Here is a 57671-nt window from a genome sequence, read left to right as displayed (position 1 = left end):
GCCAGCCGGCTCCTGAAATTCTTCAAGCAGGAAGAACTGAAGGCACTGATCGAAGGGGCGCGGCTGCTGCGCACCATTCCGCAAAGCGATCTTGAACGCATCGTCGCCGAATTCGAGGCCGAGTTCACCGAAGGTGCGGGCCTGCTCGATTCCGCCGACCGGATGGACACGATCCTCAATGAATCGCTGTCGCCCGAAGAGATGAGCGCCATCATGGGCGACAAGCGCTTCGAGGTTGCGCCGGAAGGACCACCGCCGATCTGGCCGCAGCTGGAAAAGCTCGAACCGACGCGTCTGGGCACGTTCCTTGCCGCCGAGCATCCACAGACCGCGGCCATGGTGCTGTCGAAGCTTGCGCCGCAGGCCGCCGCCAACATTTTGCTGACCATGGAAAAGCCGATGCGCAGCGAGATCATCAAGCGCATGGTGACGATGGCGACCATTCCGGACGGGGCCACCAGGATCATCGAGAACCAGCTGCGCGCCAGCGTGCTGGCGCAGACCGCGACCAAGGACATCTCGGCGGGACAGGCGCGCGTCGCCAGTGTGCTCAACGAAATGGACAAGCCGCAGCTGGAAGAGGTCATGCAGGATCTGGAAGAGGCCGGCACGCCGGACCTCGGCGGTGTCCGCTCCAGGTTGTTTGCCTTCGACGATCTGCCGCTTTTGACGCAGAAGGCGCGGGTGCTTCTGTTCGACGGGCTGTCGACCGAACTGATTACGCTGGCGCTGCGCGGTGCACCACCCGCATTGACGGAATCGGCGCTCTCGGCGATCGGCGCACGGTCGCGGCGCATGATCGAGTCCGAGCTCGGACAGGGCTCGGAAGGCATTCAGCTTGCCGATATCATGACGGCGCGCAAGAACATCGCGGTGGCGACAATCCGGCTTTCGCGCGAGGGGGCTTTCGAACTGCCCTCGTCGCAGCAGAGCGAAGCGGCTTAACGCCGAGAGCTGAATGGCTGAAGCGGCGGACAAAGACTCCAAAACCGAAGACGCGACCGAAAAGAAGATCCGCGACACCATCGAACAGGGCAGACTGCCCCATTCCAGGGAGGCCGCACTTCTGGCGTCCTTCATCGCCCTACTGGTGTTCACCGTCTTCTACGCCAAGGACGCGGTCGTCAATCTCGGCATGTTCCTGTCGATGTTCCTGGAAAAGCCCGAGGCGTGGCCGATGGACACCGAGACCGACGTCATCGCGCTCTACAAGACCGTGATGATGGAAATAGGCAACGCCGTCGTCAGCCTGCTGGTGCTGCTGGTGGTGGCCGGCATCGGCGCCTCGGTGCTGCAGAACATGCCGCAAGTCGTCGGCGAGCGGATCCGGCCGCAACTGTCGCGCATCTCGATAGCCAAGGGCTGGACCAGGATGTTCGGCATTCAGGGCTGGGTAGAATTCCTGAAATCGCTGGGCAAGCTCGGCTTCGCCAGTATCGTGCTCTACTTCACGCTGTCGCAGGACTACCGCCAGCTCCTGGCCGGCATGATCACCAACCCCGTCGCTTTCGGCCTCGTCATCAAAAGCATCACCGTCGACATATTGGTGGCGATCGTCTTCGTCATGGGGCTGATCGCGGCGGTCGACGTCGTCTGGTCGCGCTTCCATTGGAAGCAGGATCTGCGGATGACCAAGCAGGAGGTCAAGGACGAGTTCAAACAGTCCGAGGGCGACCCGATCATCAAGTCCCGGCTGCGCTCGCTGGCGCGCGACCGGGCGCGCAAGCGGATGATGACGGCGGTGCCGCGCGCGACGCTGATCATTGCCAATCCGACGCACTTTTCCATCGCGCTCAGATATGTCCGCGACGAGGATTCAGCACCCCTGGTGCTGGCCAAGGGCCAGGACCTGGTTGCGCTCAAGATTCGCGAGATCGCCAAGGAGCACAACATCCCGATCTTCGAGGACGTGGCGCTCGCCCGCTCCATGTACAAGCAAGTTTCGGTTGATAGCGTGATCCCGTCGCAATTCTACCAGGCCGTCGCCGAATTGGTGCGGATCGTCTACTCCAAAAAGGCTGAGCGGAGACAAATTTCATGAACCGCCAACCGCACGCAAAATCCCGCGAACTCATTGTCGCCAAGGCCATCGAGCAGGTGGTCGACGAGTTGCGGCTGATCGATGTCGCCGACTACATCGCTTTCATCCGGCTCGAGCATTTCGCTTGCCTGTCGGATCTGGTGGATTCGGCGGTGGAGCTGTTCTTCCTGCCGGGCACGCTCAGGCTCGGCCATGGCGGAGAGGCACATGTCGACTGGAGCGGCAGCCCGCGCATCGTGCTCGATCTCGAGCTTCGGCCGCCGGGCGTCACCGTCTATTTCCAGCTGACGCTGAGCGAGGAGAGGTCTTCGGTCGCGGTCAACTATGTGTCGTTCGAGAAGCCCGGCGAAGACCCCGAGCACAACACCGCCTTGCTGGAGACGGTCATCGAAGAGGCGCGCATTCGCCGGACCGAGCCGCTCGCCTATCGCTGATTTTCTTTCGCAAGCCGAATCGCTGGACGCTGACTACTCGATCAGCCCCAGCCGCAGCGCCTTGGCCACCGCCTGGTTGCGGTTGACCGCGTTGAGCTTCTGCGTCGACTGGGTGAGATACTGGTTGGCGGTGTGGACCGACAGCTTCAGCAGCCTGGCGATCTCTTCGCTGGTGTTGCCGTTGGCGGTCAGCTTCAGGCACTCCAGTTCACGCTTGGAGATCGACCGCATCCGGCCGGCATCGTTCGGACGAATTCGGGCGACGGCGGCGAACAGCGAAAAACAGCGGGCGTGGATTTCGTAGAGCGTGTCCTCCGGCAAAGCGATCGTCGAGCCGAGGAACACCACCAGCCCGCAATGGCCCCGATCGGCATGGACGGGAAAGGCAATGCCGTTGGTGCCCGGCGCCAGCGGCGCCGTCCGCTCCGCCCAGGCGAGGTTCTGGAAGACGGCGTCCGAGCCGGCGATGCCGTCGTCCGCCCACCAGCGCGGCGCTGTCGAGGCGCCGCTGTGGTGCACCATCTCCTCGCCATTGGCGCCGGCGATGAACTTGGTTGTCACCGCGGTGGCGGGATAGTCGGAATCGAAGCTCGGCACCAGGCGCGCCCGTTCCGGCGAGGGGCTGACGAAGTAGAGGCCGAAGGCCGACGCGTTGATGTCGACGGCGATCCAGCGGCAGCGGCGCACCGCGTCCGGGATGGTAACGGCATGGTGCGTCTCGGAACTGATGGAGAAGGCGCCGAACGGATTTCGCTGCTCGTTGAAAAGGGCTTCGGCCGCCGCCTTGATGTCAGCGTGTTTCAAATGATGCCGCTCCTGATCGCCGTGGCGATGGCCATCGCGCGGTTCGACGCCGCGAATTTCTGGATGGCGTGGGTGATGTAGCTGTTGACGGTGTTGGACGAGACCCCGAGGATCACTGCGACCTCATCGGTGGTTTTGCCTTCAGACACCCAGAACAGGCATTCGCGCTCGCGGTCGGACAGCGGGTCCTGCATGGCGACGGCGGCGATCAATTGCGGGATGGCGGACAGCGCGTAACAGCACTTCAACTGAGCCTTCATCAGCGCCGGCTGGTCGATACTGCCGGCCTCGGCCGCCGAGAAAAGCGCAAACAGCCGCTGGCGGCCGACATTGAGCCGCAGTGAATAGACTTCGGCATGTCCAAGCACGTCGAGCAGGCGCGCCTCTTCGCCTGTGAGCAGTCCGCCGGCGTCGGGTGCCGCGGCGGCGACCAGGGGCCTCGGGCGGATGCCAGGTGCAACGGTCAGCGGTCCCTGGGCAAGGCCGGCGATCAGCCGCTTGCCGATCAGTTCAATGGCGTCGAAGATCCAGTTGGATGAGACGATGCGGGCGTCGTTGCGGTCCTGGTCGTGGACGATGGCGACGAGCATGTAGCTGTCGGCGCCGATCTCGGCGGCAAGCTGCATGAAAAAGGAGGTGAGATCGCCGCGCGATTCGAGGCGCGAGCCTAACGTATCGGATTGGAGAAGCGCGGCGGAACTGCTCATTGGATGCTTTGGTTGTATGTCATGGCCGGAGTCTTTTCTTGAGCCCGGACGCTGGGGTTAGCAGCGGCCGAACTTGAAGACGCATCACGTTTACGAAGCACTCACACGGCGCGGCGGTCGCGCTGATCACCGAATCCATTCAGGGAACGCGAAGCCGTCCGCGTCTGGTGCCGGTCATTGGCCGGAACTTGAGACTTTGGGTGGTCGCCGCGCCCCCCAAGGACCGGCTGATTCGGGTCTAATCTACCCGCAGATGAATCCGACATCAAACGCGATTTGACAAAATCAATATTATTGGACTCAAGCGACTCAGGCGCGACTTTCGCGGCCTTTCCGCCGCAAAAGGCCTGAAACGCCGACACGAAAAAGCCAGAGGGTGTTGCGATACTGCCGTATCGAGGGCCGATCGATTCCGATAGGGTCTCGGCAGCCGGCAGGGATGGGCATCCCTTCGGTCATACGGCGGATTTGGCGGCGCTTGCTCGCGGCCATCAGCATCGGGGGTCATGATGAAGCAGGTTTTCCTGGCGTTCACGGTGGTGCTTGCGGTTCTTGCCGGCATGGCAGCGCCCGCCAAGGCTGAGCCGACCGTTACCTATGCGCTCGACAACGGGCTGCAGGTGGTGCTGGTGCCCGACCATCGCGTGCCGAAGGTGGTGATGAACCTGCGCTACCGCGTCGGGTCGATGAATGAACCCGCGGGACGCTCGGGCTTTGCGCATCTGTTCGAACATCTGATGTTTTCCGGCACGCCGGCCTGGCCGAACGTGTTCGGCGCGCACGCCGCGCTCGGCAACGAGATCAATGCCTGGACCACCGAGGACGGCACGGTTTATTATGTCGACGGGTTGTCGTCGTCACTGCCGATGATCTTGTCGCTTGAGGCAGACCGCATGGCCAATCTCGGCCGCTCGGTGACTCAGGCCAAGCTCGATCTGCAGCGCTCGGTGGTCAAGAACGAGATGCGCCAGAACGTGCTCGACAAGGCCGGCGCATCCGGCTGGGAAGCTTTCTGGTCCGGCCTGTTCCCGAAGCCGCATCCCTATAGCCGCATGGTCATCGGCTCGGTCGCCGATCTCGATGCGGCGACGCTCGACGATGTCAGGGGTTTCTTCAACAGCTACTATCTGCCCAACAATGCGGTGCTGGTGCTGGTCGGCGACTTGGAGATCGACGACACCAAGGCGCTGATTGCCGACACGTTCGGCCGCGTGGCGCGCGGCGCCGATGTGGTGCGGCCCGCCGTGCCGGCACCGACGCAGGCCCGGCTCAAGCTGGTGCTCGAGGATCGTGTGCCAAGCCCCATCGTCGTGGTCGGCTTCAGTGGCCCGGTGGCGCAGTCGCCCGACAATGGTGCGCTCAGCATTGCCGCCGAACTGCTCGGCAACGGCGAATATGGGTTTTTGCGCAACCGGCTGGTTTCGCAGTTGGGCATTGCCACCTATGCCAGCGCGAGCTGGACCGGCGGTCTGCTCGGTGGCCGCTTTACCTTCGAGGCGGGTGCCGCCGAAGGTGTGGCGCCGGAAGCGCTGGAAAGCGCGATGAAAACGGCGTTCGCGAATTTCCTGAAGACCCCGCTCGATCCGGTCGATGTCGAGCGTGCGCGCACCGGCATCTTGCAGGCAGCGCGGCTCGGCAGCGAAGCACTGAAGGATCGCGCCGGCGTCGTCTCCTACAATGCCGACGTGCTCGGCGATGCGCAGAGCGCGCTGGTCGACGCCCCGCGGGTGAAGGACGCCAGCGTGGCGGATGTCGAGGCAACGATGAAGCGGCTGTTGAAACCGGAAGATGCCAGCGTACTGATGCTGAAGCCCGGCCCGCGGGGCAGCTATCCCGATGCACTGATCGGCTCGTCCGGCACACCGCAGCCGTTCACCGCACCGGAGCGAGCGGCGATCGACATTCCGAAGCATGCGGCCGGGCAAGCGCCTTCGGCAACACTGCCCGCCATGGAAACGGCGACGCTCTCGAATGGCATCAAACTCGTCCACTACACAATGCCGGAAGCGCCGATGGTCTATGTCGCGGCCAGTGCCGCCGGCGGCTGGAACAGCGTGCCGGAAGGCAAGGAGGGATTGCTGGAGCTTGCAGCAAGCATGGCGACACGCGGGGCCGCCGATCGCGGCTCGGCTGATTTCGCCAAGGCGGCCAGCGACATCGGCGCCGGCGTCAGCCACCAGGCCGGAACGCTGACCACGATGATGACGCTTGGCGTGCCGCCGGAAAAGCTCGACCAGGGTATTGGCCTGCTCGCCGACGCGGTACTGAAGCCTCGTTTCGACAAGACCGAATGGACGGTGCTGATGGCGCAGACGGTCGACTGGCTAAACGGCCGCGAGGCGGATCTGCCCGGCGTTGCCGGCCGCATGGCAAAGGCGACGCTGATCCCGCAGGTGCCGGGCAAGGCAGCGGTGGACTGGTCGGCAAAGGGCTGACCTCGATCTCGCTCGACGAGGCGAGGGACGCATTCAAGGCGGAGTTCACGCCGAAGGCGGTGACCTTCTACAGCGTCGGCCCGATGCCGGTCGCGACCGTCGCCGCCAGCCTTGAAAAAGCATTCGGCGCGTGGACAAGCGACACCGCCGGCTATGCCGTCGAGCCGTCGCCGGCGGCGCATTTCAACGGGGGACAGAAAGTGCTGCTGGTGCCCGAACCCGGCGCCAGCCAGTCGGCGCTGTTCGTGGCGCGGCCGGCGCCCGGCACCGACGAGAGCGAGCGCGCTGAATCGACCGCGGTCTCCAACCTGCTTGGCGCCGATTTCTCCAGCCGGCTGAATTCGGTGATCCGCGAGGAGAAGGGCTACTCCTATGGCGTGTCGAGCTATCTGATGAGCCCGATGAAGGCCGGCTCGGGATTGGTCGTGGCAACCACCGTCGAGCGCGCCAACACCGGGCCGGCGATTACCGAAATCCTGAAAGGATTTGCCGGCCTGACCACCTTGCCGGTGGCGCAGGACGAAGTCGACCGCACGGTGACTGTCTATCGCCGGGCGCTGGCTGGATCGGCCGAGACGTCGGCTGGTCTGTTCTCCTCGCTGATTGGCGCGGTCGGCAGCGGATCGACGCTGGAGGACCAGCAAACCCGCATGGCGGCGCGCACAAAGCTGACACTCGATGCGGTTCAGAAACAGGCGCTGGCCCTGGCGTCGCTCGATCCGTCGCTGATCGTGGTGGCGGGCGACCCCGATGTGGTGATGCCGCAGCTTGCAGCTATCGGTTTCAAGGACGTCGAGATCGTCAAGCGTGACGAGGTCGGCGAAGAGACGGCGATGCGGGCGCTCGATCTTCTCGGGGGCAATCGCCAGGCGCCGCTCTCCGCATCGCCATGGCGGGTCGGCGATGGCGGCACGACACGGGCGGTGCACGCCTGCGCCGGCGAAAGGGATTGCGGCGCGCAGATCCACGCCGATTGACGGGCTAAACGCGCAGCCGCCGGCCGCGTTGTAATTTTGGGATAACTTTGTTTCGGGGGAAACGATGAGCGATTCATTTCGGGAAGTAACGTCCGTCTCGTGGTTCGGGCGGATCAAGCGCGCGGTCGGCGGGGTCATCTTCGGCCTTATCCTGATCGCGCTGATGGTGATCGGGCTGTTCTGGAACGAGGGCCGCGCCGTGCAGACGGCGCGCTCGCTGGCCGAAGGTTCTGGAGCGGTGGTTTCGGTCGGCGCCGACAGCGTCGATACCGCCAATGACGGCAAGCTGGTTCATGTCAGCGGACTGGTGACGGCGGACAGCGGCCTGGCGGATCCGGATTTCGGCATCGCCACGCAAGGGCTGCGGCTGTCGCGCAGTGTCGAGATGTATCAGTGGAAGGAAGAGTCCAAGTCGGAGACGACCAAGAAGCTCGGCGGTGGCGAAGAGACGGTGACCACCTACAGCTATTCCAAGGTGTGGGACGACAGCCAGATCGACTCGTCGGACTTCAAGAAGCCGGACGGCCACCAGACTCCGCCGATGGAAATCCACGGCCGGACCTTCCAGATTCCTGAGGGCAAGCTTGTCGCCTTCGATCTCGATACGCCGGTGCTGGACCGCATCGAGGGTGACAAGGACTATTCGCTCTCAGCCGACCAGTCGGCGGCGATAAAGGCTGCCTATACCGGAACGAAACCGCTCAGCATCGTCGATGGCAAGATTTATCTCGGCAATGACAACACGAAGCCCGCTTTGGGCGACTATCGCATCGGCTACGAACTGGCGCCGCTGGGCGTGATCAGCATCGTCGCGCGCCAGGCCGACAGCCGCTTCGAGCCCTACCAGACGCAAGCCGGCGATGCGCTGCTGATGGTCGACACCGGCAACGTCCCGGCCGAAAAGATGTTCGCCGACGCCGTCAGCGCCAACACGCTGATCACCTGGCTGCTGCGCGGCGCCGGCTTGCTGTTGCTGACCATCGGCTTTGCGCTGTTCCTCAGCCCGATCGGGGTGATCCTCGACGTCATACCCTTCCTCGGCAGCATGGCGCGGATGGGCACCGGCATCATCGCCTTCGTTCTGGCGATCCTAGTCGGCACGGTGACGATTGCGATTGCCTGGTTCTGGTACCGGCCGTTGCTGGCGGTGGCCATCCTGGCGACAGGCGTGATTGCGGCGGTGATTGTCTACCGCATCGGCCGGTCGCGAAGGCCAGCCGTTCCGGTGGTTGCACCCAACCCGGCTGCGGCCGCCTAGATGGTCGGGGCGGCCGGAGCCGCCCCATATCTCTTTGGCACAATTCCGGCCGGAAAACCGCCTCACACTTATCCTGGAATTGCTTTCCTATTTGTCCTCGAAGCCGGTCAGCACGCCGACGGCGTTGATGCCGATCTCCTCGACGGCATAGCCACCTTCCATTACGAACAGCGTCGGCAGGCCGAGCTTTGCGATGCGATGGCCGATCTTCGGATAGTCCGGGCTTTTCAGCTTGAACTGGCTGATCGGGTCCTTCTCGAAGGTGTCGACGCCAAGGGAGACGATGACGATATCGGGGGCGTAGGCGGCGAGCTTGACGCAGGCATCCTCCAGCGAGGCATTCCAGGCGTCCCAGTTGGTGCCGAAGGGCATGGGATAATTGACGTTGAAGCCTTCGCCGGCGCCGGAGCCGCGTTCGTCGGCATGGCCGAGGAAGAACGGGTACTCGACCATCGGATCGCCATGCAGGTTGAGAACCTGCACGTCGGCGCGTTCATAGAATACTTCCTGCGTGCCGTTGCCGTGGTGATAGTCGACGTCGAGGATCGAGACGCGTTTTGCGCCCTGATCGAGGAACCATTGCGCGGCGACCGCAGCATTGTTGATGTAGCAGTAGCCGCCCATGAAGCCGGCGCCGGCGTGATGGCCGGGCGGGCGGCAGAGCGCGAAGGCAGACCGCTCGCCACCCTTGACGAAGGCGGCGGCCGTCAGCGCCACGTCATAGGACGATTTGATCGCGGTCCATGTGCCTTCGACGAAGGTGGCGCCGGCGTCGAAGGAATAATAGCCGAGCAGTGCATCGATGCGCTTGGGCGGCACGTCGCCGCGCAGGCCGCGCGTCGGCCAGGTGAAGGGCATCGCCGTGCCATCGAGGCCGGCGGCCTTCCACGCCGGCCAGACGGTTGGCAGGAAGTCGATATAGTCGGCCTTGTGGATGCGCTTGGCGGCTGTGAGATCGTGCTCGACCGGTCCGACGATCGGCCCAAGCTTTTCGCTCTCGACCCGCGCCTTGATGAACTCCGCCCGCGACGGCTTTTCGAAACCCGGCACGATTGCCGACGTGACCAGTTCCATCTGGCCGGCATGGCCGGCATGAAGCGGCGAATAGACAGTCTTCATGAATTTCCTCTCGAAATAGCGAAATCAGTCAAGGTTGAGATAGGGGGTGACCAAAGCGAGCCACATTCTTTCCACATCGTCCTCGATGAGGTCGTATGTCTTGCGATCCCGCTTCAACCCCACAAGCCGGCAGGCGTGCCCGACATCCATCATCAGCACGCCGAGCCGGCTGGCGATCTTGTCTTCAAGGGCCGGGTTCACATGCTGCAGCCACGCGGCGTAAAGCGCGATGATCTGCTCGTCATATTCGTCCTGGATCGGCCTGAGGTCGGCATTGCCGGATATCGCCTCGATCACCGGCATCAGGGTGGCGTTTTCGAGATATATTCTGGAGGTATCGATGAAGAGCTTGCGCACCTCCTGCCGAAACTCGTCGCGGTTGGTGGGTGGGGTGACCTCGATGCGCCTGGCGATCACCTCGGGAAACGACGACAGCCAGCGCCGGGCGAGGTCGAGGAGAATGGCTTCCTTGTTGGGAAAGTACTGGTAGACCGAACCGACCGACAGGCCCGCGCGCCGGGCAATGGCGAGCGTCGTCGGCGTCTTGGTTCCTTGCTCCCGCGTCAGGATCAGCGCAGCGTCGAGTATCCTGTCGACGACCTTGCTCGACCGTTCCTGCCGCGGCTGCTTGCGCGGTTCGAGCGCCATCCTGGTTTCGCGGCTGAGACTGCGCTTCACGGATTGATGCCTTCGTTCCCTGCCGGTTCAACACAGGTCCCGGTCTCAACATTGGCGTGGTGTGTTGTCCACAATACATTCGAAATTCGGCACGTTGACAAACGCGAATAATTAGTCGCATTCTTTTATCCACGCTGTTTTGAGAGATCACAAGGGGAATTTCGAAACAGCGCACTGGCATCAGTTTTCGTCCGATAACGCCGCTCCAGCGGAGTGGCAGCTTGTCGGACAAGAGGGTTGTCGGTCTCAGCCAGTCGTCAAAAGCGCGGAGTCGCGATGTCTGTCACGGGTGCGGGTCAAAATGCTGATCTGATCGTCATCAATGGTCGCGTGCGGACCATGGACGATGACAATCCCGCCGCCGAGGCGATTGCCGTCAAGGACGGCGCCATCATCGCCATAGGCAACCACGCCGCCATCGAAAAACTCAAGGGAACGACCACAGAGGTGATCGACGCCAAGGGCGGTTCGGTCCTGCCCGGTTTCATCGAAGCCCACATGCATCTGTTCTCGGGAGGGGCCGAGCTCGCGCATCTTCAACTCGGCGGTATCCATGGCTTCGAGGCGCTTCAAAGCGCCATCCGCGACTACGCAACGACGCGGCCCGAGGCGAAAATGCTTGTGGGCCAGGGCGTCGACTACACCGTGCTCGGCGACGAGCGGGTGACACGCCATCATCTCGACGCCATCCTGCCCGACCGCCCCTTCTGCATGGCAGCGCCCGACCACCATACGATGTGGGCCAACACCAAGGCGTTGGAGATAGCCGGCATCCTGAAGGGACGGACGCTCGGTCCGGGCAACGAGATCGTGATGGGTGGCGACGGCCTGGCCGCGGGCGAATTGCGCGAGGGCGAGGCCTTCGGTCCGGTGCTCGACCTTGCCGGCGAAAGCCGGGTGCGGCTGGGGCTGTCGACCGGCGGTGAGCCCGACCCAATGCCGTCGGCCGCCGAGCGGGCCGCTGACCGTGACATCATGCGGCGCGGGCTTGCATGGTGCGCGCGCCACGGCATCACCTCGATCCAGAACATGGACGGCAATCTCTACCAGCTCGAACTGCTTTCCGAGATCGAGGCCGAGGAGGGATTGCCCTGCCGCGTCAAGATCCCGTTCCACTACAAGAATTTCATGACGCTCGACATGCTCGAGAAGGGGTCCGTCATGGCCGAGCGCTACCACAGTGAGTGGCTGTCATCGGGCATGGTCAAGGTGTTCTATGACGGCGTGCTCGATTCCTGGACCGCTGTTATGGTCGAACCCTATGCGGATCGTCCCGACTGGGTCGGCGAGCCGCTGTTCACGCCGCAGCAATTTATCGATCTCGCCGTGGCTATCGACAAACGCGGGCTGCAGATCGCGGTGCACTCGATCGGTGACGGCGCGGTGCGCGCAGTGCTCGACGGTTACGAGGCGGCGCAGAAGCTCAATGGCAAGCGCGACAGCCGGCACAGGGTTGAGCACATCGAGGTCACCACAGCAGCCGACGTGCCGCGTTTTGCCGAACTCGGCGTCATCGCCTCGATGCAGCCGTCGCATCCGCCCGGCGCCATGGATTTTCCACTGGAGCCGACGGTGTCACGCATCGGACCGGCCCGCTGGCCGCTGAGCTATGCCTGGCGCACCCTGAAAAGCGCCGGCGCCCATGTCGTGTTCGCCTCGGACTGGCCGGTGGCAGCGATCGACCCGATCCTGAGCATTCAGGCGGCAGTGCAGCGCAAACCATGGGCAGAAGGCGATCCTGACCAGAGTTTCTCGCTGCAGGAAGCGATTGCCGCCTACACGGTCGAGGGCGCCTATGCCGAATTCGCCGAGCATCGCAAAGGCGTTCTGAAACCCGGCTACATGGCGGATCTGGTGGTTTTGTCGGCCGATATCGAGAAGACGGCGCCGGCCGATCTGCACAAGCTGCGACCGGTGACGACGGTCTGCGGTGGCAAGGTAACCTACCAGGCCTGACAATGGCATGCGGCTTGCACAGCTTGCCGCTTGCAAGACGAAATGACCGACTGAACTGTGGTTCAATGCCGGACTTGCCAACCAACCGGCCGTGTGGTCACATCGAACAGGGGAAAAACTCCGCCAGCAAGAGCGGGGTCAACAGTGAGGCGTATCGTGCCGGAAAAACCGGATCGGAATGCAATTGAAGTCGTAAACGTCAGTAAAATTTTCGGATCGGGTGAGGGGCAGGTTGCTGCCCTCGATACGGTCTCGGTATCCATCCGCGAGAATGAGTTCTTCACCCTGCTGGGACCATCCGGCTGCGGCAAGACCACGTTGCTGCGGCTGATTGCCGGCTTCGACTTTCCAACCGCCGGCGAAATCCTCCTCTACGGTCAGGACATCGCGCCGTTGCCGCCCTTCAAGCGGCCGGTCAACACCGTCTTCCAATCCTACGCGCTGTTCCCGCATATGACGGTCGCCGACAATATCGGCTTTGGCCTGGAAATGCTGGGCAAGCCGAAGGCCGAGATCAAGGCGCGCGTCGCCGAGATGCTGAAACTGGTGAAGATGGAGGCGCTGGCGGGTCGCCGAACCAGCCAGATCTCCGGCGGCCAGCAGCAGCGCGTGGCGCTCGCCCGGGCGCTGGCGCCGCAGCCCAAGGTGCTCCTGCTCGACGAACCGCTCTCGGCGCTCGACTACAAGCTGCGCAAGGAAATGCAGATCGAATTGAAGCGGCTGCAGCACGAGACCGGAATTACCTTCATCTTCGTCACCCACGACCAGGAGGAAGCGCTGACCATGTCGGACCGCATCGCGGTGATGTCGTCGGGCAAAATCCTGCAGGTCGGCTCGCCGCGCGACATCTACGACCGGCCGGCCGAGCGTTTCGTCGCCGACTTCATCGGCGAGTCGAACTTCCTCAAGGCGGATGTGGTTAGCGCGACTGGTGGCCGGGCGACGGTGAAGCTGCCGTCTGGTGTGGAAATCCCAGCCTCGCTGCCGGAAGGCTTCAGCCCCAGCGGCAAGGTCACCATCGTCGTGCGTCCAGAGCATGCGCAGTTGGGCACGGCCAGCCCGAGCGCTTCGCTGTCCGGCACCGTCGAAAACATCGTCTATCTCGGCACCGACACGCACTTCCATCTGCGCCTTGCCGGTGGCGAGCCGTTCATCGTGCGTCGTCAGAACAGCCGCGGCGCCGGTGACGGCTTCGTGCAGGGCGGCCAGATCGGCATCATGATCGGCAACGACGCCGCGCAAGTGCTGAAGGACTGATCATGGCGACCGCGGAACAAGTCGCCAAGGCAGCGGAGCGACGCGATGTGCGCGACCGGTGGCTGCTGTCAGCGCCAGCCTTGCTGGTGATCTTCCTCGCCGCGACCGGCCCCTTGCTGATCGTGCTGATCTACTCGTTCCTGACGCCTGGCCCCTATGGCGATGTGAAGTGGCAGTTTTCGCCCGATGCCTGGCTGTCGGTGTTCATGGAACGCGACATTTTCGACGATACGCTTTCGCTTGCGGCAGCGCATGTCACCATCTTCTGGCGCTCGATCAAGCTGGCGGTGATAACGACGATCGCCACTTTGGCATTGGGGTTTCCAACCGCCTATTTCATGGCGACGCGCAGCGAGAAAACCAGGGATCTCTGGCTGTTCCTGATCACCATTCCGTTCTGGACCAACCTTCTGATCCGCACCTTCGCCGTGCTGCAGATCATCCGCAACGAAGGCATCATCAACACCATCCTTATCAAGCTTGGTATCGTCTCAGCGCCGGTGCAGATCCTCTTCACCGACACGGCGATTCTGATCGGCATGGCCTATGTCTATCTGCCGCTGATGGTGCTGCCGATCTATGCCAGCATGGAGAAGCTTGATTTTCGCCTCGTCGAGGCGGGCTACGACCTCTACGCGACCCGATTCAAGGTATTGCGGAAGATCATTTTCCCGCTGGTCAAACCCGGCGTCATTGCCGGCTCCATCCTGGTCTTCATTCCAGCCCTTGGCGCCTATGTGACGCCGAGCGTGCTTGGCGGCGGCAAGAATATGATGCTGTCCAACCTGATCGAATTGCAGTTCGGCCAAGGCCGCAACTGGCCGCTCGGCTCGGCGCTGTCGATCACGGTGATGATCATCGTCATGGTGGCGCTGCTTGCCTATGTGCGCAATGCCGGCAAGTCGGGGGCGCGGCATGGCTAAGAACTTTTCCATCAAGCACCAGACCGGCTTCACGGTGATCGCTGCGACCTGTTTTATCGTGCTCTATCTGCCGATCATCGTGCTGGTCGCCTATGCCTTCAACGCGGCGAACTCGACGTCCGAATGGGGCGGCTTTTCGATGCGCTGGTTCCAGTCGGCTTGGCAGAACGTGCAAGTTATCGACGCGACGCTACGCTCGTTCCAGATCGGCGCCGTCGCTGCGGTGCTGTCGACAATCTTTGCCACCATGGCCGCGCTCGCCACCACGCGCACCGCGTCCTATCCGGGCCTCACCTTCAAATATGCGGCGATCAACCAGCCGCTGATGGTGCCCGAGATCGTCACGGGCGTGGCGCTGCTGATCTTCTTCTCGCGCATCAAGATCTTCACCGGCTATTCCGGCATTGGCTATCTGATCGCCGCGCACACGGCGTTCTGCATCCCGTTCGCCTATCTGCCGATCCGGGCGCGGCTGGAAAACATGGACCTGACGCTGGAGCGCGCGGCCGCCGATCTGTACGCGACGCCTTGGAAGACCTTCCGCCGCATCACGCTGCCGCTTTTGTGGCCCGGCATACTGGCCGGACTGATGCTGGCCTTCGTCATCTCGCTCGATGACGTCGTCATCACCGAGTTTGTCAAATCGGGCGGCCAGGATACGCTGCCCACCTACATGCTCGGCCAGATCCGCCGCGGCATCACGCCTGAGATCAACGCGATATCGACCGCCTTCCTGCTGCTTTCGGTCGCGATCGTCACGTTGTTTTTCTTCGTCAGCAGGAAAAGAGACTGAACCGACAAATGGGAGCTAAAACCATGAACTGGAAAACAACGACAGCCGCCATGGGGTTGGCGCTGCTCGCAACGACGAGCCTGGCCCGCGCCGATGGCGAGCTGAACATCTACAATTGGGGCAACTATACCAGCCCCGACGTGATCAAAAAGTTCGAAGCCAAATACAACGTCAAGGTGACCATCACCGATTACGATTCCAACGATACGGCGCTCGCCAAGGTACGCCAGGGCGGCACCGGCTTCGACATCGCCGTTCCGTCGCAAACCTACGTGCCGATCTGGATCAAGGAGGGCCTCGTGCAGGAGACCGATCCGGGCAAGATGGAGAACTTCAAGAACGTGGCGCCGGAATGGGCCAATCCAGACTTCGACCCCGGCCGCAAATATTCCGTGCCGTGGGCGCTGGGCACCGTCGGCGTCGTCGTCAACACCGATGCCTACAAGGGACCAGCCGACAGCTGGGGCATCATCTTCAACACGCCGGACGAGCTGAAGGGCAAGACCAATGTCGTTCCCGAGATGAATGACGTTATCTTCGCGGCGATCAAATATGTCGGCGGCCAGCAGTGCACCGACGACAAGACGGTGCTGAAGAAGGTGCGCGACACGCTTGTCGCGGCCAAGCCGAACTGGATCGCCATGGAATACAACACCATCGAAAAGATGGGCGCCGGCGACTTCAAGGCGACCAGCGACTGGAACGGTTCGGCGCTGCGTCAGCGGCTGGCCAATCCGGCCATCCATTACAATTATCCGAAGGAAGGCTACGGCCTGTGGAGCGATAACGTCGTCGTTCTCAAGGAAGCCAAAAATGTCGAGAACGCCAAGCTGTTCCAGAACTTCATCATGGATCCGGAAAACGCGGCCGGCCTCTCGGCCTTCCACCGTTACGCAAACGCCATTACCGGCTCGGACAAATACATGCCGGCCGATATGAAGGATGCCCCGGAAGTCGTCATTCCGGAGGCTGCGAAGGCACAAGGCGAATTCCAGAAGATGTGCGCGCCTGAGATCCAGGACATCTACACCAAGATCTGGACCGAACTGCAGAAATAACCGCAGTCTGACAGACCCGGCGGCATGCGCCGCCGGGTCTTTTCTTTTCCGGAATGGCTTTCATGGACTCCTATCGCAACAGCGATCCGCGGCCGTCGATCATGCAGGGCTCGCCGCCTCAAATGGTGCTGCCGAAGCTCGACTGGGACCGGCCGCCATGGAATCGCTGGGCCTTCCAACACATCCGCGAATTCCTGCCGACCATCGAGGTCTGGCGCGGTAATGGCCATCGCCATCGTCTTGAGCGCGCAGAGACCGATCTCGACGCGCTGCCGGTGGAAGACAGCAAGGGCCGTCCGACGACGCTCGTTGGCCTGCTCGACGAGACCTACACGGACGGCTTCCTGGTGCTCAAAGACGGCAAGGTCGCCTATGAGCGCTATTTCAACGGCATGGCCGAGCGCACGCTGCATCTGTCGCAGTCGATGGCGAAGTCGGTAACAGGCACCGTGTTCGGTATTCTGGTTGGGCGCGGCTTGATCGACCCGGCCAAACCGGTGAGCGCCTATCTGCCGGAGCTCGGCGCGACCGGCTGGGAAGGCGCCAGCGTGCAGCATGTGCTGGATATGACCACCGGCGTGCGGTTTTCCGAGGAATACACCGACCGTTACTCCGACATCGGCCAGGTTGATGTCGCCACGGGCTGGAAGCCGGTGCCGCCGGACAGCGATCCGGATTTCCAATGGCCGCCGCATCTGTTCGAGTTGATCCTGCAGCTGAAGGACAAGGTGCGGCCGCATGGCGCCGCGTTCGAGTACCGCTCGATCGAGACCGACGTGCTTGCCTTCATCATGGAGCGGGTCACCGGTAAACGTCTGGCGCAGCTGGTGTCCGAGGAGCTGTGGCAGAAGCTCGGCGCCGACGAAAGCGCTTGCTTCACGGTCGACAGCGCCGGCTATGCGCTGGCCGATGGCGGCTTCAACGCGACGCTGCGCGATTACGCCCGCTTCGGCCAGCTGATCCTCGACAAGGGCCGCGGCATCGTGCCGGCCGACTGGATCGAGGCGACGCGCAACGGCAAGCATGGGCCGGACTTCAATCCGAGCCTGCCGGAGGGCAGCTATCGCAACCAGTTCTGGATCGAGAATCCGCGCACGCGCGCTTTGATGTGCCGAGGCGTGTTCGGGCAGATGATCCATATCGACTGGGACACCGGCATGGTCGTGGTCAAGCTTTCAAGCTATCCGGATTTCAGCAATGTCGCCTATTCGGTGGCAACGCTGAAGGCGGTGCACGCCATCGCCAAGGCGCTTGGTTGACCCACAACAAACCATCCCTCTGAGGAAACGTTCATGACCGGCAAGACTGCGTTCGAGACCCGCTACGGCTTTGCCCGCAATGAGGTGCTGCTCTCCAACTGGCGCGAAAGCCCGTTCAACCGCTGGTCGTTCCAGAACCTTGGCGAGCTGGTGCCGACCGCTCCCGTGGCGGCGACGCCGGGAAGCGTCGAAGCGCCGGCGCGGGACCTGAGCGGCCTGCTCGGCGAAAAGGTTTCGATCGCCAGCGCCCCGGAAACGGTGGCCGAATTCCTCACACGTTCGAGCAGCGACGCGCTGACGGTGATGAAGGCTGGCAAGGTCATCGGCGACTGGTTCGCGCCCAATATGGATTTCGGCGCCCGTCACATCATCTTTTCGATCAGCAAATCGGTCACCGCGATCATCGCCGGAATACTGGAAGGCGAGGGCGTGTTCGACCCGGAAGCGCCGGTGACCCAGTACATTCCGGAAGCCGCCGGTTCGGCCTATGCCGATGCAAGCTGCCGGCATGTGCTCGATATGAGCGTCAGCCTCGACTTCGAGGAGGCCTATCTCGATCCCGAAAGCGCCTTTGCCCGTTACCGTCGCGCTACGCTGTGGAATCCGGGCGGCGGCACTGAAAGCTTGCGCGAATTCATTCTGACCTTGCAGCGGCTCGAAGAACCGCACGGCAAAACCTTCCGCTACCGTTCGCCCAATTCCGATCTGCTCGGCCTGCTGCTCGAACGAGCTTCCGGCCAGCGCTTCCCGGACCTGATGCGCGAGAAACTGTGGCTGCCGCTGGGTGCTGTCAGCGAGGCTTCGATCGGCGTCGACATGGAAGGTACGGCGCGCACCGCCGGCGGCATTTCGGTGACGCCGCGCGACCTGGCGCGTATTGGCGAGATGGTGCGGCAGGGCGGCACGGCCAATGGGCGGCGCATCGTGCCGGAAGCCTGGGTGCACGATACGACTGTTGCCGGCGGCAGCGCGGAGGCCTGGCAGCGCGGCACGATGGTGCATCTGTTCCCGAAGGGCCGCTATCGCAACAAGTGGTACCAAACGGGTGCGGCAAACGGTGCTTTCTGCGGCATCGGCATCCACGGCCAATGGCTCTACGTCGATCCGAAGATGGAAGTGGTGATTGCAAAAATGGGGTCGCAGCCGGTGCCTGAAGATTATCCGCTCGAACGCGAGATCGTTGCCTTTTTCGAGGCGCTGAGCGGGATGGTCTGAGGACGAGCCAAAGCAAGGCGCTTTCCTGTGGACCTCTTTGACGCTTGAGAACACTGCGGTTGGCGTGACGGACATCAGCGCCTATGGTCGCCGCTCTTTGCGACAGGGACCAGCATGGCAGCAGACAGCAAACGCATCGCATCCATCATCGCGGCAGAGATCGGGGCGCGGCCGGAGCAGGCATCGGCAGCTATAGGGCTGCTCGATGAGGGCGCGACGGTGCCGTTTGTGGCGCGCTACCGCAAGGAGGTCACCGGCGGGCTCGACGACACCCAATTGCGCGACCTTGCCGAGCGATTGGCCTATCTGCGCGAACTCGATGCGCGCCGCGATACCATTCTCGGTTCGATCCGCGAGCAGGGCAAGCTGACCGAAGAACTTGAGGCCAAAATTGTGGCTGCCGCCACCAAGGCTGAACTGGAAGACATCTACCTGCCCTACAAGCCCAAGCGGCGCACCAAGGCCGAGATCGCCCGGGAGCGCGGGCTGGGGCCATTGGCGGAGGCTATTTTGGCCAACCGGTCGTTGGTGCCCGCCGAGGCGGCGCTGGCTTATGTGACCGAGGATGTGACCGACGCCAAGGCCGCACTGGAAGGCGCACGCGACATCCTGTCGGAACAGTTCGCGGAAAATGCCGATCTGGTCGGCAACCTTCGCACCTACATGAAGGAGCGCGCTTTCATGCGTGCCCGTGTCGTCGACGGCAAGCAGGAGGCCGGGGCGAAATTCTCCGACTATTTCGAGCATGTCGAGCGTTGGGCAAATGTTCCGAGCCACCGCGCGCTGGCCATGCTGCGCGGCCGCAACGAAGAGGTGTTGTCGCTCGACATCGAGGTCGATGCCGACGATGCCTCGCCGGTGAAGCCGGTCGAGCGGATGATCGCCAATGCCTACGCCATCGGCGGCAGCCTGCCGGGCGACCGCTGGCTGATGGAAGTCGCCGGCTGGACCTGGCGGATCAAGCTTTCGCTGCACCTGACGCTCGATTTAATGCGTGACCTGCGCGAGCGGGCGGAGGAAGAGGCGATCCATGTCTTTGCACGCAACCTCAAGGATTTGCTGCTGGCAGCGCCCGCCGGATCGCGTCCGACCATGGGGCTCGATCCCGGCATCCGCACCGGCGTCAAGGTCGCGGTGGTAGATGGCACCGGCAAGGTGCTGGCGACGACGACGGTCTATCCATTTCCGCCGCGGAACGATGTGCGCGGCACACAGGCCCAGCTCGCAGCACTCATCCGCCAGCATAAGGTCGAGCTGATCTCGATCGGCAACGGCACCGGCAGCCGCGAGACTGAAAAGCTGGTCGCCGACATGCTGTCCGACATGCCTTCGGATGGTGGGCCAAAGCCGCTCAAGGTGATCGTCAGCGAAGCCGGCGCCTCGGTCTATTCGGCCTCCGCGACAGCGGCGGCTGAGTTTCCCGGGCTCGACGTGTCGCTGCGCGGTGCGGTGTCGATCGCCAGGCGCCTGCAGGACCCGCTCGCCGAACTGGTCAAGATCGAGCCGAAATCGATCGGCGTCGGCCAGTACCAGCATGATGTCGACCAGTACCGGCTTGGCCGCTCGCTGGAGGCGGTGGTGGAGGACGCGGTGAATGCTGTCGGCGTCGATCTCAACACCGCCTCGGCGCCGCTTTTGGCCCGCGTGTCAGGCCTAGGCGCGTCGCTTGCCGATGCCATTGTCGCGCATCGCGATGCGACCGGGCCGTTCGCCAGCCGCAAGGAGCTGCTCAAGGTAGCGCGGCTCGGACCGCGCGCGTTCGAACAGTCCGCAGGCTTCCTGCGCATTGCCAATGGCAGCGAGCCGCTCGACGCCTCGTCGGTCCATCCGGAAGCCTATGGCGTGGCCAAGAAGATCGTCGCCGCCTGCGGTCGCGATGTGCGCTCGCTGATGGGAGACAGTGCCGCGCTCAAGGCGCTCGATCCGCGAGTCTTCGTCGACGAACGCTTCGGCCTGCCGACGGTGCGCGACATCATTGCCGAACTGGAAAAGCCCGGCCGCGATCCGCGCCCCGGCTTCAAGACCGCGACCTTTGCCGATGGCATCGACGATATCAAGGATCTGAAGCCCGGCATGCTTCTCGAAGGCACCGTCACCAATGTCGCGGCCTTCGGCGCCTTCGTCGATATAGGCGTGCATCAGGACGGGCTGGTGCACGTCTCGCAACTCGCCGACCGCTTCATCAAGGACGCGCATGAGGTGGTGAAGGCCGGCGACGTGGTGAAGGTGCGGGTCGTCGATGTCGACATCAAGCGCAAGCGCATCGCGCTCTCCATGCGCAAGGACGGCGGCGAGGGCGGTGCACCGAAAGGGCCGCGCGACAATGGCGGCGGCAAGCCGGCGCAACCTTCGCCGATGCCGCAGCGTCGACCGGCACAGCAAGGCGCGTTTGGCGCAGCACTGGCCGATGCCTTGAAGCGGAAGTAGCCTCGAATGGTTCCTTGCAATCGCTAGAGCGTTATCTACCATCCTTGTGTGGAGATACGCGCGATATGGCAAGTTTCGAGAAAGTGAGTGTCCAAGAGTTGGGGCGTCTTTGGGACGGGGGCATGGCGAGTGGCAGTTCGGTCGATGGAGACCAGGCTTTCGCCCGGATCAAAAGCAAGCTCGATGCGAAAGTTGCCGAACGCAAGTCGCAAAAACGCTGCGCTTCCAGCCGGAAACCGAGCCGATGAAGCGGAAGTAGCTACCAGGCCAGAACGGCCGGTTCCTTCTCAACCTGGCCCAGCAGCCAGTCGCGAAAGCTGACGACGGGCGGGTGGCCGCGCTTGTCGTTCGGGACGACGAGGTAGTAGGCGCTGCGGCTTTGCATCGGCTGTCCCGGCGCCGGCACGAGCTGACCGCGCTGCAATTCGCCGGCGATAAGAACTTGCGGCAGGAGCGCGACGCCAAGCCCCGCCATGCAGGCTTGGGCAACTGTGCCGAATTGCTCGAACTGCATGCCGGGTCCGATCGGTGCGCTCAAGCCCTGTTCCTCGAACCATTCGCCCCAGGCCCCGGGACGCGTCGCCATGTGCAGCAGCGGCAGGCGGCTGATGTCGGCCGCCGTGGTGATATCGCGGCTGGCAAGGAAGTCGGGCGAAACCACCGGCATTACGGTTTCGCGCATCAACAATGTGGAATCGGCGTCCGGCCAGTCCGGCTGGCCATGATGGATAGCGGCGTCGAGGCGTTCGCGGGCGAAGTCGAAGCGGCCGATGCGGGTGACGAAGTTGATGGTGACGTCAGGGTTTTCTGCGACGAAATCCGGGATCAGCGGCATCAGCCAACGCGTGCCGAAGGTCGGCAGTATGGCGAGATTCAGCATGCCGCTATGCCGATTGCTCATCAATCCGAGCGCGGCGTCGCGCAATTGCCCGAGTGCCGCCCGCACGGCTTCCGCATAGATTTCGCCCGCCGTGGACAGCCGAACATTGCGGCTGTCGCGCTCGAACAGCCGGCGGCCAAACTGTTCCTCCAGAAGGGCTATCTGGCGGCTGACGGCCCCTTGGGTCAAATCGAGTTCCTGGGCGGCAGCGGTGAAGGAGCCAAGGCGGGCCACGGCCTCGAAGGCGGCAAGGGCGCTGGTGCTGGGTAAAAGCCGGCGTTGGACGTTCATAATCCATTACTAAACCTCATTGATCTGTGATGCAATTTTGTTTGATTTTTCCGAAGCGGAGGTGGATAAGCCCGAGCACTGCAAGATTTTGGGAGAGAGCGAAGCCATGGCCGCCGACAAGAACGCGTTCGTCTGGGAAGACCCCTTCCTGATCGAGAACCAGCTTTCCGAGGATGAGCGCATGGTGCGCGATGGCGCGGCCGCCTTTGCCGCCGACAAGCTCGCGCCGCGCATCGAGGAGGCCTATCTCGAGGAAAAGACCGACGCCGGCATTTTTCGTGAGATGGGCGAGGCCGGCCTGCTCGGCATCACCATTCCCGAGGAATATGGCGGGCTCGGCGCCAATTACGTCACCTACGGGTTGGTGGCGCGCGAGGTCGAGCGGGTCGATTCCGGCTACCGCTCGATGATGTCGGTGCAGTCGTCGCTGGTGATGTATCCGATCCATGCCTATGGCTCGGAAGAACAGCGCAAGAAATTTCTGCCTAAGCTGGCCTCGGGCGAATGGATCGGCTGCTTCGGCCTGACCGAACCGGATGCGGGTTCCGATCCCGGCGGTATGAAGACGCGGGCCGAGAAGACCGCGAACGGGTACAGGATTTCCGGCTCGAAAATGTGGATCTCCAACGCGCCGATCGCCGACGTGTTCGTGGTCTGGGCGAAGCTGAAGGGCGACATCGGCAAGGACGAAATCCGCGGTTTCGTGCTGGAGAAGGGCATGAAGGGGCTGTCGGCGCCGAAGATCGGCGGCAAGCTCAGCCTTAGGGCCTCGATCACCGGCGAGGTGGTGATGGAAGGCGTCGAAGTCGGCGAAGACGCGCTGCTGCCCAACGCCAGGGGCCTCGGCGGCCCATTCGGCTGCCTCAACCGGGCCCGCTACGGCATTTCCTGGGGCGCGATGGGCGCCGCCGAGGATTGCTGGCACCGGGCCCGGCAGTATGGCCTCGACCGCAAGCAGTTCGGCAAGCCGCTCGCCGGCACGCAGTTGTTCCAGAAAAAGCTCGCCGACATGCAGACCGAGATTGCGCTCGGCTTGCAGGGCTCGCTGCGCGTCGGGCGGCTGATGGATGAAGGCAAGATGGCACCGGAGATGATCTCGATCGTCAAGCGCAACAATTGCGGCAAGGCGCTCGACATCGCCCGCCAGGCCCGCGACATGCATGGCGGCAACGGCATCCAGATCGGCTACCACGTTATGCGCCACGCGCAGAACCTGGAGACGGTCAACACCTATGAAGGTACGCATGACGTGCATGCGCTGATCCTTGGCAGGGCTCAGACGGGAATACAGGCGTTTTTCTAAAGCTGTGCCGATGTTCAGGTGAGGCCGGCCTGCAAATGGCCGATGCCTGCGCTTCCGGTGCTCGCGTACGAAAAGTACGCTCTGCTCCGGTTCTCGGTATCAGCCATTTTCGACTCGGCCTGACCTGAATCTCGACACAGCGTAGCCGGCTTCGGCTGCTTAATTTAGGTGCAGCGCAACATCTCTGCTTGGAGAATGGCCAATAGATGTGTCAGGGTTCGGCTGAAGAAACGCCGATCTCCGGGGCCCCATGGCAATACTGGCAGCCGTCTACCACCTGACCCATTACAAATATGACCGGCCGGTGGTTCTCGGGCCCCAGGTCATCAGGCTGCAGCCGGCACCGCATTCCCGCACCAAGGTGCTCAGCCATTCACTGAAGGTCGGGCCGGCGAACCACTTCGTCAATCTGCAGCAGGACCCCTACGGCAATTTCCTCGCCCGCTTCGTCTTCCCGGAACCGGTGACGGAATTGAAGATCGAGGTCGACCTCGTCGCCGACATGACGGTCTACAATCCGTTCGATTTCTTCGTCGAACCATCGGCCGAGACCTTCCCGTTCGAGTACCCCGAAGACATCAGGGACGATCTCGCCATCTACCGCACGCCGGAGCCGGCGGGGCCGCTGCTGTCTGCTTTCCTCGCAAACATCGACCGTAGCGCCACCAACACCGTCAACTTCGTCGTCGACCTCAATGCGCGGCTGCAGCGGGAGATCGCTTATATCGTGCGGATGGAAACCGGCGTGTTCTCGCCGGAGGAAACGCTGGCCGCGAAAAAGGGATCGTGCCGGGATTCGAGCTGGCTGCTGGTGCAAATCCTCAGGAATCTCGGCCTCGCCGCGCGTTTCGTCTCCGGCTATCTGATCCAGCTGAAGCCCGATCTGGTCGCGCTCGATGGCCCCGCCGGAACCGCCGTCGACTTCACCGACCTGCACGCCTGGTGCGAGGTCTATCTGCCGGGCGCCGGCTGGATCGGCTTCGATCCGACGTCGGGCCTGCTCACCGGCGAAAGCCATGTGCCGCTGGCGGCCACGCCGCATTTCCGCAACGCCGCACCCATTTCCGGCATGGCGAGCTTCGCCAATGTCGAATTCGGCTTCGACATGCGTGTCGACCGCATCGCCGAACATCCGCGCATCACCAAGCCATTCTCGGACGAAAGCTGGCAGGCGCTGGATGCGCTGGGCAACAAGGTCGACGCCGCACTTCAAGCGGGCGACGTCAGGCTGACCATGGGCGGCGAGCCGACCTTTGTCTCCATCGACGATTTCGAGTCCGCCGAGTGGAACACCGCCGCCGTCGGCCCGACCAAGCGCGAAAAGGCCGATGCGCTGATCCGTAAATTGCGCGAACGCTTCGCGCCGGGCGGCTTCCTCCACTACGGCCAGGGCAAATGGTATCCGGGCGAAAGCCTGCCGCGCTGGACCTTTTCGCTCTATTGGCGCACCGACGGCCAGCCGGTGTGGAGCGATCCGTCGCTGATCGCACGCGAAAAGAGCGACGCAAAGGTGGGGCCGCAGCAGGCCGAGAGCTTGCTGACGGCAATCGCCGGCGAACTCGGCATCGACAAGGCGATGGTCAGCGAGGCCTATGAGGACCCGGCCGAATGGCTGCTGAAAGAAGGCAAGCTGCCCGACAATGTCGATCCGTCCAACTCCAAGCTGGAAGACCCGGAAGAGCGCAGCCGCATGGCGAAAGTGTTCGAGCGCGGGCTGACCAAGCCGTCGGGCTACGTGCTGCCGGTGCAGCGCTGGAACAGCCAGGCTTCGGACCCGCGCTGGCGCTCGGAGAAGTGGAAGACACGGCGCGGGCGGCTGTTCCTGGTGCCGGGCGATTCCCCTGTCGGTTACCGCCTGCCGCTGGGCACGCTGCCCTATGTGCCGCCGGCGCAGTTCCCCTATATTGTGCCGGTCGATCCGTCGCTGCCGCGTGGACCGCTGCCGGCGCGGGAAGCCATACTGCCAGAACCGGCTCCGGCCGAGCTGGAAGGCGCCGACGAGATGGCACGACGCCAGCAGGCGATTTCTTTCACGGCGACGACCGGCCAGCAGGATAGGGTCGAACAGGAGATCACCGAGATCGGCGGCGCGGTGCGTACAGCACTTTCGGTCGAGCCACGCGACGGGCGGCTGTGCGTGTTCATGCCGCCGGTCGAGGCGCTGGAAGACTATCTCGAACTCGTCGCAGCCGCCGAAAACGCGGCCAAGGCGATCGGCCTTCCCGTGCATATCGAAGGCTATGGACCGCCGCACGATCCGCGCCTCAACGTCATCAGGGTGGCACCCGATCCCGGCGTCATCGAGGTCAACATCCATCCGGCTGCCAACTGGCAGGACTGCGTGGCGACGACGACGGCGATCTACGAGGAAGCACGGCAGACGCGGCTTGGCGCCGACAAGTTCATGATCGACGGCCGCCACACCGGTACCGGCGGGGGCAACCATGTCGTCGTCGGCGGCGCGACGCCCAATGACAGCCCGTTCCTGCGCCGGCCCGATCTGTTGAAGAGCCTGGTGCTGCAATGGCAGCGGCGCCCGTCGCTGTCCTATCTATTCTCCGGCCTGTTCATCGGCCCGACCAGCCAGGCGCCGCGCTTCGACGAGGCGCGGCACGATTCGCTTTACGAACTCGAGATCGCGATGGCGCAGGTGCCGCACCCGGGCCAGGGCAACCCACCGCTGCCTTGGCTGGTCGACCGACTGTTTCGCAACCTGTTGACCGATGTCACCGGCAATACGCACCGCTCGGAAATCTGCATCGACAAGCTGTTTTCGCCCGATGGCCCGACCGGCCGGCTTGGGCTTGTTGAGTTCCGCGGTTTCGAGATGCCGCCCAATGCGCGCATGTCGCTGGCGCAGCAATTGCTGGTACGCGCCATCATCGCCCGTGCGTGGAACAACCCGCTTGATGGCCGCTTCGTGCGCTGGGGCACCTCGCTCCATGACCGTTTCATGCTGCCGCATTATGTCTGGGCGGATTTCCTCGACATGCTCGACGACCTCAAGCTCAACGGTTTCGAATTCCGGCCGGAATGGTTCGATGCCCAGCTGGAGTTCCGCTTTCCGTTCTGCGGCGAAGTCCAGCATGCCGGCATCAAGCTGGAACTGCGGCAGGCGCTGGAGCCGTGGCATGTCATGGGCGAGCAAGGCGCAATCGGCGGCACTGTGCGTTTCGTCGACTCCTCGGTCGAACGGCTGCAGGTCAGGACCGAAGGCCTCAACCCGGAACGTCATGCCATTGTCTGCAATGGCCGAATCGTGCCGATGAAGGTCACCGACAATCGCGAGGTCGCGGTAGCCGGTGTGCGCTTCAAGGCCTGGCAGCCTTCGTCGGGCCTGCACCCGGCGCTGCCGGTCAACACGCCGCTCGTCTTCGATATCTACGACCGTTGGTCGGGGCGGGCGGTGGGCGGCTGCGTCTACCATGTCGCGCATCCAGGTGGGCGCAGCTACGACACCTTCCCGGTCAACGGCAATGAGGCTGAGGCGCGGCGTCTCGCCCGCTTCGAGCCGCGCGGCCATACGCCGTCGGCCTATGTGGTGCGCAATGAAGAAGCCTCTGAAGACTTCCCCATGACCCTTGACCTCAGGCGGCCAGCAAGACTCTGATCAGCGATGGCAAAGGGGAATCAGAAAAAGGTCCGCGGCAAGCCGCTGAGGCACAGTCTGCTGGAGCACTACCAGCCGATTGACGGCGTCGTCGACGAGATGGTCGATGCTTCGGGCCGTCCGCGTCCGGCCTGGGCGCCCTTCATCGAGGCGCTGGAGGAGCTGGGCCCGGAAAAGCTCGGCCAGCGCTTTGCCCGCGCCGACCAGTATCTGCGCGACGCCGGGGTTTATTACCGCGTCTATGACAAGGCCGGCGCCAATGAGCGCGAATGGCCGCTGGCGCATATCCCGCTGCTGATCGAAGACAAGGAATGGGCCGGGATCAGCGCCGGTCTCGTCCAGCGCGCCGACCTTTTCGAGGAGATAGTCGCTGATATCTATGGCCCGAACCGGCTGATCGAGAAGGGAATCCTGCCGGCAGGCCTGATTGCGGCGAGCCCCGAATTTTTGCGCCCCGTCGTCGGCACCATGCCGGCCAGCGGTCATTTCCTGCATTTTTGCGCCTTCGAGCTCGGCCGTGGGCCGGATGGAAGCTGGTGGGTGCTGGGCGACCGCACGCAGGCGCCGTCGGGCGCCGGCTTTGCGCTGGAAAACCGCGTCGCCACGACGCGGGCTTTGTCCGACGTCTATGGCGAGATGCATGTGCATCGCCTGGCCGGTTTCTTCCGCCGCTTTCGCGATGCGCTGATCGGCATGGCGAAGGAGAATGACGGCCGCGTCGCCATTCTGACGCCGGGGCCGCTCAATGAGACTTATTATGAGCACGCCTATATCGCCCGCTATCTCGGCATCATGCTGCTCGAGGGCGAGGATCTGACAGTGTCCGGCGGCAAGCTGATGGTGCGCACGGTTTCCGGGCTGATGCCGATCAGCGTGCTGTGGCGGCGGCTCGACGCCGCCTTTGCCGATCCGCTGGAACTGAGGTCGGACTCGCATATCGGCACGCCGGGGCTGGTCGAGGCGATCCGCCGCGGCACCGTGTCTACGGTCAATGCGCTGGGGTCGGGCCTGATGGAAACCCGGGCGCTGCTCGCCTTCCTGCCGAAGATTTCGCGCGCATTGCGCGGCGAAGAACTTCTGTTGCCAAGCGTGGCCACCTGGTGGTGCGGGCAAGCAACCGAACGGGCCCATGTGCTTGCCAATATCGATCGCATGGTGATCGGTCCGGCGCTGTCGACGCGGCTGGCCTTCGAGGATGACGGCCAGACCAGGCTCGGTTCGGCACTGACGCCGGAGGAACGCATCGCGCTGATTGCGCGCATCGAGAGCGATGGCAGCGGTTTCGTCGGCCAGGAAGCGGTGACGCTGTCGACGACGCCGGTCTATGTCGGAGGCTGGCTGGAGCCACGGCCGGCAAGCCTGCGCGTTTATCTCGCGCGCACGCCCGATGGCTGGACGGTAATGCCGGGCGGCTTCGCTCGCGTCGGCCTGTCGCTCGACCCGACGGCCATCGCCATGCAGCGCGGCGGCCAGGCGGCCGACGTCTGGGTGGTCAGCGACCGGTCGGTCGAGCGCGAGACGCTGCTGCCGCAGGAGCATGACAGCTTCGTCCGCACCATGCCGGGGAGCCTGCCCAGCCGCGCGGCGGAAAACCTGACCTGGCTCGGCCGCTATATCGAGCGCTCGGAGGATACGGTTCGCATCCTGCGCGCCTATCATGTGCGGCTGGCCGAGACGTCCGATCCTGACATGCTGCTGCTCGCCGATATCAGGGACTATCTCGAACCGTTCGGCGTCGATCTCGAAGCGGCCATTCCGCCCGGATTGATCGGCACGCTGGACAGCGCCGTCTACAGCGCCGGACAGATCCGCGACCGTTTTTCGCCCGATGGCTGGCTGGCGCTGAAGGACCTGTCGAAGACCATTCATCAGTTCGCCACCACGGTGGCGCCGGGTGACGACGCGACACGGGCCATGACGGTCATGCTGCGCAAGCTCGCCGGTTTCTCCGGCCTGTTGCACGAGAATATGTACCGTTTCACCGGCTGGCGTTTCCTCGAGATCGGTCGGCGGATCGAGCGCGGCATCCAGATCGCCCGTACGCTAGCCCGACTGACAAGGTCCGGTGCGCCGGACGGCTCGCTCGACATGATGCTGGAGATCGGTGACAGCGTCATGACCCACCGCCGGCAATATCCGGTGCGGGCCGGACGGCGCACGGTGATCGACCTCTTGGCGCTCGACCCACTCAACCCGCGCTCGATCCTGTTCCAGCTCGAACGGCTGAAGGCGGAGATCGGCCTGTTGCCATCGGTTGGGCCGGAGGGGCATATGTCGGTCGCGGCCAAGGAAATCCTGCAGCTCAACACGGCAATTGCCGTCATGGAGCCATCGGAGATGTCGGCGGAGGTGCTGGACGATCTCGCAACTGAGATCGGCAACCTCTATAGCAGCCTGGCTAAAGCGTATTTCGGTTAACATGCTGTACGATATCAGGCTCCATCTCAGCTACGATTATGACGCCGCGGCCGGCGGCAGCCGGCATCAGGTGCGTGTATTGCCGCCGACCATTGCCGGCGTGCAGCGCGTGATCGCGGCCTCGCTTTCGTTTGTGCCGACCCCATCGGAGCGCACGGATTTTGCCGATTTCTTCGGCAACAATGTCACCGCGATCGCCTTTCGCGACGTCCATGACGGGCTCGACATCAGAATGAGCGCGCGCGTGTCGGTGTCACGGCCGGAGCCTGGGCTCGACGTGTCGCCCGATCTGCAGCGCCTGCGGGAAGAACTCGGCGCCGTACGGTCACTGGCGCCGGATGCACCGCATCACTTTCTCGCCGCCAGCGATCATGCCGGCATCGATGCGGCGATCACCGCCTATGCCCGCGACAGCGCCGGCGGCTCGACGGTCGGCATGGCCATCGATCTGTGCAACCGCATCCACCGCGACTTCACCTATGACGGGGAAGCGACCACGGTGCGTACCGGGGCCAGCGATGCCTTCCGTTTGAAGCGGGGCGTGTGCCAGGACTTCTCCCACATCATGATCGCCGGCCTGCGCGGGCTAGGTATTCCTGCGGGTTATGTCAGCGGCTTCCTGCGCACCATTCCCCCGAAAGGGAAGCCGCGGCTCGAAGGCGCCGATGCCATGCATGCCTGGGTCAAGGTGTGGTGTGGGCGCGATGCCGGCTGGCAGGAATTCGACCCGACCAATGGCATGCGGGCCAGCAACGACCACATCACCGTTGGCTATGGCCGCGACTATTCCGACGTGGCTCCGATCGTCGGCGTGCTGAAAACCACCGGCGGCCAGGTCGGCGACCAGGCCGTCGACGTCATCCCGGTCGCGCTGGAAAAAGCTTGAGCGCGGAACCAGCAGTCGGCCTGGCGCTTATCTACGAGAAAAATTTCGTGGAGCGGGCATGCTTGACAAATCTGGGACGCCATCCGGCCGGTCGGCTGCCGGACGGGGGGACGATGGAGCGCCGAAGAACGGCGCGCAGACCGCTGCCGAACAGGCCTCGCTCACCTATATCAGCGACAGCGAGCCGGGGATCCGGCGCCTGAAGGCGGGCGAAGGCTTTTCCTACAAGGGCGCGAAAGGACAGGCCGTCGGCGCGGCAGCCATTGCCCGCATCAAGGCGCTGGCCATTCCGCCGGCATGGACGGATGTGTGGATCTCGCCCGATCCCGCCGGCCACATCCAGGCGACCGGCCGCGACCAGCGCGGGCGCAAACAGTACCGCTACCATCCGCTGTGGGCCGCCGAGCGCGACGGCGCCAAATACTCCAGCCTTGTCGCCTTTGCCGAAAGCCTGCCGGAGCTGCGCCGCCGGATCGATGCCGATCTGCGCCGCCGTGGCCTGCCGGCCGAGCGCGTCGTGGCGGCAATTGTCTGGCTGCTCGACAACACGATGATCCGGGTCGGCAATGCCGCCTATGCCCGCGACAACAAGAGCTTTGGGCTGACGACGCTACGCGACCGCCACGTCGACATCAAGGGATCGAGCCTGCGCTTTGCCTTCAAGGGCAAGTCCGGCAAGGAATGGAAATTGAAGCTGGTCGACCGCCGCATCGCCCGGGTCGTGCGCGGCGCGCAGGATATTCCGGGGCAGCAACTGTTCCAATATCTCGACGAGGACGGCGAGCGGCATGGAGTGCGCTCCGACGATGTCAACCGCTATATCCGCGACGCGATCGGCGCCAATTTCAGCTCCAAGCATTTCCGCACCTGGGGCGGCACCATCCATGCCGCGTCGCTGTTTGCGCGGACGGAGCTTCCCGAAAGCCAGGCGCAGACCAAGCGTGTGATGAACGCGGTCATCGACAAGGTGGCCGAGCGTCTCGGCAACACACGCGCCGTCTGCCGCAAATGCTACATCCATCCACAGGTTTTCGAAGCCTGGGTGGAAGGGCGGCTGCTTAGCGAAATGACCGAGGCCAACAAGCGCAAGCGAGCGATCGACGGTCTCGATGATGAAGAGGCTCTTGTGCTGAGATGGTTGAAGGCAAGCGAAGGCTGACAAAAATGGCGTACTTTTTTGTCGACGCCATGTCGGCACAGGCCCTACTGTTTCGTCCTTTGAGACAGAAAAGGACGTCCCATGCTCTACGCTATCCTCTGCTATGCCTCCGAAGATGTCGTCTCCTCCTGGAGCAAGGCACAGGATGACGAGGTCATGGCAAAGCTCATGCATGTGCAGGAAAAATATGCTCAAGCCGGCCGGCTTGGGCCGGTGGCGCGGCTTTTGCCCACCACCGCCGCGACGACGCTGCGCAAGGTCAAGGGCGAATCGGTCGTCATCGACGGCCCGTTTGCCGAGACCAAGGAACAGTTCCTCGGCTTCTACACGCTGGAATGCGCCGATCTCGACGAAGCCGTCGACTTCGCGCGCGAGCTTTCCGAGGTCAATCCCAGCGGCGGATCCTATGAGATCCGACCGGTTTCCGTCTTCAACCCAACCAGAGTAGCCACATGACAGACCTCGCCTGGATAAGCTCGGCGATCAGCGCTGCCCGCCCGCAGGCTATGGGTGCGCTGCTGCGCTATTTCCGCAATCTCGATACGGCGGAGGAAGCTTTCCAGGACGCGTGCCTGAGGGCACTCAAGAACTGGCCGCAGAACGGGCCGCCGCGCGATCCTGCGGCCTGGCTGATCTTTGTCGGCCGCAACACCGGCATCGACGCGGTGCGCAAGCGCGCCAAGCAGGCGCCGATGCCGGAAGAGGACCAGATCTCGGACCTGGAAGATGCCGAGAGCGATATCGCCGAACGGCTGGACGGCGCGCACTACCGCGATGACATATTGCGGCTCTTGTTCATCTGCTGCCATCCGGATCTGCCGCCTACGCAGCAGATCGCGGTGGCGCTGCGCATCGTCTCCGGTCTCACCGTCAAGCAGATCGCGCGTGCGTTCCTGGTCGGCGAAAGCGCCATGGAACAGCGCATCACGCGCGCCAAGGCGCGCATTGCCGATGCCGGCGTGCCGTTCGAGACGCCCGGCGCGGTCGAGCGCTCGGAGCGGCTCGCCGCCGTTGCCGCCATGGTCTATCTGATCTTCAACGAAGGTTATTCCACCAACAGCGGCGAGGCGCCGGCGCGTGCGCCGCTTTGCGAGGAGGCGATCCGGCTGGCGCGCCTGTTGCTGCGGCTGTTCCAGACCGAGCCGGAGATCATGGGCCTGACGGCATTGCTTTTGCTGCAGCATGCGCGCGCGCCGGCCCGCTTCGACGAGAATGGCGAGATCGTGCTGCTCGACGACCAGGACCGCTCGCTGTGGAGCCGCAAGATGATCGACGAAGGCCTGGCGCTGGTCGACAAGGCCCTGCGCCACCAGAAGCCCGGACCCTACCAGGTGCAGGCGGCGATCGCCGCCCTTCATGCGCGGGCGGCAACCCCCGAGGAGACCGACTGGACAGAGATCGACCTGCTCTACAGCCTGCTGGAGGCGATGCAACCTTCGCCGGTGGTGACGCTGAACCGTGCGGTTGCGGTCGCCAAGGTGCGCGGGCCGGAAGCTGCCCTTGCCATGATCGAGCCGCTTGGCGAGAGGCTGTCCGGCTATTTCCACTTCTTCGGCCTCAAGGGCGGTCTGTTGATGCAGCTCGGCCGTGGCGAAGAGGCGCGTGTCGCCTTCGATCGCGCCATTGCGTTGGCCAACACGGCAGCGGAAGCCGCCCATATCCGCATGCATATCGACCGGCTGATGCGAGACGGAGCCGTGAAGGCGCCGGCGAAGACAGCGCACTAAACCTGTTCCTCCTGTGGCTCAATCGTGCAATCCCGGCTTGGACCATGCCGGGGTGGCGATTTTCCCCTGAAACGAGTAATGGCACGCCATGACAGCGCCTGCGGCATGCGGGCGATAATGGCGCCAAGGCTCGACCGCCGCCCTATGATGGCGAGCGGATCTGAAAGGGATGAAAATGACGATAGCGAAGGAAACGGCCGAACTTCTGGCGAAACTGGGTGTGGCCAAGGACGCGCTGACCGGCGGCGACCTCGTCGTGCGCAGCCCGGTGACGGGTGAACAGATCGCGGCGCTGAAGACGATTTCGCCGGCCGATGCGGCCAAGACCATCGATGCCGCGCACACGGCGTTCCAGGCCTGGCGGATGGTGCCGGGTCCCCGGCGCGGCGAACTGGTGCGGCTGCTCGGCGAGGAGTTGCGCGCGCACAAAACCGAGCTTGGCCGGCTGGTGTCGATCGAGGTCGGCAAGATCCCGTCGGAAGGCCTCGGCGAAGTTCAGGAAATGATCGACATCTGCGATTTCGCCGTCGGCCTTTCCCGCCAACTCTACGGTCTAACCATCGCCACCGAGCGTCCGGGACATCGCATGATGGAGACCTGGCATCCGCTCGGCGTCGTCGGCGTCATTTCGGCCTTCAACTTCCCGGTCGCGGTGTGGTCGTGGAACGCGGCGCTCGCGCTGGTCTGCGGCGACGCCGTGGTGTGGAAGCCCTCGGAAAAGACGCCGCTGACGGCGCTCGCCTGCGAGGCGATTTTTGCCGGCGCGGTCAAGCGCTTCGGCGCGGATGCGCCGCAGGGCCTGGCACCGGTGCTGATTGGCGACCGCTCCGTCGGCGAGATCCTGGTCGACCACCCGAAGGTGGCGCTGGTTTCTGCCACCGGCTCGACCCGCATGGGCCGGGATGTCGGCCCGCGGCTGGCCAAGCGCTTTGCCCGCGCCGTGCTCGAGCTCGGCGGCAACAATGCCGGCATCGTCTGCCCGACCGCCGATCTCGACATGGCGCTGCGCGCCATCGCCTTTGGCGCCATGGGCACCGCGGGCCAGCGCTGCACGACGCTGCGGCGCCTGTTCGTGCATGACAGCGTCTATGACACGCTGCTGCCGCGGCTGAAGAAGGCCTATGAGAGCGTCTCGGTCGGCAACCCGCTGGAGACGTCTTCGCTCGTCGGGCCGCTGATCGACAAGGGGGCGTTCGACGCCATGCAGAAGGCGCTCAAGGAAGCCACCGCTCACGGCGGCAAGCTGACCGGCGGTTCGCGGGTCGAGAATGGCCATCCCGATGCCTATTACGTGCATCCGGCGCTGGTCGAAATGCCGAAGCAGGTGGCTCCTGTCACCGAAGAAACCTTCGCGCCGATCCTCTACGTGATGAAATATTCCGATTTCGATGCAGTGCTCGACGAGCACAATGCGGTCGGCGCCGGACTGTCGTCGTCGATCTTCACCCGCGACCTGCAGGAATCCGAGCGCTTCCTCGGCGTCGATGGTTCGGATTGCGGCATCGCCAACGTCAACATCGGCACGTCGGGCGCCGAGATCGGCGGCGCGTTCGGCGGCGAGAAGGAAACCGGCGGCGGCCGCGAGAGCGGCTCCGATGCCTGGAAGGCCTATATGCGCCGCGCCACCAACACGGTGAACTATTCCAAGGCGCTGCCGCTGGCGCAGGGCGTGTCATTCGACATCGATTGAGATGCTGCGCCCGGCTTTTGACCAGTTGATCCACCCGAACCCGTCGGGCGGATCGCTGCCGCTCGCGCGGATCGTTCCGCTTTCAGGCTTCGCCCCCGCTGTCCAGATGTCCGTATCCCGACGGCGGAAAGGCCACCTCGGCCATGCGCCCGGACGGGTCCTCGCGGTCGGCACGACCGGCTGCGCAACAGCGTCTGCGCCGAACGTTCAGCCAGCGTGCGGCGACGCCGGTCGGCAGGCCTCGAACGCGGCATCGATAACGGCAAGCTTGGCGGCCTGGACGGTCATGTATTCCTGGTAGAAGCTGTTCGAGACCCACATTACGGAATGCCCGCGCCGGCCCAGCCAGCCGACGCTGCCGAGCTTTTCGGCGTCGCGCAATTTGCGCGCAAGATGGGTGCGCGAGAGTTTTAGCCAACTGGCGAATTCGCCGATCGAAACCACGCTGGTCGGGATCCGGTCGAGGGCGGCATTGTCGGGATCGATGCCGGACATCAGCCAATCCATGACGATGCCGCCATTGTTGAGCCAGATGAACAGCGAAAACGTCTGCTTGGGCTCACGCACAGGGTTGGAGGAGAGCAGGCCTTCCGCCACCAGCGGCTGCAGCCTGGAAATCATGCCGTGCTGCTCGAGAAAGGCGGCGAGGCGGCTGCCGCTGTCGAGACCGTCGAGCGTGCGCAGATGCGCAACCACCCAGCCGTCGAATTCCTTCAGCGTCGCTGCCGTCACCTGAAACGGGTGGGCTCGTCCGTCACCGGTGTGCGGCAGGTATTCGATGATGTGATAGTGCAGCATCTCCTTGATGAAGGCTTCGGCCGTGTTGCGGCTAGCGACGGAATAGTGAAGCACGGCATCGATGAAGCGGGCCAGTGTCAGTTCCGTGCGGGGATCGCGCGGGTCGCGGGCGAAATGCAGGGCTAGGCCGGTGTGAGCCAGCAACCAGCGCTGTTGCGTGGCGAACACGGCGGCCAGGCGTGGGCTCGTTTCATAGATATGCAGCAGCGCCTTCGACTGCGCCTCGACATGACGGTGCAGCGCCGGATGGCCGGCAATATATTCGAAATTCAGCGCCATCCTCCTCGTCCTCCGGCCAGCCCCCCGGCAGCGAAGACGTGCAATCACATTTCCAGCCTTAGCCGCCCGTGTCCAGCCATGCCAACCCGGACAAAAGGCCTAGAGCGAGCCTGGGCTATCGTTCCGGCTATTACGGCCGCAACCGCGAGGTGATGGAGAGCCATCGCGTCCTAGCCACGAACACCACATCGTGGCAAACTTCTTGTTAACCACATGCTCGGTGAAAATATCGGATTAACCTCAGATGCCACTATCGAGGTTATGTTCCGTACCTTAGCGTTCAATATGAGTTCAAGGGATGTGTGGATTCGGGGGTTATTTCGGGTCAATCCGGGATGCGGAAGCTTTGCTCACGCACATGGTAGCCGCAATTGCCCATCGTGGGCCGGATGAGCAAGGGAAATTCGTAGCACCCGATGCCGGGCTCGGGCATGCGCGGCTGTCGGTGATCGGCATCGGCGATGGCCAGCAACCGATGTCCGACGAGGCCGGCAATTTGACGATTGCGTTCAACGGCGAGATTTTCAACTACATAGAACTGCGCGAAGGGCTGATCGCCAAGGGCCGGCACTTTCGGACGTCGAGCGACACAGAGGTCATCCTTCAGCTCTATGAGGAGATGGGCGAAGACTGCTTGTCTCTCCTGAACGGTGATTTCGCGTTGGCGATATGGGACAATCGGCAGCGACGAATGGTGCTTGCACGAGACCGGATGGGTGTCCGGCCGCTCTTCTACACAAGTAAGGACGGGGTGCTTTACTTTGCCTCGGAGATCAAAGCCCTGTTGAAGGTCCCGGGGGTCTCCGCTGAAATTGATCCGATTGCGCTGGATCAGATCTTTACGCTGTGGGCGCCGATCGCTCCGCGCACGGCGTTCCGCAATATCCACGAGTTGGAACCGGCAAGTGTGATGATCGCGACGCAGGGGCAGGTCACGGTCAAACGGTACTGGCACCTGGACTATCCGCATCGTGACGCGACGTCGAAGATCACGAACGAGGACCGCGCGGCAGAGGAATTGCAAGCCCTTCTGACCGATGCGGTGAGGCTTCGCATGCGGGCCGACGTGCCGGTCGGTTCCTATCTTTCCGGAGGGCTCGATTCGTCGCTTGTTTCGGCGCTTGCCGCCGGCATGACTCCTCGGAGACTGGAGACATTTTCCGTAACCTTCGACAGCGCCGAGCATGACGAAAGCGCCTTTCAGACCGAAATGGCCTCGGCGCTCGGCACGCGCCACCACGCCATAGAATGCGGCACCCGCGATATCGCCAGCGTCTTTCCTGAGGTCATCCGCTTTGCCGAGCGGCCGATCATCCGCACGGCGCCAGCGCCACTCTACAAATTGTCCGCCCTGGTTCGCCAGGCCGGCCTGAAGGTGGTGCTGACGGGTGAAGGCGCCGACGAGGTCTTCGCCGGTTACGACGTCTTCAAGGAGGCGCGTGTCCGCCGGTTCTGCGGGCGGCAGCCCACATCGCGCATAAGGCCGCAGCTGTTCCGCCGGCTTTACCCGTATCTGCCGGGCCTGCAACAGCAATCGGTGGAGTATCTGGCTGCCTTCTTCGGCACCAGCAACGCTGCCCTCGACGATCCGCTGTTCTCGCATCGGCCACGCTTCAAGACCACGGCGGCGGCGAAAATCTTCTTTTCCGGCGACCTGCGCGCGACGTTGAAGGGTTATGACGCAGCTGAAGAGCTGACCAGCCGCCTGCCCGAGGCGTTTTCCCTATGGCATCCGCTGCATCAGGCGCAATATCTCGAAACCCGCTTCCTCCTGCCCGGCTACATCCTCTCCAGCCAAGGCGATCGGATGGCCATGGCGCACGGCATCGAAGGGCGGTTTCCTTTCCTGGATCATCGCGTGGTAGAGTTCGCGGCAAGACTTCCGCCGGAGATGAAACTGAAAGGCTTGATGGAGAAGCACATATTGCGCAAGGTGGCCAGGCACCACCTTCCGGAGGCAATCGGCAAACGCACCAAGCAACCTTACCGCGCCCCGGAAGCCCGCTCCTTCGTCGGGGCGGAGGAACTAGACTATGTTCGTGACTGCCTGGGCGAGGCGAGCATTACCGCCGGCGGCCTGTTCAACGCCAAGGCGGTGGCCAAGCTCCACGAGAAATGCCGCATGGAGACCGCGACCGGATTTCGCGACAACGCCGCCTTCGTCGGCATTCTGTCGACGCAGCTGTGGCAGAAGAATCTCGCCGGCCAAGCGGTCGGCGCGGTAAGAGCGGCCTGAGACGGCGAGGAAAAGGAAAGACATGATGACGGCAATCAAGGACAGGGTCAGAAGCTTTATCGTCGACAACTTCCTGTTCGGCGACACCTCCTACAAACTGTCGGATTCAGCCTCGCTGATTGAGAACGACATTATCGACTCGACTGCGGTGCTTGAGCTGGTGGCCTTCATCGAGGACAATTTCGGCATCGCGATGGTGGATGCCGACATCGTTCCGGCCAACCTGGACTCGCTTGACCGCATCTCGTCCTTCATCGAGGCGAGAGCACAAACACTGGCAGCGTAAGCGCCAACGGCGAGGAACGTCCAGTGCGGATCGAGCATTTTCTGGTGGCGAAGGCTGCTGCCCACCCGGCCAAGACGGCATTGCTCACCAGGGGCAAAAAGCTGAGCTACGAAGAACTCGACGACCTTTCGAGCCGGCTGGCCACCGCTCTCTTCATGAATGGGATCAGGCGCGACGACCGCGTCCTGATCTTCATGGACAATTGCTGGGAGGCCGCCGTATCGATCTTTGCCGCACTCAAGGCAGGTGCGACCTTCAGTCCGATCAACCCCTCCACAAAGGCCGACAAGCTCGATTACATCATCGCCGATTGCGACGCCAGGGCGGTCCTGACGCAGGCGAAGCTGATGCCCGTGGTCACCGAAGCCTGCGCATCGCAAGGCAAGACCGGCATCTTCGTGGCTTCCACTCCTGGGGCCGATGGGCAATGCCCGGCAGGGGCCGCGTCCCTGACTGACTGCCTGACGTTCGATGGCGCGGAGGTAGACCATCGCGGCATCGACGTCGACCTTGCGATGCTGATCTACACGTCAGGTTCGACCGGCCGGCCCAAGGGTGTGATGATGACGCATCGCAATTGCGACGCTGCCGCGGGGTCGATCGCCACCTATCTGCGCAACGCGCCGGACGACATCATCCTGAACGTCCTCCCGCTTGCCTTCGACTATGGCCTCTACCAGTTGCTGATTGCAGTCAGGCTCGGGGCCACGCTGGTGCTCGAGAAGTCCTTCGCCTTCCCGCACGAGATCTTCGAACGCATCCGCAAAGAGGGCGTCACCGGCCTTCCGCTGGTGCCTACCATGGCGGCGATGATCCTGCAGATGCGTGATCTGGCGCCGGGTTTCCTGCCCAGCCTCCGCTATATTTCCAACACCGCGGCCGCCTTGCCGCCAGCCCACATAGAACGCCTGCGCTCGCTGCTGCCCGGCGTCCGGATCTATTCGATGTATGGGCTGACCGAATGCAAGCGCTGCACCTATTTGCCACCCGAGGAACTTGACCGCCGGCCAGGGTCGGTCGGCATAGCTATCCCCAACACGGAAGCCTTTGTCGTCGACGACCTTGGACAACGCGTGCCGGCGGGCGTGGCGGGTGAGCTCGTCATCCGCGGTCCGCACGTGATGCAGGGCTATTGGCGCAACAAGGCCGCGACGGAACGAGCGCTCCGGCCGGGGCCTAACCCTTGGGAAAAGGTGCTCTATACGGGCGACCTGTTCCAGACCGACGAGGACGGCTTTCTCTATTTTGTCGGGCGTAAGGACGACATCATCAAGACGCGTGGCGAGAAGGTCGCCCCCAAGGAGGTGGAGGCCGTGCTCCACGCCCATCCAGGTATCGCGGAAGCGGTGGTCGTCGGCGTGCCGGATCCGGTGCTGGGGCATGCGATCGGCGCGCTCGTCGTGCGGTCCGATCCGGCGCTTGGCGGAAAGGACATCATTCGTCACTGCGCGCGCCACCTGGAGGATTTCATGGTCCCCAAAATCATAGAGTTCCGGAGCGAATTACCGAAGACGGAGTCGGGCAAGGTCAGCCGCCGGCTCGCGGCTGAGATGATGGAGGCCGAGCAATGAACATCGGCTCAACCCAGGATGCGCCGGCCTTCACGCAAGCCCTGGCCATCGATCCCGCCGCCGAAACGGACAGGATCGTGGCGGCCGTGCGCGAGCAGTTGCGCGGCATTCGCAAGCGCGGCCTCGTGCTCGGTCTTTCGGGCGGTATAGATTCCAGCGTTTCGGCTGCATTGGCCGCGCGGGCCGTCGGCCACCAGAATGTGCTGTGCGTCCTCATGCCGGAAAGCGATTCCGACCCCGAAAGCCTGCGGCTCGGCCATCTGGTCGCCGACACTTTCGGCGTTGAGGCCGTTGTGGAGGATATCGGGCCGACCCTGCGGGCAATGGGCTGCTATGAACGCCGCGACGCCTTCATCCGCGAAATGGTCCCGGACTATGGCAAGGGCTGGGCCTCAAAGATCGTGATCGCGAACGTGCTCGAAGGCGAGGGCTACAACATCTCCTCGCTGGTGGTGCAGGACCCGCAAGGCAGGCAGACGAAACTGCGGATGCCGGTGGCGGTCTATCTCGGCATCGTTGCCGCCACCAACATGAAGCAGCGCACCCGCAAGCAGCTCGAATATTATCATGCCGACCGGCTGAACTTCGCCGTGCTCGGCACACCGAACCGGCTGGAATACGACCAGGGGTTCTTCGTCAAGAACGGCGACGGCGCCGCCGACGTCAAGCCGATCGCGCATCTCTACAAGACGCAGGTCTATGCGCTAGCCGCCTATCTCGGCATTCCGGAAGAGGTCCGCAACCGGCCGCCGACCACCGACACCTACTCGCTGGCGCAGACGCAGGAAGAATTCTACTTTTCCCTGCCTTACGATCGGATGGATCTGTGTCTCTATGGCCTCAACAACGGCGTGTCCGCCGAGGTGGTAGGGCAAGCGGCGGGATTGACCGCCTCACAGATCGAACGCGTCTGGGCCGACATCGCCGCCAAGCGAAAGGCAACGCGCTATCTGCACCTACGCCCGCAGCTCGTTGGCGGCGTGGACGAAGTCGGCTCCTGACCTGATGCATATCGAGCAAAAGTGATCCGGTTCTGCGATACGACATGCATCAAAGAAAAACCTAGAGCGCCTCGCATGAACCCGATTTCATGCGAGGCGCTCTAAGCTCTTGTTTTTACGCGATTCGGACGGAAAACCGCGCACCCTTTCCTGGAATTGCTCTAGGCGGAACGCTTCAGGTGAAGCGGCCGCCGATCAACTGGCTCCACTGCTCGCCCGCAAGCCCGTTCAGAAAGACCTGCGCGTTCTTCATGGCATCCAGAAGCTCGGGATCGCGTGAATGCACGACGGTCGAGGCGACCGGTATGAAGGCTATGCGTCTTACAAGCATGGCCTCCAGAAGCGCGGGCTGGACGCGGCCGCGCAAGCCGGAGACACCGCGCCGGGCGGCATGCTCGACCAGGCAATCGATCACCGGCCCGGCCTGGCCGGGAAGAGCGAGGACCTGCAGCACGCGGCCGATCCCGTCCGGTCGCGCGTAATAGGCGAAAGCGCCGACATTGGCGCCGTTCGGCGATGCCACCGACACGCAGACAAGCTCTCCGAAATCCGGCTTTTGCGCCGCATCGCCCAGAATATGGTTGAGCTGACCTTCCGCCCACTGCGGACGTAGCGGAAACTGGGCGCAAAGCGGCTCCAGCAGCCCCGCAAAGCTGCCGCTGTCGATCTCGGAGGTCCGAAATGCCCCCCGGCTCGATGCGTTGGCGACGACGCCGGTCCAGCGTCGTTGACCGCCCTCCATTTTGCGAAGGTAGAGCCGGTCGACCATCCGGGCGAGCGGGTTTAACATCCAGGCAAGCTTCATGTGACTGGCAAAAAGGCTGAGCATGAAGGTCGCCGGCCGCATCACGCGAACCCAGTCAAGGCTGTATTGCGGCAGCACAACGCCGCGAAGCCGCGTCCACAGTTTCACGGACGTATCATTGGCGGTTTCGCTGAAGGAGATGTCCTGCGGACCATCGAGGAAGGCCTTCAACAGGCGGGCACCGGCCATCGGATCGGTCTCGTGATCCTCGACCATCAGCGAGCTGCAGATGGCAGCGTAGAGCTGCCGGCCGTTGAATTTCATTGGCAGCGCATGAACGCCGACGAACCCGGAAACCTGGCCGGCGTCATTGACATGGACAAGCGAACGGAGCCCGCTGCCCCAGTCGGGTGCCTCCAGATAAAACCGCCTCATGTAATCGACGAGGGAGGCCGGCGCTGGCCCCCGCTTCTTGCGCAGCATGCGTTGAAACATGCCCGCGACGGCCGCAAGGTCGGCCTGATCGAGGGCGCGGACGACGCTCACGCCGGGCTCCCGGTTCCGGGAACCCGGCCACCATGTTTGCGCGCCATGGCGACACGGGGCTGGCCGTCGGCCGTCACGGCAAAGGTTGGGGTTTCGTAGGATTTCGTTCTCGATAAAAGGGTTGCTATCTGCCGATCTTGACCTTCGCCGAACTCAAATAGCAGCCATCCGCCTGGCTTGAGGAAAGCTGCGGCATCCCGGACCAGCCTTTGGAGGATCGAAATACCGTAAGGGCCGCCGTCGAAAGCTTCCCGAGGTTCGTTCTCCAACAGATGCGCGCTTTCGCTATCGAGACGGGATGAGGAAATATAGGGCGGGTTGCACAAAACCATGTCGGCAGCGCCGTGGAGGCCGTCACCCTCGATCGCGGCAAATAGGTCGCCTTGCCGGACCTTGATCCTGTCCTGCAGGGCGAGGCGCACAACATTACGGCGGGCAAGCGAAACCGTGCTGTCGGTCAGGTCCGCCGCCCATGCCCGAGCCCGAGGACATTCGCTGACGATGCCCACGGCAAGATTGCCGCTGCCGCAGCACATGTCGATCAGGATCGTTTCGTGCGCCTGTTCGCCAAGAATGGCCGCGGCCGTCCGGCCAAGCAGTTCCGTTTCGGCTCGCGGCACCAGGACGTCAGGCGCGAGTTCCAGCTCAACCCGCATGAAGCGGTGCAATCGCGGCCAATTGCGATCGTTTGCACGGCCGGCAGGAAGGCTGTGATGCTGCGGCAAGGAAAATCCCTATCCTGAGGATAAAACGCGGGTTCCCTGTTGTTACCAACTCCGGGTAAATTGATGTTAAAGATCATGATTGGATTGGGAGTAACCGGCCTATGTTGGCGGCGTCCTGTCCCATCAATGGCGAATTCCTGTGCTGCCGCAAGCCGATCCATGCGCTAATTCAGAGCAACGCCTCGTACCGGTCTCCGATCTTTTCAATTTCGAAATCCGCCGCCCTGCTTTTCAGGATCGCGGCGGTTGTCGGCTGGTCGAGCATTCCGGCCATCGCCACTGCCAGAGCCCCGGCATCGCCGACCGGCACCAGGGCGCCGACGCGGCCGTCATCAAGTATTTCGCGCGGGCCGTGCGGCGCGTCCGTGGAGACCACCGGAATCCCCGCTGCCATGGCCTCGACCAGAACATTGCCGAAGCCCTCGCTGGTCGATGATAGGACGAACAAGTCAGCTACGGCGTAGCAGGCCGCCAGATCATTGACATAGCCCGCAAACAGAACGTCTGCGCCGATACCGGATTCTTCGGCATAGGCGCGCAGCTCGTCGGCCAGCGGACCCTCGCCGAAGATGACAAGCCGAGCCCGGCGGCCGGCGCGCAGCACAGCGAAGGCCCGCAGCAACGTCCAATGATCCTTAACCGGCACCAGGCGTCCGGCGGTGATGATGACGGGGCCGTCGCCCAGCGCCGCGAGCTCTGCCTGCCAGGCGTAGGAGCGTTGCTGGGATGCCGCAGCCGGCGGCAGCGGGTTGTTGATGACCACGACCTTGGATTTCGGGAAGCCTCGGGCCACAAGATCGCCGCCGACGCCCTCAGAAACCGCGATGGCCCTGTCGGCAAGGGCCGCAACCAGGGCCGAAAGCCAGACCGCCATTTTCGCGCCAAGGGTGCCGGAAGGCAGTGAGGCGGCGGCGTGGAAACTCGGGAAGAACCGCGCCTTGCTTCGCGCGAGGCAAAGCGCCAGCGCCACGACCAGATTGGCGAATTCCGGGGCGCTGTAGATCGCGTCGGGAGAAACGCGGCCAAGCAGGCCCGCGCTTCGCACGATGCCTTTCAATGTCGCCCACTTGCCATAACCCTCGCCGCGAATGGGGAGGCCGAAATCGACCAGATGCACGGCAGGCGAAAGCAGGGCGGCATTGGGCCCCTGCGCGTTCCAGGTAAAAAGCGTGACGTTGTGGCCGCGCGATGCCAGTTCGTTCGCCATCAGGACGAACACGCGCTCGGCGCCGCCGCCCCTGAGGCTGGCAATGTGAAAGACAATCCGCTTCGCCATTTCAGGCGCGGCTGGCAATGACGTCCGGGCGGTTCGGCGGAAGACGCATGTCGCGCACGATACCCAGGGTAATGGCGAGCAACATGCCAAGGATGATGCCGCCAATGGCCCCCAGGCCGATCATCACGACGGTGCGCGGGGGCCATGAACGGCCCTTTGGCGGCACTGCGGTTGAAATTACCTGCACATTGGTGCTGTCGATCTGTTCGCGCTCGGTTATCTGGCGTGCGCGCGACAGGAAGCTCTCATAGATAGCCGTCTTCGACGCGGCGTCACGTTCAAGCTCACGCAAGGCGACCTCGGAATCGCTATCCGAGAACACGTTGCCCTTCAAGTCATTCATCTTGGCATTGAGGGAGGCCGACGAGGTTTTGGCGGCATCGAGATTGACCTTCGCCAGGCGCAGGGTGCGCGCGTATTCGGCGCTGAGTTGCGCGCTGACCGTGTTGTACTCCGTCTTCAGCCTGACGATCGACGGATGACGGGGGCCAAAGGTCATCGACTGCGAATCGATCTGCTGGCGCAGGCCATTGGCCGTTGCGCGCAGCGCCACAAGCGCTTCCGACGTGGCGGGACCGGAATTGGTGCCGTTTGCGCCGGCGGCAAGCAGGGCGTCGTAACTTGCCTGCGCGGCGATGACGCGCGATTGCGTCTCCACGATCTGGCCGTTGAGCTGGGTCATGGTTTGCGAGGAAACAAGCTGCCCATTGCTGGTGGCCAGATTGTGGCTGCGCCTATAGGCCTCGACCTTCTCTTCAGCCGCCTGCACATCGCTCTTGAGCTGGCCCAGCCGCCCGTCCAGCGCGGCCGCGGCACGGCTGGCGCCGGAAGCCTCGGCGCTGGCCAGCTCTTCCTGGAAAGTCTTGACGATATCCTGCGAAATCAGGATCGCCTTAGCGGGGGTTTCCGCCGATACCATCAAGGTCGTGACAAACGACTTTTCATCCGCGATGCTGCTAACCCGTTCCGCCAGGTTCTTCAGGGCGGTAAGCTTCGGATCGGGTTTGGCGCCGTCCGTCCCTGTGCGGCTACGGTCCGCGTCGAAGAACTCCGGGTCACTGGCCAGGTCAAGATCGTCTACAACACGTGAAAGCACGCTGCCCGAGGTCAAGATGCGCTCTTTGCTGCGCGCGCTGAGCAGCTGTCCATCGACCTGGGCCGATTGCGGGTAAAGATCATTCGGAACAACCTGAAGATTGGCGGGATTGATGAGGATGTCCGTGGTCACGGTGTAGCGCTGCTTGCTCAGCAGAGCGTAGGCACCGCCGATGATCCCGCCGACGATTGCCAGCAGGCATACCAGAGCGAGGCCGGCGCGCAGCCAGACAAACAGACGCCCGAAATCGAGTTCGAGAAAGGTTCCGATCTTGTTGAGCGTCACCGTCGTGACGGGCTCGGCTACAGGCGGCGCCACGGGTGCAGGCGACACAGGGGCCGACGTTACAGCGGGTGCCGCCGCATGTGCCATGATCGGCGCGGTTTGTTGCGGCTTTGGCCTGCTGGCGCGCCGCGCATTTTCGATCCGTTCATAGGGGCTAATGCCGGCGGCGGCCGCGGTTGGAGGAGGACCGGAAGCGGCGGACATCATGCTAACCCTTTAATATTCAATACGCACAGCCTGCTTTACGGAAACATCGTTAATATTTCATTTTCCAGGCGTGTCAGGCGCGTTCTGGAACAGCGATCTATCCACCCTTGGTCGGTATTCTGCCACGCCCGTCGTAGCCTGGCAAAGCGTGCAGGCGTTTCAAATGGAAATGCAAGAGGTCGTCGCGAGGGCACCCACAAGGACGGGCTTTGGCGTCATGTCGCTGTTGATGCTGGTTGGCCTTGAACGGGCGTGCCGGTTTGGCGCCCATCCGGCTTTCGATAAGCGAGCAACAAGATGACGAGCAGCATGATATCCGGCGCCTTCGAAGAGAGGGCATTGTTTGACAATGCCGCGAGAATGGACGCGGCCGCTGCGATATGGGCGGCCCGAGGCGTATTGCGCAGGAGCTTGAAAAGGAACCGGAAGAAAGCAAACGCGAAGAGCAGGGCGATCGGCAGGCCGAACAAAAGCGTAAGAACGACCGGCGTGCTTTCGATGAAGGGGAGGTTGAGCTTTTCGTTGACGATCTTCAACAACTCGTTGGGATTCATGCCAAGCAGGATGTCGCTCCATTCAACGAACTTGAATACATCGTAGATCTTGACGCGCGCGTCGTAATTTTGATCAAAGAGCGTGTTGCTGAAGCGGTTCAGCAGCCCCGCCGAAAAGAGTATCGCAATCAGTATGGCGCCACCGGCCAGCGTCAGCATCAGCACCAGGAGTTTGGCCTGGCGTTGATGTCTGGGTGACAAGTCCGGCCAAGGCAGGAACACGAGCAGGAACAGGATCTCGCCGCAAGCGAGCAGCAGGGCGGTGCGCGCGCCCGAAGCGGCCGTGCCGATGAAGAGAATGAAGATGCAAAGCGCGCACACCCAGATACGCCACCGCGTCAATGCAACGAAACCTATGGCGGTGGTGCAAAGCGCGCCCAGCGCCAGCGGATGGGCCGACAGTCCGATCGGCCGAAAGTCCAGCTCAACGAGGGGATAGGGCAGGAATCGATGCTGGGTGACGGCCTCGATCGTTCCGATGATGGCGCTGAGGACAATCATACCGACGATGACATTGCCAAGCGCCCTGCGCACATGGTCACCCAGGGCAAGCATGATCATCGCCGCGGCACAAGAGACCAGATAGGAATCGATTATGAAGCCGGCCGAGCCGGCACGGCCTATCACGAAGAGATAAGGCACCAGCCACAACAGCAGCAGCGAATATAACAATGTCGCCTTGAACAGCCTGACTTCATCGCCTTCGAGCCGAATTGGCCGGGTCGTGGCGATGACGACAAGCAGCAGAAAGATCGCATAGGTCCCGATATGCAGCTTTTCGGGAAACGACCCCCCCTCCGTCGAATAGGACATCACCATATTCATCAACTGCGGAGAGATGGTCGAGCGGAGCAGGAAAGCGAAGGCCGCGAGGAGAAAGAACAGGAGTGTGAGGGCGTCTTGGCGGCTGGCCTGCGCGGTCACGAACTGTTGCTCTGTGGGGGTGACACTCACGATTATCTGACCAGCGTTGCGGCTTGCGATTGAGATGGCAGGGGACGAACGCACCCCGGGTACATTTTCCTGCACGAACGTAAAGGAATATGGATAACCCGATCTTAACAGTGGCGATGCCGGGCATGGGCCGCCACATGTCAGCTTTGCCGAAAAGCCGGACACCGCTCATTGAAATCTCACCAAAGTGCGCCGCGTGGGAACGAATGCACGCAATGCACTTGCGCGACATGCATCGGCAGCCGGATTTACGCTATTTCGTGAACTCGGTAACCCACACTTAATTGGCCGGTCGTATTGATGGCGATGCTTTGCACGGCGCCCGACGCGCTGCCTGTGGACGGCACAATGGCATCAGGCGCCGGCAAAGCGCAGGAGATCAAGGTGAAGAAATTCTATTCGATTCAGTATCTTCGCGCCTGCGCCGCCTTGCTGGTTCTGTTCGCACACGCCTTTTCCTATCAGATTGGCGTGGACAATCTGATTATCGTGACGGCGGGCCGCCTGGGCGTCGTTCTGTTCTTTGTCATCAGCGGTTTCATAATGGTCCATATTACGGGAGATGGTCCGTTTTCCGCTGCCACCTTCCTGAAACGCCGAGCAATCCGGATCATCCCCCTTTACTGGCTTTTCACCAGCCTCGCCGCGGTTCTGGCGGCGCTCGCGCCAAGTCTCTTCCAGAAGACCGTCTTTACATGGCCCCACTATCTCCAGTCGCTCCTCTTCATTGTTCACGAAGCGCCTGGACGGGATAGCGCCAGTCCAATCCTCTCACTCGGCTGGACGCTCAATTACGAGGTATTTTTCTATATCGCTTTTGCGGTGTTCGCATTCCTGTCCGTGACCTCGCGCGTATTTGTGCTGACGGTCTTTTTCATTGCGATGTGGATAGCCGGGCTGTGGCTGGCTCCCACCAACCCTGTTATCCAGTTCTATCTCAACCCTTCTCCGGTGGCATTCGTAATCGGCATGTGGATAGGGCGGCGCTATTTGGACGGTGATTTCACTTCCGACATACGCCATGCCTGGATATTCGGCGTAATGACCGCTGCAGGCGTGGTGCTTTCATTCGTCGATGACGGTACGCCGCTCTTGGGTCAGATCAGCTTCGCGGGACAAGCAATGTGGGCGGCGGGCCTGCTTCATCTCAGCCTCATTCTGGAGCCGAAACTCAAGCACTGGAGCCTTCTCGAGCAGTTGGGCGACGCTTCCTACGCGCTTTATCTGTCGCATATCTTCGTGATCGGCGCTGTGGCGTACCTGGCCAGACGCACCGTCGGATACGAGCATCCGACAACGGTATTGTTGGTGTCGGTGGTCAGCATCGTGGCAGCCTGCCTCGTCAGTCTGGTGATTTACGAGACGATCGAGAAGCCGATTCTTCAGACCCTGAACGGCAGAAGGAAGACGAGAAACACACCGCTTCCTCATATTGCCACGGAGAACAAATAAGCAGGCCACGCAACGGGACGCTCACGGCTTTCAGCGCTTCAGTCAGCCCGCGCTGTCCACGACCTCGACATTGCCGGCGCGGTTAAGCGTATGAATGCCCGTGCGTGCCCATGCCGGACCCGCGCCGATCGGCCGGGGCGAGGCAAAACGGACATCGGACGCGTCGAGTCGCTCAAGCCGCATCAGCCCCAGACCAGCGCCATAGGCCCTCGATCCGTTCTGCACCGGCAGCACCAGGGCATCGTCGTGGCGGATAAAGGCGCCGCCCGGCCGGGTGGCCGAATGATCGACGGCAATGGGATTGAGCGGATGGGCGACCCATGGCCCGCGCAGCGAGGGTGCGCAATAGACCGCCATCGTGTCCGACGCGCTGCCGTAGCCGAACCGCTCCGTTCCAACCAGCCAGAAGCGACCGTCGGATTCGAGCAGCGTCGCGTCGTTGAAATCCCTGTCCGCCATCAGCACGGTGTCGCGGACCCAGCGGTCGGGAAACTGCGCGGCGCGATAGAGCACAAGTTCGCGAGCCGAACCACTTTCGGGGATCATGAAAATCTCGCCATCGTGTGCGAACACCTGCGGATACGACAGGTGGTGCGCTTCCTCCAATACAACCCTTGGAACACCGAAAGTGCCATCGTCACCGAGCTCGGCGACGGAAATCACGCCGCGACTCGTCGCGTAGGGGAATTCCTCGACAAACAGATGATGGCGGCGGTCGGCCTCGAAGACGAACGGGTCGGCATAGAAGCGTTGGCCATCGTCCGGCAGGACTGTGAACGGTTTGCCGTCGAGTTGCCCGGTTTCGGCGATGCCTGGTCCGTCGATCACCCGATAGGCAACCTGCCAATAGAAGGGGCGTCGTCCCCGCCTGATTTTTTGCACGGCGCGATCGATCAAAGCCCTGCCAAAAAAGGGCACATAGTGTCGAACAAAACTGTCGTTCTTCAGGATCGGCACCGGGTTGTCGCTTACCGGCACAAGCTTGCCCGCAAAGAAGCGGGCGACGGTTTGCATGATCAGCGACATGGCGCCGGCGAGCAGATCGTTGCAGCTTCGAGATAGCCAGAGCCTGTCTGCCAGCATCGGTCTAGCCTGGGCCACGACAACGCCATCGAGGCGAGCGCCAAGTTCAGGCAATTGTCCGCTCGCCAACATTGCGGCAACGCCGGCTGGAAAGCTGTTGCGACCGCAAAATTCGAGCCTCAGGACTGGCGCGTCTTGCCCCGTTGCGCTGGCAGTGAGATCTATGACGAGGTCCGGAGGGCCGCGATCGATGGGCGGCAACGGCTCGGACTGGCCCGCCAGCGAGGGACCGAAACGCCGGCTCTCGATCGCCAAGACAGTGTCCAGCCCCCGAGCGGTTGGCGCCGGCGCCGGCGCGTGGCAACTCGAGACCTCATAACCTGCCGCACCCAACCGCATGAAAAGCTCATTTTCCCAGCGCCGGGATGCGACGGCGTGGCCGATGATTAAAATATTAGTCAACCCAAGTTATTCTCGTTAAAGCAAAAAATGGCTTTGCTCTGGTATCTTTCCCCACAGTTCCTGGCAAGGGTTGCCCAAGGGGGGCTGCGGACTCTAGCGTTAATCATACGTTAATTTTTTTGAATACGAAGGCGGTTCAGGGCGCTATTGTTAGGCTGAAAGCACATGTCAGCCGGGCGCCCACGCTTTCGGTGACCAGGGTCAACCATGAACGCCGTTTCACATCCGAACTTGCCCTCAAGGCGAAAACTGCTGATCGTGTTCGGCACGAGGCCGGAGGCGCTCAAATGTTTTCCGGTGGCGCGGGCCGCGCTCGCCCATCCAGGCTTCACCACGGAAATATGTGTGACGGGCCAGCATCGCGAGATGGTCAATCAGGTCATTGAACTAACGGGCCTGCCGGTGCACTACGATCTCAACATCATGCAGCCAGGTCAGACGTTGTTCGACGTGACCTCGCGCGTGCTCCTCGGAATGGCGGGGGTGCTGGAGAAGGCGAAGCCGGACATCGTCGTCGTCCAGGGCGACACAACCACCGCGATGACCGCGGCTCTAGCTGCCTTCTACAAGCGGATTCCGGTTGCCCATATCGAGGCGGGATTGCGCAGCCACAACATCAACTCTCCCTTTCCGGAGGAACTGAACCGCAAGATTGCCGGCAACATCGCCACCTGGCATTTTGCGCCGACCACCGAGGCGCGCGACAATCTCATCGCCGAAGGAAAGGCTGCGAACACCATCTTCGTAACCGGCAATACCGTGATCGACACGCTGCTGCATTTCTCCAGCGAGATCGATGCCGACAAGCTGATGAACGCCAAGCTCGCCGCTCGTTTCCCCTTCATCGATCCGACCAAGAAAATGATACTCGTCACCGGTCATCGCCGTGAGAATTTCGATGGCGGCATCCAGAGAATCTGCACCGCGCTGAAGGCATTGTCGGCGCGCAGGGATGTGCAGATCATCTACCCGGTCCATCCCAACCCGAATGTGCGCTCCGTGGTCGAGGCCGAAATCGGGACGGTGCCGAACATCCACCTGATCGACCCGCAGGACTATTTGCCGTTCCTGTACCTGCAGAAACAGAGCTACCTGGTGTTGACCGACAGCGGCGGCGTGCAGGAAGAGGCGCCTTCACTCGGCAAGCCGGTGCTGGTGATGCGGGAAAACACGGAGCGACCCGAAGGGATCGCCGCTGGTACTGCCCGGCTGGTCGGCACCGATATCGAAAAAATTCTGGCCAATGCCAATAGCCTGCTCGATGATGAGAGCGTCTATCGCGGCATGGCGGAGAGGCACAATCCATACGGCAATGGCCAAGCTGCGAGCCGGATCGTTGAGGAATTGCTGAATCATGGCTGAAATCAAAACCGTTTCCGTTATCGGCATGGGCTATATCGGCCTGCCGACCTGTGCCATTTTTGCCAGCCGCGGACTCGATGTCATCGGTGTCGATATCAACGAGGCGGTGGTCGCGAAGGTCAACCGCGGCGAAATCCACATCATCGAACCGGACCTGGATGGTTTGATCCAGAAAGTCGTCGCCAATGGCAAGCTCAAGGCATTCAGTACGCCTCAGCCGGCCGATGCCTATATTATCGCCGTTCCAACTCCGATCACCCCGGACCGCAAGCCGGATGTCAGCTACGTGCTTGCGGCAGCGCGAAGCATCGCTCCGGTGCTAAAACGGGACGACCTGGTGGTGCTGGAATCAACATCGCCGGTCGGTACGACGCGTGTCATGACAGCGCTGCTCGCGGAACTGCGACCCGATCTCAAATTTCCCGTCGCACATGGCGAGGAAGCTGACGTCCTGGTCGCCTACTCTCCCGAGCGCGTGCTGCCGGGAAAGGTGCTGACCGAACTGATCAACAATGATCGCTCGATCGGCGGGCTGTCCCGAAAGTCTTCGGAGCGGACAGCGGCACTCTATTCAAGCTTCGTCGCCGGCGACCTGTTCATAACCCAGGCCGAAAGCGCGGAACTGGTTAAGCTGACCGAAAATGCGTTCCGCGATGTCAATATCGCCTTCGCCAATGAGCTTGCGGCGGTGTGCCAGGATCTGTCGCTCAACGTCTGGGAGGTAATCGATCTCGCCAACCGGCATCCTCGCGTGAACATCCTGCAGCCGAGCCCGGGCGTGGGCGGCCACTGCATTGCGATCGATCCGTATTTTATCATCGACGCCGCACCGAACAATACGCGGCTGATCAGTTCGGCACGGCGCATCAATTCCGAGCGACCCTTGTCGGTGGTCAGGGACATCGAGGCATTGCTCGACCCGACCCGCAAGCAGACGATCGCCTGTCTTGGCCTCAGCTTCAAACCCAATATCGACGATATGCGCGAGAGCCCGGCTGTCGAGGTTGTTAAGCTTCTGTCCAAGATTCCCAATATCAAGATCGTCGCTGCCGAGCCCAATGCGCGTCAGTTGCCACACGAGCTCGAGGGCAGCGGCGTCATGTTCACCGATGCACTTTCCGCTATTGACCAATCCGATATCGTCGTCCTGCTGGTCGACCATCGACAATTCAATCTGATCGATCCCGAAGCGCTCAAGGACAAGAAGCTCGTCGACACACGGGGCCTGTGGACCTGGCGCAAGGCGCGCAAGCCCGACGCCCGCATCGAAGGCAAGAAATCCGAAATGGAACGCTCGCAGTCTCTCGCTCGCACCGGAGAAGCGGCATGAACTCGCATGACCCGGCATGGGCGCAACACTCCCTATTGGCATCACGCCGCCGCGAGTTTCTCGGTGCGACCATCCATGCGCTGACCATGGCCGAGACGCTGGCCATCGCAGACGAGGCGATGGCGACGCGGCGACCGCTTCATCATGTTGTCGTGAACGTCGCCAAGCTTGTGAACATGCGCAAGAATGCCGAACTGCGCGAGGATGTCGTCGGGGCGGATATGGTCAATGTCGACGGCAAAGGCGTGCTTTGGGGCGCGCGGCTCTGCGGCGTCGAGTTGCCGGAGCGTGTGACCGGCGTCGACGTCATGATCAACCTGCTTGCGCTGTGCGCCAAGCGTGGCTATCGCCCCTACCTTTTGGGCGCTGAACAGCACATTCTCGACGCAGTTGAAAGCCGACTTGCCAGAGATCATCCGAGCCTGGCCATTGCCGGCCGGCGCAATGGGTATTTCAAGGCGGAGGAAGAGGCCGCGATCGTCGAGGCCATCAACGCTTCAGGTGCCGACTGCCTGTTTGTGGCGATGCCGACGCCGAGCAAGGAGCGCTTTCTCAAGCGCTATCGCGACGTACTCGCTCCGAGTTTCGTCATGGGCGTGGGCGGCAGCTTCGACGTCTATGGTGGAAAGGTCGCCCGGGCACCGAAACTGGTTCAGGCGGCGGGCCTGGAGTGGCTGTTTCGCGTGGCGCAGGAGCCGCGACGCTTGTGGCGCCGCTACTACGATACCAACACCGCCTATGCACTGCTGCTGTGGCGTGAGTTCTGGTCTCGCCGGGGACGCCGAAACGTCAATCCGTAGGCTCGCGACTTTCAGACAAGCATGCCTCATTGCGCGGGATTTATGCGATCCGGAGCCGTGCCCTTAGCTTGCCGATGAACTGCGTCACGGCCGCGGGGTGAAACAACCAGGTCAGTCCCAGGAAAGCCGCAGCGCCGGCGACACCGCCCGCCGCGAGCGGAAAGATCGCCGGCATATTGCCCAGCGCAGTGCTGGCAAGGCTGGCGGCCAGTCCGGTGCAGATAGAAATGATGGCCGAGACAGCGATGTCGCGCCAGGGAACCGGCACCGGCGTGAGCCTCTCGGCGATGACGATGCAGGCTGCAAGACCTGCCAGCGATCCGCCCGCCAACGCCAACGCCGCGCCAACCTCCGCCATGGTGGGAATCAACATAAAAGACAGTGAAATCGTTGCCACCGAGCCGAAGGAATTGGCGATGATCAGCAACCACGGCCGCTTATGTGCGTGCACCACGACGCCATAAACGAAGCTTGTGAGATTGGCACAAAGAACGCTGAAGGCGATGATCGGAAACAGCAGACCGAAGCGACCATGATATTCCGCGGGCAGCAGGAGTCGCGTGATGTCGCCGCTGAGCGCGATAAGCATTGCTGCGACCGGCAGGCAAAGGCGTATCATCAAGGCCATGAGTTGCGACAACAACCGCCCGGACGCCTCGGATCCCTCTTCGTCGAAGCGGCTGACCACTTCTGGAAATGCGCCCATGTTGATTGCGTTGGCGACCATATCAATCGGCTGCCGAGCCAATGCGTAGGCGGCTGCGAAGACAGCCACCGCGCCGGCATCGTAGTAGAGCTTGAGGAAGACGCGTTCAGCGCTGTTGAGACCGAAACCGACCAGCGCCATGATGACGAGGGGCACGCCGAGGGCAAAAAACTCCTTGTGGGTGAAGCGCGGCGGGCCGCCAATAACGCGCCCGGATGCCACCACGCACGCCACGATGCCGGCAATCAGCACGGCGAGGCTCGAGCCGAGCGATACCGTCAGAAACGAGCGTTGGAAGATAAGGATGGCGGCGATCGGCAAGGCGAGTTGCAGCAGGCCGCGCAGATATTCAAGCATCGAATAGAGGGAATGACGCTGCTGCATTTGCAGCACCGTCAACGCGAACCGGCTGATGGAGCCGGCAATCAGATAGCTGCAGACGGCGATTGCAAATTCGATCCAGCGCTCCGGCACGATCACCGCCGAGGCGATCACGGATATGATCAGGGCCAGCACCGTGGTGACAAGCAATACCTGTCCGGCAAGCATCAGGCTGCCACGGCTGACGTCGCCTTTTCCGCCAAGCCGCAGCAAGGCAATGCGCAGCCAGTTGGTAACGGCAACATCCGTCATTTCGCCCACGGTGACCACCAGGGTCAGCAGGCCATACTCGGTCTGGTCGATCAGCCGCGTCATGACGACCAGCAGGAGCAGAGCGGAAACCCGCGTCAGCAGAATAGCTGGGCCATAGATGAGTGTGGAACGGAGCAGCAAAGGGTTGTTCCCGGAAAATTTGCCGTCGATTAATCGTTGACCGACGGGAATTCCAGCATGATGACGGCAAAGGGTGAACGGATACAGTTTGAACCAAAAGATTTGTCGTAAACCTTTTTTGGAACCTTTGCTTTACGGTCACCCGGCATCCGCAATCCAAATGGTGTCATGTTGCAGCGTCTCGCCCACAATAGAAAAATACATGTCCTGGTCGCAACGCCCTCGGGCGTTTCGGGACAAGGCGGCATCGACCGGATCATGGGGGCGCTGAAGCAGGAGTTCGAACGGCAAGAGATCGCCGACATCGATCTGCGCTTTCTTTCCAGCCGTGGCCCGGGACATGTCGGGCTTTCGATCTTCTACATGCTTGGTTTTTGCGCGCGGATGCTTGCGGCCCGCCTCGACAGACGCGCCGACGTCATTCACATCAATATATCGGTCTCCGGCAGCACCTATCGCAAGATGATGATCGCCGCCTGCGCCAGGCTGTTGTCCATACCATATGTCCTTCATCTGCATGGGGCGCAGTATCAGACATTCTGGAAAGATGATCATAGTTTCATGAGCCGCCGTATCAGGGCTCTGTTCGAGCATGCCGGCCGGGTGATTGTCCTCGGGGGGCTTTGGCGCGATTTCGTCGCCAGCCGGGCACCGGCGAACGGCGGCAATATTGTCATCGTTCCCAACGCCACGGCAGTTCCTTCCCTGGCGCATGTCGGCGGAGGCGATCACGTGCACATCCTGTTCCTCGGCCGCATCGGCGAGCGAAAGGGCGTGCCGCAGTTGGGCGAGGCGCTGGAGCGGATGAAACATCTCAGGGGTTGGCGTGCCACGATCGCCGGCGATGGTGAGGTCGAGCCGGCACGAGCGAGGTCGGTCGCTCTAGGGATTGCCGACCGTATTGCTTTTCCGGGCTGGGTGGGACCTGACGAGGTCGCATCACTGATCGCTTCGGCCGATATTCTGGTGCTCCCCTCGTTCGCCGAAAATCTGCCAATGTCGGTGATCGAAGGCATGGCTGCCGGCCTGGCTGTCGTGGCCACCCCGGTTGGCGCGGTCGAGGACATCATCACCCACGAACAATCCGGTCTGTTGGTGCCGCCCGGCGATGTGGCGGCGTTGACCGAGGCGTTAACTCGGCTGGTCGAGGATACGGCGCTGCGCGCGCGGCTTGGCGCCGCCGCCATGGCGGTGCACCGGGAAAGGCTTGAGCTTGCACCGTTTGTCGACGCGATCTGCGTTGTCTGGAGATCGGTCGCGTCCGAGGCGCGATCGGTCAAGCGCTGACGCTGTCCTTCATTGTCGTCACTGCGGCGGGCCAAGCGCGAATTCGCGGTGGAATATCTCCAGGTTCAAAAGCGCCCATATCAGTTTTTCGTGGTCCGCGGCGCGCTCGGCGTGCTCCGTGACAATCTGGTCCAGCTTCTTGGCGCTCAAATAGCTACGGATGACCGAATGGGACGAACACAGATGGTCTCGTACATAATCGCTCATCGACCCGCGGAACCATTCGGCGACGGGCACCTTGAAGCCGATCTTTGGCCGGTTGAGGGCCTCGTCGGGAACCATGCCGGCCATGCCGTCGCGCAGGATCTGTTTGCTGCCCAGGAGGCCGAGCCTGTAACGATCGGGCAGCTGGCTGACGAAGGAAACCAGATCGCGATCAAGGAATGGCATTCGCCCCTCGATTGAACCGGCCATCATCATCCGGTCGCCCCGTTCCAAGAGGTTGTCGGGCAACCACGATGTCTGATCAAAAAACAACACACGGCGCAGATGGGATTCCGTCACACTCGAAGAGAACGGGAAATCGTTGCGGTCATGGCCGCAAGTGGCCAACCCACCGAGGAGCGAATCGCGTTCCCGCGCCGTCATGGCTCCAAACCAGGAGATCATCC

Annotated in this window: 46 protein-coding genes (2 of these 46 only partly in view); 32 read left to right on the top strand and 14 right to left on the bottom strand. The window is 62.6% G+C overall.

The window, feature by feature from the left end:
• The 3 genes in view from NKI46_RS01385 to NKI46_RS01375 are tightly spaced (at most 13 nt apart) and all read left to right on the top strand, a layout consistent with a single transcriptional unit that may run on beyond the window.
• Positions 1–945, top strand: the 3' portion of a protein-coding gene (locus NKI46_RS01385) for a flagellar motor switch protein FliG (protein ID WP_023737684.1). It extends 72 nt beyond the left edge of the window; 945 of the gene's 1017 nt are visible here — the last part of the coding sequence; the start codon falls outside the window, past its left edge; it ends in the stop codon at positions 943–945.
• Positions 946–958: 13 nt separating this feature from the next.
• Entirely contained in the window at positions 959–2041 is a 1083-nt protein-coding gene (gene flhB / locus NKI46_RS01380) for a flagellar biosynthesis protein FlhB (RefSeq protein WP_023737685.1), read from the top strand.
• A complete protein-coding gene (locus NKI46_RS01375) occupies positions 2038–2475 on the top strand; it encodes a BspJ family T4SS effector nucleomodulin (RefSeq protein WP_023671756.1) in 438 nt (145 codons plus the stop codon). The genes flhB and NKI46_RS01375 overlap by 4 nt, the downstream gene beginning before the upstream one ends.
• A 33-nt stretch (positions 2476–2508) precedes the next feature.
• Here NKI46_RS01375 and NKI46_RS01370 read toward each other — a convergent pair whose 3' ends face one another.
• Positions 2509–3279, bottom strand: coding sequence for a helix-turn-helix transcriptional regulator (locus NKI46_RS01370; protein ID WP_023737686.1), 771 nt, complete (start codon positions 3277–3279; stop codon positions 2509–2511).
• The gene (locus NKI46_RS01365) at positions 3276–3986 is read right to left on the bottom strand and encodes a helix-turn-helix transcriptional regulator (protein ID WP_023683473.1); all 711 of its coding nucleotides are present in this window, start codon (positions 3984–3986) and stop codon (positions 3276–3278) included. The genes NKI46_RS01370 and NKI46_RS01365 overlap by 4 nt, the downstream gene beginning before the upstream one ends.
• Before the next feature lie 506 nt (positions 3987–4492).
• Here NKI46_RS01365 and NKI46_RS01360 point away from each other — a divergent pair.
• The 3 genes from NKI46_RS01360 to NKI46_RS01350 all read left to right on the top strand — a co-directional run bounded on the left by NKI46_RS01360 (position 4493) and on the right by NKI46_RS01350 (position 8656).
• Complete coding sequence (locus tag NKI46_RS01360) at positions 4493–6421, top strand: M16 family metallopeptidase (protein ID WP_352744393.1); 1929 nt, start codon at positions 4493–4495, stop codon at positions 6419–6421.
• Positions 6307–7398 (top strand): M16 family metallopeptidase, encoded by a 1092-nt coding sequence (locus NKI46_RS01355; RefSeq protein WP_352744638.1) that lies wholly within the window; start codon positions 6307–6309, stop codon positions 7396–7398. Before NKI46_RS01360 ends, NKI46_RS01355 begins: the two co-directional genes overlap by 115 nt.
• Before the next feature lie 64 nt (positions 7399–7462).
• Positions 7463–8656, top strand: a complete 1194-nt coding sequence (locus tag NKI46_RS01350; RefSeq protein ID WP_352744390.1) for a TMEM43 family protein — start codon at positions 7463–7465, stop codon at positions 8654–8656.
• Positions 8657–8743: 87 nt separating this feature from the next.
• On the opposite strand, the gene NKI46_RS01345 is transcribed toward NKI46_RS01350, so the two are convergent.
• The gene (locus tag NKI46_RS01345; RefSeq protein ID WP_352624266.1) at positions 8744–9775 is read right to left on the bottom strand and encodes a histone deacetylase family protein; all 1032 of its coding nucleotides are present in this window, start codon (positions 9773–9775) and stop codon (positions 8744–8746) included.
• A 24-nt stretch (positions 9776–9799) separates the two neighbouring features.
• Positions 9800–10453 (bottom strand): TetR/AcrR family transcriptional regulator, encoded by a 654-nt coding sequence (locus NKI46_RS01340; protein ID WP_023686329.1) that lies wholly within the window; start codon positions 10451–10453, stop codon positions 9800–9802.
• Positions 10454–10729: 276 nt separating this feature from the next.
• On the opposite strand from NKI46_RS01340, the gene NKI46_RS01335 reads away from it, so the two are divergent.
• The 9 genes from NKI46_RS01335 to NKI46_RS01295 all read left to right on the top strand — a co-directional run bounded on the left by NKI46_RS01335 (position 10730) and on the right by NKI46_RS01295 (position 21589).
• On the top strand, positions 10730–12409 hold the full coding sequence (locus NKI46_RS01335) for an amidohydrolase (protein WP_352744386.1): 1680 nt from the start codon (positions 10730–10732) through the stop codon (positions 12407–12409).
• A gap of 156 nt (positions 12410–12565) precedes the next feature.
• Positions 12566–13666 carry an ABC transporter ATP-binding protein gene (locus tag NKI46_RS01330; protein ID WP_023691713.1) on the top strand — a complete coding sequence of 367 codons (1101 nt, stop codon included), beginning with the start codon at positions 12566–12568 and terminating at the stop codon, positions 13664–13666.
• Between the two features lie 2 nt (positions 13667–13668).
• Positions 13669–14589, top strand: coding sequence for an ABC transporter permease (locus NKI46_RS01325; protein WP_023691712.1), 921 nt, complete (start codon positions 13669–13671; stop codon positions 14587–14589).
• Entirely contained in the window at positions 14582–15382 is an 801-nt protein-coding gene (locus tag NKI46_RS01320) for an ABC transporter permease (RefSeq protein ID WP_023671766.1), read from the top strand. The genes NKI46_RS01325 and NKI46_RS01320 overlap by 8 nt, the downstream gene beginning before the upstream one ends.
• A 23-nt stretch (positions 15383–15405) precedes the next feature.
• On the top strand, positions 15406–16440 hold the full coding sequence (locus tag NKI46_RS01315) for an ABC transporter substrate-binding protein (protein WP_023804756.1): 1035 nt from the start codon (positions 15406–15408) through the stop codon (positions 16438–16440).
• A 62-nt stretch (positions 16441–16502) separates the two neighbouring features.
• Positions 16503–17699, top strand: a complete 1197-nt coding sequence (locus tag NKI46_RS01310; protein WP_352744384.1) for a serine hydrolase domain-containing protein — start codon at positions 16503–16505, stop codon at positions 17697–17699.
• Between the two features lie 33 nt (positions 17700–17732).
• Positions 17733–18914: a serine hydrolase domain-containing protein gene (locus NKI46_RS01305; RefSeq protein ID WP_352744382.1), complete on the top strand. Its 1182-nt coding sequence runs from the start codon at positions 17733–17735 to the stop codon at positions 18912–18914.
• Between the two features lie 114 nt (positions 18915–19028).
• Positions 19029–21341 carry a Tex family protein gene (locus NKI46_RS01300; RefSeq protein WP_352744379.1) on the top strand — a complete coding sequence of 771 codons (2313 nt, stop codon included), beginning with the start codon at positions 19029–19031 and terminating at the stop codon, positions 21339–21341.
• A gap of 65 nt (positions 21342–21406) precedes the next feature.
• Complete coding sequence (locus NKI46_RS01295) at positions 21407–21589, top strand: hypothetical protein (protein WP_023714001.1); 183 nt, start codon at positions 21407–21409, stop codon at positions 21587–21589.
• Between the two features lie 11 nt (positions 21590–21600).
• On the opposite strand, the gene NKI46_RS01290 is transcribed toward NKI46_RS01295, so the two are convergent.
• The gene (locus NKI46_RS01290) at positions 21601–22512 is read right to left on the bottom strand and encodes a LysR family transcriptional regulator (RefSeq protein WP_352744377.1); all 912 of its coding nucleotides are present in this window, start codon (positions 22510–22512) and stop codon (positions 21601–21603) included.
• 106 nt (positions 22513–22618) lie between these two features.
• Between NKI46_RS01290 and NKI46_RS01285 the strand changes: the two genes are divergently transcribed.
• The 8 genes from NKI46_RS01285 to amaB all read left to right on the top strand — a co-directional run bounded on the left by NKI46_RS01285 (position 22619) and on the right by amaB (position 35305).
• A complete protein-coding gene (locus tag NKI46_RS01285; RefSeq protein WP_352744375.1) occupies positions 22619–23815 on the top strand; it encodes an acyl-CoA dehydrogenase in 1197 nt (398 codons plus the stop codon).
• Positions 23816–24065: 250 nt separating this feature from the next.
• Complete coding sequence (locus NKI46_RS01280) at positions 24066–27425, top strand: transglutaminase family protein (RefSeq protein WP_023737696.1); 3360 nt, start codon at positions 24066–24068, stop codon at positions 27423–27425.
• 6 nt (positions 27426–27431) lie between these two features.
• Positions 27432–29843, top strand: a complete 2412-nt coding sequence (locus NKI46_RS01275) for a circularly permuted type 2 ATP-grasp protein (RefSeq protein ID WP_023735007.1) — start codon at positions 27432–27434, stop codon at positions 29841–29843.
• Position 29844: 1 nt separating this feature from the next.
• Positions 29845–30729, top strand: a complete 885-nt coding sequence (locus NKI46_RS01270; RefSeq protein ID WP_023683456.1) for a transglutaminase family protein — start codon at positions 29845–29847, stop codon at positions 30727–30729.
• Between the two features lie 58 nt (positions 30730–30787).
• Positions 30788–31888 (top strand): DNA topoisomerase IB, encoded by a 1101-nt coding sequence (locus NKI46_RS01265; RefSeq protein ID WP_023713995.1) that lies wholly within the window; start codon positions 30788–30790, stop codon positions 31886–31888.
• A gap of 81 nt (positions 31889–31969) precedes the next feature.
• On the top strand, positions 31970–32344 hold the full coding sequence (locus tag NKI46_RS01260) for a YciI family protein (RefSeq protein WP_023671781.1): 375 nt from the start codon (positions 31970–31972) through the stop codon (positions 32342–32344).
• On the top strand, positions 32341–33615 hold the full coding sequence (locus NKI46_RS01255; RefSeq protein WP_023707663.1) for an RNA polymerase sigma factor: 1275 nt from the start codon (positions 32341–32343) through the stop codon (positions 33613–33615). Before NKI46_RS01260 ends, NKI46_RS01255 begins: the two co-directional genes overlap by 4 nt.
• Positions 33616–33790: 175 nt before the next feature.
• Positions 33791–35305, top strand: a complete 1515-nt coding sequence (gene amaB / locus NKI46_RS01250; protein WP_023710989.1) for an L-piperidine-6-carboxylate dehydrogenase — start codon at positions 33791–33793, stop codon at positions 35303–35305.
• Positions 35306–35512: 207 nt separating this feature from the next.
• Here the strand turns inward: amaB and NKI46_RS01245 are convergent, their stop codons facing one another.
• Positions 35513–36382, bottom strand: coding sequence for a hypothetical protein (locus tag NKI46_RS01245; RefSeq protein WP_023671785.1), 870 nt, complete (start codon positions 36380–36382; stop codon positions 35513–35515).
• A gap of 298 nt (positions 36383–36680) precedes the next feature.
• Here NKI46_RS01245 and asnB (NKI46_RS01240) point away from each other — a divergent pair, with 298 nt between their 5' ends.
• The 4 genes from asnB (NKI46_RS01240) to nadE are packed head-to-tail and all read left to right on the top strand — an operon-like array spanning position 36681 to position 41476.
• Positions 36681–38618, top strand: coding sequence for an asparagine synthase (glutamine-hydrolyzing) (asnB, locus tag NKI46_RS01240; protein WP_352744371.1), 1938 nt, complete (start codon positions 36681–36683; stop codon positions 38616–38618).
• 22 nt (positions 38619–38640) lie between these two features.
• Positions 38641–38904 carry an acyl carrier protein gene (locus tag NKI46_RS01235; protein WP_023671787.1) on the top strand — a complete coding sequence of 88 codons (264 nt, stop codon included), beginning with the start codon at positions 38641–38643 and terminating at the stop codon, positions 38902–38904.
• 23 nt (positions 38905–38927) lie between these two features.
• Positions 38928–40475, top strand: a complete 1548-nt coding sequence (locus NKI46_RS01230; RefSeq protein ID WP_352744368.1) for a class I adenylate-forming enzyme family protein — start codon at positions 38928–38930, stop codon at positions 40473–40475.
• Positions 40472–41476 carry an NAD(+) synthase gene (nadE, locus tag NKI46_RS01225; RefSeq protein ID WP_352744366.1) on the top strand — a complete coding sequence of 335 codons (1005 nt, stop codon included), beginning with the start codon at positions 40472–40474 and terminating at the stop codon, positions 41474–41476. Before NKI46_RS01230 ends, nadE begins: the two co-directional genes overlap by 4 nt.
• Positions 41477–41651: 175 nt before the next feature.
• Here nadE and NKI46_RS01220 read toward each other — a convergent pair whose 3' ends face one another.
• From NKI46_RS01220 to NKI46_RS01200, 5 genes are all read right to left on the bottom strand, one after another.
• A complete protein-coding gene (locus NKI46_RS01220; protein WP_023737702.1) occupies positions 41652–42767 on the bottom strand; it encodes a hypothetical protein in 1116 nt (371 codons plus the stop codon).
• The gene (locus NKI46_RS01215; RefSeq protein ID WP_023696869.1) at positions 42764–43492 is read right to left on the bottom strand and encodes a N5-glutamine methyltransferase family protein; all 729 of its coding nucleotides are present in this window, start codon (positions 43490–43492) and stop codon (positions 42764–42766) included. Before NKI46_RS01215 ends, NKI46_RS01220 begins: the two co-directional genes overlap by 4 nt.
• 169 nt (positions 43493–43661) lie before the next feature.
• Positions 43662–44768 carry a glycosyltransferase gene (locus NKI46_RS01210; protein WP_352744364.1) on the bottom strand — a complete coding sequence of 369 codons (1107 nt, stop codon included), beginning with the start codon at positions 44766–44768 and terminating at the stop codon, positions 43662–43664.
• 1 nt (position 44769) lies between these two features.
• The gene (locus NKI46_RS01205; protein WP_352744361.1) at positions 44770–46356 is read right to left on the bottom strand and encodes a GumC family protein; all 1587 of its coding nucleotides are present in this window, start codon (positions 46354–46356) and stop codon (positions 44770–44772) included.
• 215 nt (positions 46357–46571) lie between these two features.
• On the bottom strand, positions 46572–47834 hold the full coding sequence (locus tag NKI46_RS01200) for a VpsF family polysaccharide biosynthesis protein (protein ID WP_352744358.1): 1263 nt from the start codon (positions 47832–47834) through the stop codon (positions 46572–46574).
• 378 nt (positions 47835–48212) lie between these two features.
• Here NKI46_RS01200 and NKI46_RS01195 point away from each other — a divergent pair, with 378 nt between their 5' ends.
• Positions 48213–49316: an acyltransferase family protein gene (locus tag NKI46_RS01195; RefSeq protein WP_197031318.1), complete on the top strand. Its 1104-nt coding sequence runs from the start codon at positions 48213–48215 to the stop codon at positions 49314–49316.
• A gap of 42 nt (positions 49317–49358) precedes the next feature.
• Here NKI46_RS01195 and NKI46_RS01190 read toward each other — a convergent pair whose 3' ends face one another.
• The gene (locus tag NKI46_RS01190; RefSeq protein WP_352744357.1) at positions 49359–50399 is read right to left on the bottom strand and encodes a glucosamine inositolphosphorylceramide transferase family protein; all 1041 of its coding nucleotides are present in this window, start codon (positions 50397–50399) and stop codon (positions 49359–49361) included.
• A 609-nt stretch (positions 50400–51008) separates the two neighbouring features.
• On the opposite strand from NKI46_RS01190, the gene wecB reads away from it, so the two are divergent.
• The 3 genes from wecB to NKI46_RS01175 are packed head-to-tail and all read left to right on the top strand — an operon-like array spanning position 51009 to position 54293.
• Positions 51009–52163: a non-hydrolyzing UDP-N-acetylglucosamine 2-epimerase gene (gene wecB / locus NKI46_RS01185; RefSeq protein ID WP_023686302.1), complete on the top strand. Its 1155-nt coding sequence runs from the start codon at positions 51009–51011 to the stop codon at positions 52161–52163.
• Positions 52156–53493 carry a UDP-N-acetyl-D-mannosamine dehydrogenase gene (gene wecC / locus NKI46_RS01180; RefSeq protein WP_023686301.1) on the top strand — a complete coding sequence of 446 codons (1338 nt, stop codon included), beginning with the start codon at positions 52156–52158 and terminating at the stop codon, positions 53491–53493. Before wecB ends, wecC begins: the two co-directional genes overlap by 8 nt.
• Positions 53490–54293, top strand: coding sequence for a WecB/TagA/CpsF family glycosyltransferase (locus tag NKI46_RS01175; protein WP_023725122.1), 804 nt, complete (start codon positions 53490–53492; stop codon positions 54291–54293). The genes wecC and NKI46_RS01175 overlap by 4 nt, the downstream gene beginning before the upstream one ends.
• Before the next feature lie 40 nt (positions 54294–54333).
• On the opposite strand, the gene NKI46_RS01170 is transcribed toward NKI46_RS01175, so the two are convergent.
• On the bottom strand, positions 54334–55773 hold the full coding sequence (locus NKI46_RS01170; RefSeq protein WP_352459815.1) for a lipopolysaccharide biosynthesis protein: 1440 nt from the start codon (positions 55771–55773) through the stop codon (positions 54334–54336).
• Positions 55774–55941: 168 nt separating this feature from the next.
• Between NKI46_RS01170 and NKI46_RS01165 the strand changes: the two genes are divergently transcribed.
• Positions 55942–57060, top strand: coding sequence for a glycosyltransferase family 4 protein (locus NKI46_RS01165; RefSeq protein ID WP_352459816.1), 1119 nt, complete (start codon positions 55942–55944; stop codon positions 57058–57060).
• Between the two features lie 18 nt (positions 57061–57078).
• Here NKI46_RS01165 and asnB (NKI46_RS01160) read toward each other — a convergent pair whose 3' ends face one another.
• Positions 57079–57671: the 3' end of an asparagine synthase (glutamine-hydrolyzing) gene (gene asnB / locus NKI46_RS01160; RefSeq protein ID WP_352459817.1), read on the bottom strand. 1297 nt of this gene lie beyond the right edge of the window; the window shows 593 of its 1890 coding nt (coding positions 1298–1890); its start codon lies beyond the right edge, outside the window; it ends in the stop codon at positions 57079–57081.

It is taken from the genome of Mesorhizobium sp. M0615, from assembly GCF_040320805.1.
Lineage (GTDB): Bacteria > Pseudomonadota > Alphaproteobacteria > Rhizobiales > Rhizobiaceae > Mesorhizobium.
Note: the sequence above shows the minus strand (reverse complement) of the source record. Positions and strands in the feature narration are given on the sequence as shown.

What these genes read in the sequence shown, in the direction of transcription:
- asnB (WP_352744371.1), top strand. Translation starts at nt 36,681, where the DNA reads ATGTGTGGATTCGGGGGTTATTTCGGGTCAATCCGGGATGCGGAAGCT.
- NKI46_RS01290 (WP_352744377.1), bottom strand. Translation starts at nt 22,512, where the DNA reads ATGAACGTCCAACGCCGGCTTTTACCCAGCACCAGCGCCCTTGCCGCC.
- NKI46_RS01165 (WP_352459816.1), top strand. Translation starts at nt 55,942, where the DNA reads ATGTTGCAGCGTCTCGCCCACAATAGAAAAATACATGTCCTGGTCGCA.
- NKI46_RS01265 (WP_023713995.1), top strand. Translation starts at nt 30,788, where the DNA reads ATGCTTGACAAATCTGGGACGCCATCCGGCCGGTCGGCTGCCGGACGG.
- NKI46_RS01375 (WP_023671756.1), top strand. Translation starts at nt 2,038, where the DNA reads ATGAACCGCCAACCGCACGCAAAATCCCGCGAACTCATTGTCGCCAAG.
- NKI46_RS01365 (WP_023683473.1), bottom strand. Translation starts at nt 3,986, where the DNA reads ATGAGCAGTTCCGCCGCGCTTCTCCAATCCGATACGTTAGGCTCGCGC.
- NKI46_RS01295 (WP_023714001.1), top strand. Translation starts at nt 21,407, where the DNA reads ATGGCAAGTTTCGAGAAAGTGAGTGTCCAAGAGTTGGGGCGTCTTTGG.
- NKI46_RS01175 (WP_023725122.1), top strand. Translation starts at nt 53,490, where the DNA reads ATGAACTCGCATGACCCGGCATGGGCGCAACACTCCCTATTGGCATCA.
- wecC (WP_023686301.1), top strand. Translation starts at nt 52,156, where the DNA reads ATGGCTGAAATCAAAACCGTTTCCGTTATCGGCATGGGCTATATCGGC.
- NKI46_RS01255 (WP_023707663.1), top strand. Translation starts at nt 32,341, where the DNA reads ATGACAGACCTCGCCTGGATAAGCTCGGCGATCAGCGCTGCCCGCCCG.
- flhB (WP_023737685.1), top strand. Translation starts at nt 959, where the DNA reads ATGGCTGAAGCGGCGGACAAAGACTCCAAAACCGAAGACGCGACCGAA.
- amaB (WP_023710989.1), top strand. Translation starts at nt 33,791, where the DNA reads ATGACGATAGCGAAGGAAACGGCCGAACTTCTGGCGAAACTGGGTGTG.
- NKI46_RS01325 (WP_023691712.1), top strand. Translation starts at nt 13,669, where the DNA reads ATGGCGACCGCGGAACAAGTCGCCAAGGCAGCGGAGCGACGCGATGTG.
- NKI46_RS01345 (WP_352624266.1), bottom strand. Translation starts at nt 9,775, where the DNA reads ATGAAGACTGTCTATTCGCCGCTTCATGCCGGCCATGCCGGCCAGATG.
- NKI46_RS01300 (WP_352744379.1), top strand. Translation starts at nt 19,029, where the DNA reads ATGGCAGCAGACAGCAAACGCATCGCATCCATCATCGCGGCAGAGATC.
- NKI46_RS01320 (WP_023671766.1), top strand. Translation starts at nt 14,582, where the DNA reads ATGGCTAAGAACTTTTCCATCAAGCACCAGACCGGCTTCACGGTGATC.
- NKI46_RS01280 (WP_023737696.1), top strand. Translation starts at nt 24,066, where the DNA reads ATGGCAATACTGGCAGCCGTCTACCACCTGACCCATTACAAATATGAC.
- NKI46_RS01195 (WP_197031318.1), top strand. Translation starts at nt 48,213, where the DNA reads ATGGCATCAGGCGCCGGCAAAGCGCAGGAGATCAAGGTGAAGAAATTC.
- NKI46_RS01270 (WP_023683456.1), top strand. Translation starts at nt 29,845, where the DNA reads ATGCTGTACGATATCAGGCTCCATCTCAGCTACGATTATGACGCCGCG.
- NKI46_RS01350 (WP_352744390.1), top strand. Translation starts at nt 7,463, where the DNA reads ATGAGCGATTCATTTCGGGAAGTAACGTCCGTCTCGTGGTTCGGGCGG.
- NKI46_RS01310 (WP_352744384.1), top strand. Translation starts at nt 16,503, where the DNA reads ATGGACTCCTATCGCAACAGCGATCCGCGGCCGTCGATCATGCAGGGC.
- NKI46_RS01235 (WP_023671787.1), top strand. Translation starts at nt 38,641, where the DNA reads ATGATGACGGCAATCAAGGACAGGGTCAGAAGCTTTATCGTCGACAAC.
- NKI46_RS01205 (WP_352744361.1), bottom strand. Translation starts at nt 46,356, where the DNA reads ATGATGTCCGCCGCTTCCGGTCCTCCTCCAACCGCGGCCGCCGCCGGC.
- NKI46_RS01360 (WP_352744393.1), top strand. Translation starts at nt 4,493, where the DNA reads ATGATGAAGCAGGTTTTCCTGGCGTTCACGGTGGTGCTTGCGGTTCTT.
- NKI46_RS01285 (WP_352744375.1), top strand. Translation starts at nt 22,619, where the DNA reads ATGGCCGCCGACAAGAACGCGTTCGTCTGGGAAGACCCCTTCCTGATC.
- NKI46_RS01190 (WP_352744357.1), bottom strand. Translation starts at nt 50,399, where the DNA reads ATGCTGGCAGACAGGCTCTGGCTATCTCGAAGCTGCAACGATCTGCTC.
- NKI46_RS01275 (WP_023735007.1), top strand. Translation starts at nt 27,432, where the DNA reads ATGGCAAAGGGGAATCAGAAAAAGGTCCGCGGCAAGCCGCTGAGGCAC.
- NKI46_RS01305 (WP_352744382.1), top strand. Translation starts at nt 17,733, where the DNA reads ATGACCGGCAAGACTGCGTTCGAGACCCGCTACGGCTTTGCCCGCAAT.
- NKI46_RS01260 (WP_023671781.1), top strand. Translation starts at nt 31,970, where the DNA reads ATGCTCTACGCTATCCTCTGCTATGCCTCCGAAGATGTCGTCTCCTCC.
- NKI46_RS01245 (WP_023671785.1), bottom strand. Translation starts at nt 36,382, where the DNA reads ATGGCGCTGAATTTCGAATATATTGCCGGCCATCCGGCGCTGCACCGT.
- nadE (WP_352744366.1), top strand. Translation starts at nt 40,472, where the DNA reads ATGAACATCGGCTCAACCCAGGATGCGCCGGCCTTCACGCAAGCCCTG.
- wecB (WP_023686302.1), top strand. Translation starts at nt 51,009, where the DNA reads ATGAACGCCGTTTCACATCCGAACTTGCCCTCAAGGCGAAAACTGCTG.
- NKI46_RS01335 (WP_352744386.1), top strand. Translation starts at nt 10,730, where the DNA reads ATGTCTGTCACGGGTGCGGGTCAAAATGCTGATCTGATCGTCATCAAT.
- NKI46_RS01315 (WP_023804756.1), top strand. Translation starts at nt 15,406, where the DNA reads ATGAACTGGAAAACAACGACAGCCGCCATGGGGTTGGCGCTGCTCGCA.
- NKI46_RS01210 (WP_352744364.1), bottom strand. Translation starts at nt 44,768, where the DNA reads ATGGCGAAGCGGATTGTCTTTCACATTGCCAGCCTCAGGGGCGGCGGC.